The 54,164-nt window shown below is 63.9% G+C and carries 60 protein-coding genes, 1 tRNA gene and 1 pseudogene (1 of these 62 cut by a window edge); 33 read left to right on the plus strand and 29 right to left on the minus strand.

Annotated elements, in window-relative coordinates:
• Window positions 1-307 carry the final stretch of a class I SAM-dependent methyltransferase gene (locus NATTI_RS0102270; RefSeq protein ID WP_006091898.1) on the plus strand. The gene continues 308 nt to the left of window position 1, outside the view, so 307 of the gene's 615 nt are visible here — the last part of the coding sequence; its start codon lies off the left edge, out of view; it ends in the stop codon at window positions 305-307.
• Here the strand turns inward: NATTI_RS0102270 and NATTI_RS0102275 are convergent.
• Window positions 304-987 carry a TlpA family protein disulfide reductase gene (locus NATTI_RS0102275; RefSeq protein WP_241434386.1) on the minus strand — a complete coding sequence of 228 codons (684 nt, stop codon included), beginning with the start codon at window positions 985-987 and terminating at the stop codon, window positions 304-306. The genes NATTI_RS0102270 and NATTI_RS0102275 overlap by 4 nt on opposite strands.
• Before the next feature lie 293 nt (window positions 988-1,280).
• On the opposite strand from NATTI_RS0102275, the gene NATTI_RS0102280 reads away from it, so the two are divergent.
• The gene (locus NATTI_RS0102280; RefSeq protein WP_027119034.1) at window positions 1,281-1,496 is read left to right on the plus strand and encodes a DeoR family transcriptional regulator; all 216 of its coding nucleotides are present in this window, start codon (window positions 1,281-1,283) and stop codon (window positions 1,494-1,496) included.
• Between the two features lie 20 nt (window positions 1,497-1,516).
• Here the strand turns inward: NATTI_RS0102280 and NATTI_RS0102285 are convergent, their stop codons facing one another.
• Window positions 1,517-2,422, minus strand: coding sequence for a DMT family transporter (locus NATTI_RS0102285; RefSeq protein WP_006091901.1), 906 nt, complete (start codon window positions 2,420-2,422; stop codon window positions 1,517-1,519).
• A gap of 180 nt (window positions 2,423-2,602) precedes the next feature.
• Between NATTI_RS0102285 and NATTI_RS0102290 the strand changes: the two genes are divergently transcribed.
• A complete protein-coding gene (locus NATTI_RS0102290; protein WP_006091902.1) occupies window positions 2,603-3,472 on the plus strand; it encodes a DMT family transporter in 870 nt (289 codons plus the stop codon).
• Between the two features lie 44 nt (window positions 3,473-3,516).
• Here NATTI_RS0102290 and NATTI_RS0102295 read toward each other — a convergent pair whose 3' ends face one another.
• The 3 genes from NATTI_RS0102295 to lrpA1 form a co-directional block, all read right to left on the minus strand.
• A complete protein-coding gene (locus tag NATTI_RS0102295) occupies window positions 3,517-4,113 on the minus strand; it encodes a nitrous oxide reductase accessory protein NosL (RefSeq protein ID WP_006091903.1) in 597 nt (198 codons plus the stop codon).
• 85 nt (window positions 4,114-4,198) lie between these two features.
• On the minus strand, window positions 4,199-4,696 hold the full coding sequence (locus tag NATTI_RS0102300) for an SRPBCC family protein (protein WP_006091904.1): 498 nt from the start codon (window positions 4,694-4,696) through the stop codon (window positions 4,199-4,201).
• Window positions 4,697-4,761: 65 nt separating this feature from the next.
• Complete coding sequence (lrpA1, locus tag NATTI_RS0102305) at window positions 4,762-5,190, minus strand: HTH-type transcriptional regulator LrpA1 (RefSeq protein ID WP_006091905.1); 429 nt, start codon at window positions 5,188-5,190, stop codon at window positions 4,762-4,764.
• 205 nt (window positions 5,191-5,395) lie between these two features.
• Between lrpA1 and NATTI_RS0102310 the strand changes: the two genes are divergently transcribed.
• Together NATTI_RS0102310 and NATTI_RS0102315 are read left to right on the plus strand one after the other, a co-directional pair.
• Complete coding sequence (locus tag NATTI_RS0102310; RefSeq protein WP_027119035.1) at window positions 5,396-5,710, plus strand: hypothetical protein; 315 nt, start codon at window positions 5,396-5,398, stop codon at window positions 5,708-5,710.
• 74 nt (window positions 5,711-5,784) lie between these two features.
• The gene (locus NATTI_RS0102315; protein WP_006091907.1) at window positions 5,785-6,945 is read left to right on the plus strand and encodes a LolA family protein; all 1,161 of its coding nucleotides are present in this window, start codon (window positions 5,785-5,787) and stop codon (window positions 6,943-6,945) included.
• Window positions 6,946-7,129: 184 nt separating this feature from the next.
• Here the strand turns inward: NATTI_RS0102315 and NATTI_RS0102320 are convergent, their stop codons facing one another.
• The 3 genes from NATTI_RS0102320 to aroC all read right to left on the minus strand — a co-directional run bounded on the left by NATTI_RS0102320 (window position 7,130) and on the right by aroC (window position 11,554).
• Entirely contained in the window at window positions 7,130-8,065 is a 936-nt protein-coding gene (locus NATTI_RS0102320) for a thiamine pyrophosphate-dependent enzyme (protein WP_006091908.1), read from the minus strand.
• A gap of 2 nt (window positions 8,066-8,067) precedes the next feature.
• Window positions 8,068-9,972 (minus strand): 2-oxoacid:acceptor oxidoreductase subunit alpha, encoded by a 1,905-nt coding sequence (locus NATTI_RS0102325; RefSeq protein ID WP_006091909.1) that lies wholly within the window; start codon window positions 9,970-9,972, stop codon window positions 8,068-8,070.
• A 430-nt stretch (window positions 9,973-10,402) separates the two neighbouring features.
• The gene (gene aroC / locus NATTI_RS0102335) at window positions 10,403-11,554 is read right to left on the minus strand and encodes a chorismate synthase (RefSeq protein WP_006091910.1); all 1,152 of its coding nucleotides are present in this window, start codon (window positions 11,552-11,554) and stop codon (window positions 10,403-10,405) included.
• A 150-nt stretch (window positions 11,555-11,704) separates the two neighbouring features.
• On the opposite strand from aroC, the gene NATTI_RS0102340 reads away from it, so the two are divergent.
• The 3 genes from NATTI_RS0102340 (at window position 11,705) to NATTI_RS0102350 (ending at window position 12,963) form a co-directional block, all read left to right on the plus strand.
• On the plus strand, window positions 11,705-12,181 hold the full coding sequence (locus NATTI_RS0102340; RefSeq protein ID WP_006091911.1) for a hypothetical protein: 477 nt from the start codon (window positions 11,705-11,707) through the stop codon (window positions 12,179-12,181).
• Between the two features lie 137 nt (window positions 12,182-12,318).
• Window positions 12,319-12,546 (plus strand): hypothetical protein, encoded by a 228-nt coding sequence (locus tag NATTI_RS0102345; RefSeq protein WP_006091912.1) that lies wholly within the window; start codon window positions 12,319-12,321, stop codon window positions 12,544-12,546.
• A gap of 3 nt (window positions 12,547-12,549) precedes the next feature.
• Window positions 12,550-12,963, plus strand: coding sequence for a type II toxin-antitoxin system VapC family toxin (locus NATTI_RS0102350; RefSeq protein WP_049806258.1), 414 nt, complete (start codon window positions 12,550-12,552; stop codon window positions 12,961-12,963).
• A 177-nt stretch (window positions 12,964-13,140) separates the two neighbouring features.
• On the opposite strand, the gene NATTI_RS0102355 is transcribed toward NATTI_RS0102350, so the two are convergent.
• From NATTI_RS0102355 to NATTI_RS0102370, 4 genes and pseudogenes are all read right to left on the minus strand, one after another.
• Window positions 13,141-14,283 (minus strand): thiolase family protein, encoded by a 1,143-nt coding sequence (locus NATTI_RS0102355; protein WP_006091914.1) that lies wholly within the window; start codon window positions 14,281-14,283, stop codon window positions 13,141-13,143.
• 104 nt (window positions 14,284-14,387) lie between these two features.
• The gene (aroA, locus tag NATTI_RS0102360) at window positions 14,388-15,686 is read right to left on the minus strand and encodes a 3-phosphoshikimate 1-carboxyvinyltransferase (protein WP_006091915.1); all 1,299 of its coding nucleotides are present in this window, start codon (window positions 15,684-15,686) and stop codon (window positions 14,388-14,390) included.
• A 116-nt stretch (window positions 15,687-15,802) separates the two neighbouring features.
• Window positions 15,803-16,204, minus strand: coding sequence for a hypothetical protein (locus tag NATTI_RS0102365; RefSeq protein ID WP_006091916.1), 402 nt, complete (start codon window positions 16,202-16,204; stop codon window positions 15,803-15,805).
• A gap of 131 nt (window positions 16,205-16,335) precedes the next feature.
• Window positions 16,336-17,490, minus strand: a pseudogene (locus NATTI_RS0102370) (LolA family protein).
• A gap of 116 nt (window positions 17,491-17,606) precedes the next feature.
• Between NATTI_RS0102370 and NATTI_RS0102375 the strand changes: the two are divergent.
• Window positions 17,607-18,797: a M24 family metallopeptidase gene (locus NATTI_RS0102375; RefSeq protein ID WP_006091917.1), complete on the plus strand. Its 1,191-nt coding sequence runs from the start codon at window positions 17,607-17,609 to the stop codon at window positions 18,795-18,797.
• Between the two features lie 51 nt (window positions 18,798-18,848).
• Here the strand turns inward: NATTI_RS0102375 and gvpA are convergent, their stop codons facing one another.
• Window positions 18,849-19,127 carry a gas vesicle protein GvpA gene (gvpA, locus tag NATTI_RS0102380; RefSeq protein ID WP_019991572.1) on the minus strand — a complete coding sequence of 93 codons (279 nt, stop codon included), beginning with the start codon at window positions 19,125-19,127 and terminating at the stop codon, window positions 18,849-18,851.
• 384 nt (window positions 19,128-19,511) lie between these two features.
• Here gvpA and NATTI_RS0102385 point away from each other — a divergent pair, with 384 nt between their 5' ends.
• A complete protein-coding gene (locus NATTI_RS0102385; protein WP_006091919.1) occupies window positions 19,512-20,057 on the plus strand; it encodes a hypothetical protein in 546 nt (181 codons plus the stop codon).
• A 26-nt stretch (window positions 20,058-20,083) separates the two neighbouring features.
• Here the strand turns inward: NATTI_RS0102385 and NATTI_RS0102390 are convergent, their stop codons facing one another.
• Both NATTI_RS0102390 and NATTI_RS0102395 read right to left on the minus strand, forming a co-directional pair.
• Window positions 20,084-21,133: an NAD(P)/FAD-dependent oxidoreductase gene (locus NATTI_RS0102390; RefSeq protein WP_006091920.1), complete on the minus strand. Its 1,050-nt coding sequence runs from the start codon at window positions 21,131-21,133 to the stop codon at window positions 20,084-20,086.
• 81 nt (window positions 21,134-21,214) lie between these two features.
• Complete coding sequence (locus NATTI_RS0102395; RefSeq protein WP_006091921.1) at window positions 21,215-21,946, minus strand: GNAT family N-acetyltransferase; 732 nt, start codon at window positions 21,944-21,946, stop codon at window positions 21,215-21,217.
• A gap of 285 nt (window positions 21,947-22,231) precedes the next feature.
• Here NATTI_RS0102395 and NATTI_RS0102400 point away from each other — a divergent pair, with 285 nt between their 5' ends.
• The 6 genes from NATTI_RS0102400 (at window position 22,232) to NATTI_RS25175 (ending at window position 26,984) form a co-directional block, all read left to right on the plus strand.
• Complete coding sequence (locus NATTI_RS0102400) at window positions 22,232-23,074, plus strand: prephenate dehydrogenase/arogenate dehydrogenase family protein (protein WP_006091922.1); 843 nt, start codon at window positions 22,232-22,234, stop codon at window positions 23,072-23,074.
• On the plus strand, window positions 23,071-24,702 hold the full coding sequence (locus tag NATTI_RS0102405; protein ID WP_006091923.1) for a small ribosomal subunit Rsm22 family protein: 1,632 nt from the start codon (window positions 23,071-23,073) through the stop codon (window positions 24,700-24,702). Before NATTI_RS0102400 ends, NATTI_RS0102405 begins: the two co-directional genes overlap by 4 nt.
• 103 nt (window positions 24,703-24,805) lie before the next feature.
• On the plus strand, window positions 24,806-25,627 hold the full coding sequence (gene surE, locus NATTI_RS0102410; RefSeq protein ID WP_006091924.1) for a 5'/3'-nucleotidase SurE: 822 nt from the start codon (window positions 24,806-24,808) through the stop codon (window positions 25,625-25,627).
• Between the two features lie 81 nt (window positions 25,628-25,708).
• Window positions 25,709-25,939 carry a SelT/SelW/SelH family protein gene (locus NATTI_RS0102415; RefSeq protein ID WP_006091925.1) on the plus strand — a complete coding sequence of 77 codons (231 nt, stop codon included), beginning with the start codon at window positions 25,709-25,711 and terminating at the stop codon, window positions 25,937-25,939.
• 202 nt (window positions 25,940-26,141) lie between these two features.
• The gene (locus tag NATTI_RS0102420) at window positions 26,142-26,528 is read left to right on the plus strand and encodes a helix-turn-helix transcriptional regulator (RefSeq protein ID WP_006091926.1); all 387 of its coding nucleotides are present in this window, start codon (window positions 26,142-26,144) and stop codon (window positions 26,526-26,528) included.
• 309 nt (window positions 26,529-26,837) lie between these two features.
• Window positions 26,838-26,984 (plus strand): DUF1328 family protein, encoded by a 147-nt coding sequence (locus NATTI_RS25175; RefSeq protein WP_006091927.1) that lies wholly within the window; start codon window positions 26,838-26,840, stop codon window positions 26,982-26,984.
• A 177-nt stretch (window positions 26,985-27,161) separates the two neighbouring features.
• On the opposite strand, the gene NATTI_RS26875 is transcribed toward NATTI_RS25175, so the two are convergent.
• Entirely contained in the window at window positions 27,162-27,440 is a 279-nt protein-coding gene (locus NATTI_RS26875; RefSeq protein WP_241434387.1) for a HalOD1 output domain-containing protein, read from the minus strand.
• Window positions 27,441-28,113: 673 nt separating this feature from the next.
• Between NATTI_RS26875 and NATTI_RS0102435 the strand changes: the two genes are divergently transcribed.
• On the plus strand, window positions 28,114-28,518 hold the full coding sequence (locus NATTI_RS0102435) for a hypothetical protein (RefSeq protein WP_006091929.1): 405 nt from the start codon (window positions 28,114-28,116) through the stop codon (window positions 28,516-28,518).
• Between the two features lie 6 nt (window positions 28,519-28,524).
• Here NATTI_RS0102435 and NATTI_RS24890 read toward each other — a convergent pair whose 3' ends face one another.
• Window positions 28,525-28,800, minus strand: coding sequence for a hypothetical protein (locus NATTI_RS24890; RefSeq protein WP_241434388.1), 276 nt, complete (start codon window positions 28,798-28,800; stop codon window positions 28,525-28,527).
• Between the two features lie 149 nt (window positions 28,801-28,949).
• Window positions 28,950-29,021 (minus strand) — tRNA-Ala (locus tag NATTI_RS0102445).
• A 331-nt stretch (window positions 29,022-29,352) separates the two neighbouring features.
• On the opposite strand from NATTI_RS0102445, the gene NATTI_RS25965 reads away from it, so the two are divergent.
• The 5 genes from NATTI_RS25965 to NATTI_RS0102465 all read left to right on the plus strand — a co-directional run bounded on the left by NATTI_RS25965 (window position 29,353) and on the right by NATTI_RS0102465 (window position 32,350).
• Window positions 29,353-29,502 (plus strand): hypothetical protein, encoded by a 150-nt coding sequence (locus NATTI_RS25965; RefSeq protein ID WP_154658235.1) that lies wholly within the window; start codon window positions 29,353-29,355, stop codon window positions 29,500-29,502.
• A gap of 242 nt (window positions 29,503-29,744) precedes the next feature.
• Window positions 29,745-30,212 (plus strand): 30S ribosomal protein S15, encoded by a 468-nt coding sequence (locus tag NATTI_RS0102450; RefSeq protein WP_006091930.1) that lies wholly within the window; start codon window positions 29,745-29,747, stop codon window positions 30,210-30,212.
• A 13-nt stretch (window positions 30,213-30,225) separates the two neighbouring features.
• A complete protein-coding gene (locus tag NATTI_RS0102455) occupies window positions 30,226-31,419 on the plus strand; it encodes a hypothetical protein (protein WP_019991576.1) in 1,194 nt (397 codons plus the stop codon).
• Window positions 31,416-31,715 (plus strand): KEOPS complex subunit Pcc1, encoded by a 300-nt coding sequence (locus NATTI_RS0102460; protein WP_006091931.1) that lies wholly within the window; start codon window positions 31,416-31,418, stop codon window positions 31,713-31,715. The genes NATTI_RS0102455 and NATTI_RS0102460 overlap by 4 nt, the downstream gene beginning before the upstream one ends.
• Window positions 31,712-32,350, plus strand: coding sequence for a 30S ribosomal protein S3ae (locus tag NATTI_RS0102465; protein WP_006091932.1), 639 nt, complete (start codon window positions 31,712-31,714; stop codon window positions 32,348-32,350). The genes NATTI_RS0102460 and NATTI_RS0102465 overlap by 4 nt, the downstream gene beginning before the upstream one ends.
• Window positions 32,351-32,438: 88 nt before the next feature.
• Here NATTI_RS0102465 and NATTI_RS0102470 read toward each other — a convergent pair whose 3' ends face one another.
• A complete protein-coding gene (locus tag NATTI_RS0102470; RefSeq protein ID WP_006091933.1) occupies window positions 32,439-33,149 on the minus strand; it encodes a hypothetical protein in 711 nt (236 codons plus the stop codon).
• 160 nt (window positions 33,150-33,309) lie between these two features.
• Between NATTI_RS0102470 and NATTI_RS0102475 the strand changes: the two genes are divergently transcribed.
• Complete coding sequence (locus NATTI_RS0102475; RefSeq protein ID WP_006091934.1) at window positions 33,310-34,542, plus strand: iron-containing alcohol dehydrogenase family protein; 1,233 nt, start codon at window positions 33,310-33,312, stop codon at window positions 34,540-34,542.
• 53 nt (window positions 34,543-34,595) lie between these two features.
• Here NATTI_RS0102475 and NATTI_RS0102480 read toward each other — a convergent pair whose 3' ends face one another.
• From NATTI_RS0102480 to NATTI_RS0102500, 5 genes are all read right to left on the minus strand, one after another.
• Window positions 34,596-35,063, minus strand: a complete 468-nt coding sequence (locus NATTI_RS0102480) for a hypothetical protein (RefSeq protein ID WP_006091935.1) — start codon at window positions 35,061-35,063, stop codon at window positions 34,596-34,598.
• 75 nt (window positions 35,064-35,138) lie between these two features.
• Window positions 35,139-35,885, minus strand: coding sequence for a 7-cyano-7-deazaguanine synthase QueC (queC, locus tag NATTI_RS0102485; RefSeq protein WP_006091936.1), 747 nt, complete (start codon window positions 35,883-35,885; stop codon window positions 35,139-35,141).
• Window positions 35,886-35,891: 6 nt separating this feature from the next.
• Entirely contained in the window at window positions 35,892-36,737 is an 846-nt protein-coding gene (locus NATTI_RS0102490) for a 7-carboxy-7-deazaguanine synthase QueE (RefSeq protein ID WP_006091937.1), read from the minus strand.
• Between the two features lies 1 nt (window position 36,738).
• Window positions 36,739-37,227 carry a 6-pyruvoyl trahydropterin synthase family protein gene (locus tag NATTI_RS0102495; protein ID WP_006091938.1) on the minus strand — a complete coding sequence of 163 codons (489 nt, stop codon included), beginning with the start codon at window positions 37,225-37,227 and terminating at the stop codon, window positions 36,739-36,741.
• Between the two features lie 254 nt (window positions 37,228-37,481).
• Window positions 37,482-37,838 (minus strand): winged helix-turn-helix domain-containing protein, encoded by a 357-nt coding sequence (locus NATTI_RS0102500; RefSeq protein WP_006091939.1) that lies wholly within the window; start codon window positions 37,836-37,838, stop codon window positions 37,482-37,484.
• Between the two features lie 189 nt (window positions 37,839-38,027).
• Between NATTI_RS0102500 and NATTI_RS0102505 the strand changes: the two genes are divergently transcribed.
• Window positions 38,028-38,714, plus strand: a complete 687-nt coding sequence (locus NATTI_RS0102505; RefSeq protein WP_006091940.1) for a competence/damage-inducible protein A — start codon at window positions 38,028-38,030, stop codon at window positions 38,712-38,714.
• Between the two features lie 37 nt (window positions 38,715-38,751).
• Here the strand turns inward: NATTI_RS0102505 and NATTI_RS27280 are convergent, their stop codons facing one another.
• Complete coding sequence (locus NATTI_RS27280; protein ID WP_006091941.1) at window positions 38,752-38,877, minus strand: hypothetical protein; 126 nt, start codon at window positions 38,875-38,877, stop codon at window positions 38,752-38,754.
• A gap of 156 nt (window positions 38,878-39,033) precedes the next feature.
• Between NATTI_RS27280 and NATTI_RS0102515 the strand changes: the two genes are divergently transcribed.
• The 6 genes from NATTI_RS0102515 (at window position 39,034) to NATTI_RS0102540 (ending at window position 46,270) form a co-directional block, all read left to right on the plus strand.
• Window positions 39,034-40,203 (plus strand): ATP-NAD kinase family protein, encoded by a 1,170-nt coding sequence (locus NATTI_RS0102515; RefSeq protein WP_006091942.1) that lies wholly within the window; start codon window positions 39,034-39,036, stop codon window positions 40,201-40,203.
• Between the two features lie 104 nt (window positions 40,204-40,307).
• On the plus strand, window positions 40,308-41,339 hold the full coding sequence (locus NATTI_RS0102520; protein ID WP_006091943.1) for a phosphate signaling complex PhoU family protein: 1,032 nt from the start codon (window positions 40,308-40,310) through the stop codon (window positions 41,337-41,339).
• Window positions 41,340-41,500: 161 nt separating this feature from the next.
• Complete coding sequence (locus tag NATTI_RS0102525) at window positions 41,501-42,790, plus strand: MFS transporter (RefSeq protein ID WP_006091944.1); 1,290 nt, start codon at window positions 41,501-41,503, stop codon at window positions 42,788-42,790.
• 231 nt (window positions 42,791-43,021) lie between these two features.
• Window positions 43,022-44,179 carry an epoxide hydrolase family protein gene (locus NATTI_RS0102530; protein ID WP_019991578.1) on the plus strand — a complete coding sequence of 386 codons (1,158 nt, stop codon included), beginning with the start codon at window positions 43,022-43,024 and terminating at the stop codon, window positions 44,177-44,179.
• Window positions 44,180-44,295: 116 nt separating this feature from the next.
• Window positions 44,296-44,799 carry a DUF5797 family protein gene (locus NATTI_RS0102535; protein ID WP_019991579.1) on the plus strand — a complete coding sequence of 168 codons (504 nt, stop codon included), beginning with the start codon at window positions 44,296-44,298 and terminating at the stop codon, window positions 44,797-44,799.
• Between the two features lie 205 nt (window positions 44,800-45,004).
• Window positions 45,005-46,270 carry an aminoacyl--tRNA ligase-related protein gene (locus NATTI_RS0102540; RefSeq protein ID WP_019991580.1) on the plus strand — a complete coding sequence of 422 codons (1,266 nt, stop codon included), beginning with the start codon at window positions 45,005-45,007 and terminating at the stop codon, window positions 46,268-46,270.
• Window positions 46,271-46,316: 46 nt separating this feature from the next.
• Here the strand turns inward: NATTI_RS0102540 and NATTI_RS0102545 are convergent, their stop codons facing one another.
• Both NATTI_RS0102545 and NATTI_RS0102550 read right to left on the minus strand, forming a co-directional pair.
• A complete protein-coding gene (locus NATTI_RS0102545; protein WP_019991581.1) occupies window positions 46,317-47,375 on the minus strand; it encodes a DUF5787 family protein in 1,059 nt (352 codons plus the stop codon).
• A 220-nt stretch (window positions 47,376-47,595) separates the two neighbouring features.
• Window positions 47,596-48,033, minus strand: a complete 438-nt coding sequence (locus NATTI_RS0102550; protein WP_006092140.1) for a bis(5'-nucleosyl)-tetraphosphatase — start codon at window positions 48,031-48,033, stop codon at window positions 47,596-47,598.
• Window positions 48,034-48,144: 111 nt separating this feature from the next.
• Between NATTI_RS0102550 and NATTI_RS0102555 the strand changes: the two genes are divergently transcribed.
• The 3 genes from NATTI_RS0102555 to NATTI_RS24895 all read left to right on the plus strand — a co-directional run bounded on the left by NATTI_RS0102555 (window position 48,145) and on the right by NATTI_RS24895 (window position 51,324).
• A complete protein-coding gene (locus NATTI_RS0102555; protein ID WP_006092141.1) occupies window positions 48,145-48,480 on the plus strand; it encodes an uS10/mL48 family ribosomal protein in 336 nt (111 codons plus the stop codon).
• Window positions 48,481-48,620: 140 nt separating this feature from the next.
• Window positions 48,621-49,889, plus strand: coding sequence for an amidohydrolase (locus tag NATTI_RS0102560; protein ID WP_006092142.1), 1,269 nt, complete (start codon window positions 48,621-48,623; stop codon window positions 49,887-49,889).
• A gap of 172 nt (window positions 49,890-50,061) precedes the next feature.
• Window positions 50,062-51,324 (plus strand): M48 family metallopeptidase, encoded by a 1,263-nt coding sequence (locus tag NATTI_RS24895; protein WP_019991582.1) that lies wholly within the window; start codon window positions 50,062-50,064, stop codon window positions 51,322-51,324.
• On the opposite strand, the gene NATTI_RS0102575 is transcribed toward NATTI_RS24895, so the two are convergent.
• Window positions 51,318-52,187, minus strand: coding sequence for a DUF4397 domain-containing protein (locus NATTI_RS0102575; protein ID WP_006092143.1), 870 nt, complete (start codon window positions 52,185-52,187; stop codon window positions 51,318-51,320). The two genes, NATTI_RS24895 and NATTI_RS0102575, sit on opposite strands and share 7 nt — an antisense overlap.
• Before the next feature lie 508 nt (window positions 52,188-52,695).
• Window positions 52,696-54,102 (minus strand): geranylgeranyl reductase family protein, encoded by a 1,407-nt coding sequence (locus NATTI_RS0102580; protein ID WP_006092144.1) that lies wholly within the window; start codon window positions 54,100-54,102, stop codon window positions 52,696-52,698.
• Window positions 54,103-54,164: the final 62 nt, after the last annotated feature.

Genomic DNA, 54,164 nt, shown 5'->3' on the forward strand with positions numbered 1-54,164 from the left:
GATCACGGTGAGTTTCTTCGCGGCGCTCGAGCACCTGCCCGCGCTCAAGGAGGCGTTGGCACCCGGCGGCGTGCTCGTCTACGAACACCACCTGCGCTCGAGCGACGCGGTCGAGGTGGGTCCCTCGAGCGAGCGGTTTCAGTACCGGTCGAACGACCTCCTCCGGGCGTGTCTCGACCTGACGATCCTCTCCTACGAGGAACGACGGCGACCGGTTTCCGGCGGTATCGCCGCGGTCGCGACGCTCGTGGCTCGGAACTCGAGCGGTGGTACCCAGTCGTACCCGAAGCATCCGGCGCGCGACTAGTCCTGAGAATCGTCTGCCGTTTCGTCGCCGTCATCCATGGATCCCTCGTCGCCGTCTTCCTCTCCTTCGTCGTCCGTCGGTTCCTCGCCGTCGCCGTCCGTCTCTCCGTCGTCAGCCGACGCCTGCGCCTCGAGTGCGTTCTCGACGCCGGAGACGATGTTCCCCGCTGTCGTGCCGCCTTCGTTGCGCCAGTGGACCTCGCCATCGCCGTCGATGGCGATCAACGTCGGGAGGACCCGAACGTTGTAGTAGTCGTTGAGCACGCCGCGTTCGTCGATACCGACCGTCCAGTTGCCGTCGTGTTCGTCCCACCAGTCGGCCAGTTCCGCCGGCGAGTTCATCGGGCCGGCCGAGTCGTCGAAGAGGGATATAACGTCGACGTCGGCCTCGGCGGCCTCGAGTTCGGCTCTCGCCTCGTTGATCGCGGGCAGCAACCCCAGACTGGTCGGGCAATCCGTCCGGGTGAAGTTGATGAGTATTACCTGCCCCTCTCGCGGAATCGTGACGGTTCCCGCTTCGCTACCGGGTGCGTCGAGAGTTTGGAGTTCGAACGGCGGCGAGTCGTCGATCGTTTCGCTTTCGCTTTCGTCGGCGGAATCGTCGTCTCCGCTGTCGAGGCAGCCGGCACAAGCGATCGAAACGGTCCCCGCGCCGGCGATCACGAACTCCCGTCGTCTCATCGCGACCACCGTCCGTCATTCGGATCCGATTTCGACACGCGCTCGAAACGGCCGGCGCTCTCGAGTCCGATCCGGCGCCCTCGGTGTCTCACAATAGTTCACTCTTGGACGCTGGTACCAAAGAATCAACGGTCTCGACCAGCTCACTGAGCGGCTACCGGAACCCACGTAGCAGTGTTCGGGTGATCGTTCGCTTCGATCCCACATTCTCACACGAAACTCTGAGTTTCTCTCAGGCCGATACGGCACCGAAACAATTATGCATATTTTCGCCTAGTAGGTGGTTATACAGCATGACCAACTGCTCGAGTCGAGTGCTCCTCCGGGTCCTCGACGAGCGCGGGGCGGTCGAAACGACGTCGCTTGCGGACGCACTCGGCGTCCATCCGGTGACGGTGAGCAAGGAGTGTCACGAACTGCAGTCCGACGGCCACATTCGGCAGATTTCGGGCGGCGTGTACGCGATTACGGACACCGGCGAGCGACACCTCGAGACGCTTTCTGAGTAGCGATAGCTCGGTCCCAACGATCAGGATTCCGGCCGCTGTCGCCGTTCTCGTTCGATCGTCGTCACGTAGATCCCCGCGAGGACGACCAGTCCGCCGACCACGGTCACTGCGTCGGGAACCTCCGCGAGCAACACCAACGCGAGCAGCGTCGCCCCGACGGGTTCGCCGAGCCAGGCGACGCTGACCACAACCGACTCGAGGTGTTTCAACACCCAGTTGATGACGGTGTGTCCGAAGACGCCGGGACCGACGGCCATGCCGAGAAAGAGCAGCCACTCCCGCGGCGGATACGCCAGGAAGTCGTGGCCCTGCGCGCCGACGAGCAGACACAGCGTGAGCGCACAGGCCGTGTAGACGACGGTGACGTAGGGAAACAGCGAGACGCGCTGGCGGATCGACCGGCCGGCGAGCACGTAGCCCGCGACGGTGACCGCTCCGAGCAGCGCGAGGGAGTTTCCGTACAGTGTCGAATCGGAGATCGGCGCCTGACCGGCGTCGCCGAACGACATGACGGCAGCGCCGACGATGGCGACGGTGATCCCCAGGACGGTCTCGCGGTTGATCCGCTCGCCGAGGACGAGCGCCGCCCCCAGCGCCACGAAGATGGGCTGGCTCTGGACGATGGTCACGCTCGCGGCGACGCTCGTGTGATTTAGGCTCTCGAACCACGCCGCGAAGTGGATCGCGAGGGCGACCCCCGCGAGGATCGCAAAGCCGAGGTCCCGACTCGAGAGTCGACCGAACTCCTCGCGGTAGCGGAGCAAGGCGACCGGGGCGATCAGCGCCGTCGTGAACAGCACCCGGTAGAAGGCCGCGACCGAACTCGGGGCCGCACTCCAGCGCACCAGGATGGCGCTGGTGCTCGCCGCGAACACGGCAAATGCTAGCGCGACGACGGGCGTTACCTCGAGATCGGAACTGCGCACGGTTCGTGACACTCAGCGGAATCTCAAACCCCTTCCGAAACGGGGTGCTTCGAGGATCTTCCGACCGACCTCGAGTCATCCCCGGTTCGAGCGTGAAATCGGCGGGTCCGGATCGCTGTTGTTAAAAGATCGGCGGGTCCGGATCGCTGCTGCTAAAGGGCCGAGTGCGGGAGTGCTCGTATGGACGAGCGGACGGTCGGCACCGTGTGCGTACTCGCATCTGCCGTCGGGTTCGGAGCCACCGGGATCTTCGGCACGCTCGCGAGCGATATCGGTCTCTCGATCCCGACCGTCCTCGTGTTCCGGTTCGTCATTGCGGCCGCAGTCCTCTGGCTGTTGCTTGCGCTCCGCGGCCGAGCGCGACTGCTCACCGGCGCCACGCTCGGCCAGGCGACCGTCCTGGGCGTCGCCGGATTCGGTGCGATGAGCGGCTTCTACTTCTGGGGGCTGGAGTATCTGACCGCGGGGCTGGTTGCCATCGTCCTCTACACGTATCCGGCGATCATCGTCGTCGTAACGATCGTTATGAACCCGAACCGCGTCAGTCGAACGCTCGTCGCCGCGCTCTGTCTCTCGCTCGGCGGCGTCGGTCTCATCGTCGGCGCGGATCCGGCCGGCGCCGATCCGCGAGGCGTGCTCATCGTCTTCTGCGGCGCCGTGAGCTACGCCGGCTACGTGATCGGCAGCGAGCGCGTCCTCGAGTCCGTCGACCCGGAGCTCCTGACGGCACACGTCCTGCCGGCGGCCGGTGTCGCCTTCCTCACCATCGGCGTCGCGATGGACGCGTTTGCAGTGCCGTCGGCGAGCGAGACGACAGCCTGGGGCGTACTGACCGCGCTGTCGATACTCTCGACCGCGGTGCCGATCCTCCTGCTGTACGCCGGACTGCCGCGGCTCGGGGCGAGCAGGGCCGGCATCGTCAGCACCGCCGAACCGGCCGTCGCCGTCGTCCTCGGCGCGGCGATACTCAGCGAGTCGGTGACGGCCACGACGGTGCTCGGCGGCGGACTCGTCGTCGTCGGCGTCCTCCTGATTCACCGTCGAACGTGAGTGCAAAATCGTTCTTCGTCGGTCGTCAAACGGGCGGGTCGACCCTATATTCGGCTCGCCCGGTAGATCATCGCGACGTCGCGATCGACATCCTCGAGACCGATGATGTCGTCCTCCGTTAGCTCCTCTGCGTCCCAGTCCTCGACGAACTCGAGGGCGTCGTCCTCGTCGCCGAAGGCCCGCGGATTGATCGTCATCGGATCGTCGACTGCGGTCTCGTCGGTGATGAGGACGTAGTGCGCCTCGGTCGCGTCGACGAGGTCTCGCGTCTCGTAGTCCATCGTCCAGGCGTTTTCGATCGGCGAGTCGGACGCCATCGCGGCGACGTACGCGAACAGGCAGCCGGTCGTGTCGAAGATGGCTCCCGTCCCGTCCTCGTGGGCCAGTTGTGCGTTCCACCGGGAGTAGTTCGTCGGGGGCATCCCGCAGACCGGACAGTCCTGATCGCCGGTGAAATCGACCGGATCGTCGCCCGGATGCTCCATGTTCGGCTCGATCAGCCGTTCGTCGGTACCGTCCTCGTCCTCGTCGTCGGCCTCGTCGTCATCGCCACTACAGCCCGCGAGCCCCGCAATCGCACCCGCCCCGAGGAGCCCGAGCAGTCGCCGCCGCTCGAGCGGAAGCCGATCACGTTCAGTCATACGTGTGGCTATCGGTCGGATCACCAAAACGCACGTGGTTCGACCGTCGAATCGACTGTCGCTCGGTGGGAGACGGCGTGATCGCTCACTCGAGTCGCGCCTTCGTCAGCCGATGGCGCGTTCGGAACATGCCCTCGAAACCGACCTTCGAGAACGGGCCGACCGCATCGACGACTTGGCCGATACCCGGAACGCCGCTACAGGGCAGTTCGTACTCAACGCGGTCCCGCAGAATCGTCTTCTCGCCGTCGGCGAAGAACGTGTGGGTGTGGAGCCAGTGGTCGAACGGGCCGTCGACCATCTCGTCGCGGAAGTACGCGACGCCGTCGTCCCGCTCGCGCTCCGTGATCAGCGAGGTCCAGTACTGGCGCGGACCGACGCCGAACGGCCGCGTCGACAGCGAGATTTCGGTGCCGGCCTCGAGTATCTCGGGCTCTTGCTCGCCGTTCGGGCCGATCATCGACTCGACGCGTAGCCCCATCCAGTCGGGCGTGAGGGCCTCGAGTCCCTCGATTCGGGAGTGAAACTGCCAGACATCCTCGAGCGGGGCATCGATCGTACTCTGGCGGTTGTAGGTCGGCATAGCTGTACCCACGGCGGCCGGCGTGAAAACGAAACTGCCGAACAGTGTCTCGGCCGAACTCCCGACTACTTCAGTCGCTCCTGTAGGAACGACGGATGGGCCGCGGTGACGCCGTCGATCTCGAGGATATCCTCGGAGATGATCTCGCCCAGCGCGTCGCCGTCTGCGGCGCGAACCTCGGCCATCAGCATGTGGTCGCCGCTGGAACTGTAGAGAGCTTCGATCTGGTCGAGGTCCTTGAGGGCCTTCGTCGCCTCGACGTAGCGTTCACTCGCGACGTCGATCCCAACCATGGCGATGGTCTTGCTCGAGAGCTTCTTCGGGTCGATGTCGGCCGAGTAGCCGACGATCACGCCCTCGTCCTCGAGTTTGTTGATGTACTTTCGAACGGTCGGCTTCGAGACGTCCGCGCGGTCGGCGATCTCGGCGTAGGACGCCTGGGCATCCTCTTCGAGAACGTCGAGGATGCGATCCTCCGTCGCCTGTGTGCTCATGTGATACTGTTTTGCTCCGACGGAAAAATATCTTTTGTATACGAAAACGGCCGACATTCCGGGGATGACGCCGCCATTGGGCCGGTCAGCCGCCGGTATTCGGATGTGGAGCGAACCGACGATCTCGCTGGCAGTTCGTCGCGTCGTCCACCGGGACGGGACCGAGGGACTTATTCGCGTACTGACCCGAGTTTCGGAGAAGCACATGGTCGACCCGAGCCTCATCAGCGGGACCGTCTGGCTGCTTTGTGGGATCGCGATCCTGTTTCTCGGCTACCTCATCGCGATCCGCGGACGGGCCGACCTGCACGCGAACTACGACGAGTCGGTCGATCCGGCGTACGTCTCGCGGTGGGCCGGCGGCACCGCCCTGCTCATGGGCGCGCTCGTCGTCGCCTACGGGATCCGCGAGATGCTCTACGGCTTCCAGCCCGTTGCACTCGGCGGGCTCCTCGTGGCGTTGCTCGTCCTGAGCTACCTCACGAAACTGTTCGCACGCGGGTTCGGTTACCGCGGGTGAAAGCGTTCGTCGCACGTCGGCCCACCCGGTGATGACCGGTGGTGTAATATGCCACGAGTGTCAATAAACCAAACATGTCTCCCGGCGACGGCACTCATCGATCCGCCCTCCTCCTGGCAGTCGTCGCGCTCGCCTGTCTGAGCGCCGGCTGCGTCGCTCTTCCCGACGAGGGTGTCTCGCAAGACCACCTCGAGGACCGATTCGCGGAGACGGAGCCGCCCGAGGCGGTCGCCGCGACGGTCGAAGTCACCGAGACGGTCGACGGTGAAGTGACCACGCACACCGAAACCGTCTGGCTGCGCGCCGACGGCACGAGCCGGATCGAGACGGCCGAAGACGGCGCTGAGATGGTTATCATCAACGACGGCAGTGAGCGCTACTTCCACGACCGCGAGGCGAACTCCGTGTGGAGTTACGAGCTCGATTCGACCGCGACATCCTCCCTCGAGGGACTCTACGAACAGCCCGAGCGGTACGTCGAGAGCTACGACGTGACCGACATCGAGGAGACGACGGTCGACGGCCGCGACGCCTACCGCGTCGTGTTCGATCCGCCGGCGAACGAGACGATCGACCGCTCGATCAGCGTCCGGCTCGGTCCCGACGAGTACGTATTACCGCTCGAGACGAGCGAGGTGGATACTGCCGAGCGAAGCGCCGACCGGGTCGAACTCTGGCTCGATCAGGAGACCATGTTCCCGGTCAAACACGCCATCGCCGGCGACGGGATCGAACTGGAGACGGCCTATCGATCCCTCTCGCTCGACGAGGCGCTCGAGGAGGGGCTGTTCGACCCGCCCGAGACCGACGACGGAGCCGACTCCGAGGAGTTCGTGCTGCCGACGATTACTCACCACGAATCCGTCGCCGAGGCCGACGCGGCGGCACCGTTCTCGGTCGCCGAACCCGAGGCCGACGTGCTTTCCGACGGCGTCGAACTCGAGGAGATCAGTCAGTACGAGTTCCACGACGAGGACCGAACCCAGGTGACGCTGAGTTATCGGAACGGGGACGGCGATTCGATCGCGGTCACCACGAGCGACGGCCAGCGGCAGTTCGCGACCGGGGGCGATCCGGTCGCCGTCGGGAACGCGACGGGAACGATCGCCCACACCGACGAGGGAACCGAACTCCAGTGGTCGTGTGACAACCTGTACTACTCCGTGTTCGCCGGCGACGGGTACGAAAGCGAGACAGCCATCTCGATCGGAGAGTCAGTCTCGTCTGCGTGTTAACGACCGGAGCCGACGCGCGAACTCGTCACGGCCGAGCCGCCGGCCGAAGTCACGGCGACCCTCGAGGTGACGATCAAGCGCGACGGCGAACGGGAGACAATTACCGGACGCGGTAGCTCATCGGGACTATTACGGGTAAAAATCGAATCTCGTCTCGAGCGGCGTCGAAACACTTCCTCGAGGGTTATTTGTGGCGGTCGAGCAGGTCGTAGCTGCGCTCCCACTCACTGTCCTCGTCGAAGTAGCGCTCGGCGAGGGGCTGATCGGGCATCTCGCCGACTGCGGCCTTCTCCTCCTGGTAGGACGGTCGGTCCTCCTCGACGAAGTACCGACCCGTCAGGACGGTCCCCTCGTTGAGGACGTCCTCGGTCTCGCGCATCATCTCGGCGGCCTCCACCCGGTCGTGGACGTCGAACTCGTAGTCCTCGGACTCCTGGACGTCGATATAGGGGACGTACTGCCGGGCGTCCTTGTTCCAGGTCGGACACTGCGTCAGGAAGTCGACGTGGGCGAAGCCGTCGTGTTCGATGGCCTCCGCGATGATCTCCTTGGCCTGGTTCGGGTTGACCGCGGCCGTGCGAGCGACGTAGCTCGCGCCGGCGTTCAGCGACATCGACAGCGGACGCAGCGGCATCTTCGCGCTGCCCGAGGGCTGAGTCTTGGACTTGTGGCCCTTCGGACTCGTCGGCGAGGTCTGGCCCTTCGTCAGGCCGAAGATCTCGTTGTTGAAGACGATGTAGGTGATGTCGTGGTTCTCCCGGGCCGTGTGGATCCAGTGGTTGCCGCCGATCCCGTAGCCGTCACCGTCGCCGCCGGCGGCGATGACCTCGAGTTCGGGGTTGGCGAGCTTTGCAGCCCGAGCGACGGGCAGCGAGCGGCCGTGGATCGTGTGGAACCCGTACGTGTCGAGATAGCTGTTCAGCTTGCCGGAACAGCCGATTCCGGTGACCGTCAGCACCTCTTCGGGCGTCTTGCCAACTTCCGGTAGGGCCTGCTTGAGCGACTTCAGCACGCCGAAGTCGCCACAGCCAGGACACCAGGTCGGCTGCGGTTCGACACCGGGCGTGAACTCGTCCCGGTCGATCTCTCGCTCCTCTCCGATGGCGTTGAATGCACTCATGATTAGTCACCTGCAGCGGGTTCGATTCGTACCTGTGCGGTCGGCTCGCGGTCCTCCTCGGCGAGGTTGACCTCGTAGCCTTCGACGACTTCCGCCGGTTCGAACGGGTTCCCGTTGTACTTGAGGAGACTGGTCATCTTCTCGCCGAAGAGACCCAGTTCCTTCTGGATGAGACCGCGGAACTGTGCGGTGGCGTTCATCTCGACGACCATCGCCTCGTCGACGCTCTCTAAGAACTCGGTCATCTCTGCCTCGGGGAACGGCATCATATCCGAGACGGTAACTCCCTTGACGGAGTGGCCGTCCTCGTTGAGGCGTTCGACGGCTTCGGCGACTGCGCCGTGACTCGAGCCCCACGTGATGATGCCGTACTCGGCGTCGTCGTCGCCGTAGTAGGTCTGGTTCGAGGGGTGTTCCTCGTCGAGTTCGTCGCGAATGGTGTCGAGTTTCTCGATCCGGCGAGTCATCTGCGCGACTCGGTTGTCCGGGTCTTCCTCGATGTGTCCGACGGGACTGTGTTCGTTCCCGGTCGCGAGGTAGCGGCCGCCCTTCTGGCCGGGCAGCGACCGCGGGGCGACGTTGTTTTCGGCGTCCTCGTGGTTGAAGCGCTTGAACTTGCCGCTCGCGTCGTGAGCGGCATCTTTGAGCTCCTCCTCGGTGAGCGTCGATCCCAGATCTGGCGCGGGCTCTCGGTCGAAGAACTCGACGTCGACGTTCTTGTTCTCGCCGGAGAGCTTCTGATCGTAGATGACGATCACCGGAAGCTGGTAGTCCCAGGCGATCTCGAAGGCGAGTCTGGTCTGTTCGTAGGCTTCCTCGATGGTCCCCGGCGCGAAGACGACCCGCGAGGAGTCGCCCTGGCTCGTATAGAGGACGAACTCGAGGTCACCCTGCTCGGGCTTCGTCGGCAGGCCGGTCGACGGACCGGCGCGCATCGATTCGACGAGGACGAGCGGCGTTTCGGTCATCTCGGCGAGTCCGAGCGGTTCGCTCATCAACGCGAAGCCACCGCCGGAGGAACCGGACATGGCCTTCGCGCCGGCGTGGCTCGCACCGAGGGCGAGCGCCGCGGCGGCGATCTCGTCTTCGACTTGCTCGGAGATCCCGCCCATGTCGGGGAAGTTCTGGCTGAGGATGGTGAACACGTCCGTCCACGGCGTCATCGGGTAGCCGGCGATGAACCGACAGCCGGCGTCGATCGCGCCGTAGGCGATCGCGTTCGATCCCGACAGCAGCGCCTGCTCGGTGTCGTGTGAGCCCGTCGGCGCTCGAAGGTCGTGTTCGAACTCGTACTCCTCGTTGGTCATCTCGTAAGCCTCGTGGAGAATCTCGAGGTTCGCCTCGAGGATGTCCCCGCCCATGGCGTCGGACATCAGATTCTCGATGTGCTCGAGATCCATGTCGAGCAGGGCCGCGGTGACACCGACACCGGCGGTGTTGCGCATGACTTCGCGCCCGTGCTCTTTGGCGAGGCCGCGGAGATCCATCGGGAAGACGTGCCAGTTGTTCTCTTCGGCACGCTCCTCGAGGTTGATCTCCTCGACGTCCTCTTCGTTGACCAGCCCCTCGTCGTAGACGATGATGCCGCCATCCCGTAGCTCGTCTAAGTTCTCGGAGAGGGGTTTGATCTCCTCGTTGCCGTAGTAGGCCTCTTCCTGTGGGTTGCGAGCGAAGGAGTCGCCCAGCGAGAGCAGGAAGTTGTAGCCGTCCCCTCGTGACTGTACCTCGTGGGCTGCGGCTCGAATCTCGACGTAGGTGTGGCCGCCGCGAATACGCGACGGATAGTGCCGATGGGTGAATACGTCGAGCCCCGAGCGCATCAGCGCTTTCGCGAAGTTCTGACTCGTCGAGTCGATCCCGTCTCCGGAACCGCCTGCAACTCGCCAGATAAGTTCGTCGTCGCTCATAGTAGATCAGTGGCCGATATGGCCAACCGTGCCCTGATTTTGATCTACGTGACCTAAAGCCTTTGCTATAGATTATCATGCATCTATCGTGAAGAATGAACAACCACACAATATACGCAATTATTGACCGTGAACGTTCGGTGTACTAGTGGTTTTATCTATTGTTTGTGAACGATCGAACGACCGATAGCAGCGTCCGTGGCGCCATACTTGCGCGAGCAGAAATAATTATATACGATCTCATGACGGCGCTCTCGAGTACTCTCAGTGGTGTCTCCGATGTTGAACGACCTGACACCGTCCGAAACGTCGGTGCGCGATTCGTGACTCACTCGAGCGAAGAATGGGGCGATTGTCGGCTCGAGGGCGACACTCGAGCCCATCGAGTGTCGAGTACGGCAACGAAAACCCGGAATCGCGAAAACGGTCGTTACTGGTTGTTCGGATTACTCGGGTGATACTCCGTGTCGTACTCGCCGGGCTGGCCGTCGACGCGGTCGGGGTTGAGTCGACCGGACAGCAGCATGAAGTCGACGAGCGTCAGGGCGAGCATCGCTTCGACGACGGGAACGCCACGCGGCGGGAGAACAGGATCGTGGCGGCCGATGACCTGCTCCTCCGTGAGTTCGCCCGTCTCCCAGTCGGCCGTCTGTTGGGTTTTCGGGATCGATGTCGGCGCGTGGAGGGTGACCTCACCGTAGATCGGCTCGCCGCTCGAGATGCCGCCCTGAATGCCACCGTGGTCGTTCTCGACGGGCACAGGGTCGCCCTCCTCGTCGAACTCCCAGTCGTCGTTTCGATCCTTCCCGGTCCACTCTGCGGCCTCGGTCCCGAGCCCGAACTCGAAGGCCGTCGTCGCCGGGACCGCCATCATCGCCTGCCCAAGACGCGCGGAGAGCGAGTCGAACCGCGGCGCCCCGAGGCCGACGGGAACGCCCTGTGCCTCAAAGTAGATGCTCCCACCGATGGAGTCGCCTTCCTCCTGGTACTCGGCGATTCTGTCTTGCATTTCCTCCGCGGTTTCGGGGTGGGCACAGCGAACGTCGTTTTCCTCGCTGTGCTCGAGCATCTCCTCGAAACTGACCGCCGGCGCTTCGACGTCGCCGATCTGGTTTACGTGGGCCTTGAGTTCGATGCCCTCTCGTGCGAGCAGCTTCTTCGCGATGGCGCCGGCGGCGACCCAGTTGACCGTCTCTCGCGCGGACGAGCGGCCGCCGCCGCCCCAGTTTCGCGTGCCGAACTTCGCCGAGTAGGTAAAGTCGCCGTGGCTGGGTCGCGGCGCGGTGATGAAAGGTTCGTACTTGCCCGAGCGGGCGTCTTTGTTCTGGATGACCATCCCGATCGGCGTTCCGGTGGTGTAGCCGTCCTGAATCCCCGACTTGATCGAGACCGCGTCGGGTTCGCCGCGACTGGTCGTGATCATCGACTGGCCGGGTTTGCGTCGGTCGAGGTCGCCCTGGATGTCGTCTTCGGAAAGCTCGAGCCCCGCGGGACAGCCGGAGACGGTACAGCCCATGGCCTCCCCGTGGCTCTCGCCGAACGTGGTCACCTGAAAGAGGCGACCGAAGCGGTTGCCGTTCATTACGCCCCTCTCGGGGACGGGGACACTTAGCGGTACGTGATTCCGCAACGGTCCGAAATCGGGAAGAGGCCTCGGACGCTCCGATCGGAAATCCACGCTGCACATCCATCCCCAACGCTCTTTATTTGGAACGATGTGTCATGTCATAACATGAATCGCCGCTCGTTGCTCGCCGGCGTCGCCGCCTCGAGTGCCGCCCTCGCGGGTTGTCTCTCGCTCGCCGATCCGGCAGCCACCCAGGACGAAACGGATCCCGAACCACCCGCGGATCCGGACGATCCGATCGCCCGAGCGACGATCGGCTCCCAGAGCGAGGACGAGCCGCCCCATCGAGTCCGCCTCTGGAACCTCGACGACGATCGGCGCGCCGTCGCCCTCGAGATTGAGTCGGCCGACGGAACCACGTCGTTCGACGGGAGCTACGATCTCGACCCCGAGGCGCACGTCGCCGTTTTCCTCCACGAGCGGGACGAGTACGAGATCACCGTCGATGTAAACGGCGAGGAACAGAGCACGACCGATCTCGAGGAATCGTCGTTTGACGATCCCTGCCCCGGAACTGACCTGTTCGTCAGTGTCGGCGGGGGACTCGAGGTAACGAACGAGTCCGACGGCGACCACTGTTGATTCACCCGGCCATATAGACATCTCCGAACCGAGAATCTACGTTTTCATCCCACAGCGGCGACTACTGCCAGAGATAGAACGGATACCGTACGTTCTGGCAAACGCTTTTGTAATACTGAAGCGTAATACTACTCCGTATGACTGAGACAGTCTCCGCGAAGATTCCGGACGAGCTGAAACGGGATATCGATGACGCAGATATCAACGTGAGTGAAGTCATCCGAGACGCACTCGAGAACGAGGTAACGGAGCGTCGACGGGAAAAGCTTCGAAACGACGCCGCTTCCCTTCGGAATGACGTCGGTGACGGTGTGGAGACGGACGAGATCGTCTCTGCTATCCGAGAGACGCGCGAGGAGCGATAACGGATGTCTGCTTCGTATGTGTTCGATGCGAGCTCAGTAGTCGATGTGGTTCTCGGACGAGGCGGAGCAAGCGTCGGGATCGACCTCCTGTTCGACGAATACTGGCTCGATTTGACGCGATACGAGGCGGCGAACGCGGTCTGGAAAATCGGCGTCGCTCGAGACGAACTACGCGATTCAGAGATCGAGGAGGCGATCGACATCCTCGATCGGCTCGAGCGCGAGATGGGGTTCGCAGTAGCGACGGGGTCGGAGACGATTGATGTGGCTCAGGAGACCGGCCTGACATTTTATGATGCATCGTATCTCGCTGTCGCCCAGCGAGAAGAACTCACACTGGTTACCGAGGACGGTCCCCTCAGAGACGCAGCTGACGGTCAGGGTGTATCGACCGCCCAGGTCCGGACGCTCGAGTAGACTCGAATTCAGTGTCCCGTCGGTCCAGTCACCGATCGACGACCGCCATGGCGTGCTGGGAATCGGAGGAACGAGCTACCATGCGGCCACCAACTCGTCGAACTCGCAGCTGCCAGCGGCACCAGCATCTGGTCGTCGGGACGATTCGATCGGCGTCAGAGCGGTGTTCGGATCGTCTCAGGGCAGTTCGAACTCGATCGCCGCCCCCTGTCCAAAGCCGACGCACTCGGTCGCGATGCCGCGCTCGACGCCCTCGCGGTTCATCTCGTGGACGAGCGTGACCGGCAGGCGCGCGCCGGAGGCACCCAGCGGGTGGCCGATGGCGATGGCACCGCCGTTGACGTTCAGCTGGTCGTCCGGAATCCCCAGTTCCCGCTGGGAGTAGATCGTCTGGCTCGCGAAAGCCTCGTTGATCTCGACGAGCCCGTAGTCGTCGATCTCCCGGCCGGCGCGCTCGAGCAGCCCCTCGGTGGCCGGAACGGGTCCAACGCCCATCTCGGTCGGGTCGACGCCGGCGACGTAGCTGGTGCCGACTTCGGCGAGAACTTCGAGGTCGTTCTCGTCGGCAAACTCGCGGCTGGTGAGCAGGAGACCCGCTGCACCGTCGGCGATCTGGGAGGCGTTACCTGGTGTGACGGTGCCGTCCTCTTTGAAGACGGCCGGCAACTCGGCGAGTTTCTCGGGAGTTGTTCCGGGACGCAGGCCCTCGTCCTCGTCGTGGATTCCGTCCGCCGTCTCGAGGGGGACGATCTCGTCGTCGAACGTTCCTTCCTCGGTGGCTTCGACGGCGCGCTGCTGGCTGCGCGCGCCGTACTCGTCCTGTTCCTCACGGGAGACGCCGTACTTCTCGGCGACCTTTTCCGCGGTCATCCCCATCTGGAGGTTGCGCATGCCGTACTCCTCGTCGAGTTTCGGGTGCATGCTCCCGCTCTCGGCCGAGCCCATCTTCACGCGGCTCATGCTCTCGACGCCGCCCGCGAACACCGCCTGCTGTCGGCCCGCGGCGATCGAGTCCGCAGCGCTGATGATCGCCTGTGCTGAGGATGCACACTGTCGATCGATGGTGGTCGCGGGAACCCCCTCGCCGAGGTCGGAGAAGAGGGCGATCTGCCGGGCGATGTTCGCTCGCTGTTCGTCGCGCTGCTGGGCACAGCCCCACATCAGGTCGTCGATATCGTCCCCGGAGAGGCCGGTCTCCGCGAGCATCTCGTTGACCAGCGGGATGGACATGTCCTCGCTCCGGAATTCGGACAACGCGCCGTCTTCTCTTCCCTGTGCCGTTCGGACCGCACTAACGATTACCGGTGTGGTGTCTGCCATGGTTTATCACCATCTTTGTATGCACATATAGCTAGGTACATCGGTAACATCTCCGACTATATGCTATCCACCGTAAACGTCACGCGGTGGTTTGCTTAGCTTCGTTACTCGAGTTGCTCGAGCGCGACGCCGAGATCCTCGAGCAGTCCGAAGAAGCCGGGAAACGAGACGTCGACGTGGTCGGCCCCCTCGACGGTCGTCTCGCCGTCGGCGACCAGTCCGGCGAGCGCGAGCGACATGATGATCCGGTGGTCGCGACGGCCGGAGACCGTCGCCCCCACGAGATCGGAGTCGTCGCCGTGAATCGTCAGGGAGTCGCGCTCTTCGGTCGTCTCGACGCCCATCTTGCCCAACTCCTCGGCCATCGCGCTGACGCGGTCAGTCTCCTTGAATCGGACGTGCTCGGCGTTCGTAATGTGGGTGTCGCCGTCGGCGACGGCCCCGAGTGTGGCGATGGTCGGCAGCAGGTCGGGCGTGTCCTCGACGTCCACCTCGATACCCGAGAGCGGGGCGCTCGAGACGTCGATCGTTCCCGCCTCGCGGTCCCACTCGACGTCGGCTCCCATTCGGTCGACGATATCGACGATGGCCGTGTCGCCTTGCGCACTCGGGTTCGCGCCCTCGATTCGCACGCTTCCGCCGTCCGCGCCGGCGATAGCACCCGCCGCGAGCGGGTACGAGATCGACGAGAAATCGCCCGGAACGGCGTACTCGCCGCCGACCGGCTCGTAGGACTGCCCGCCGTCGACCGCAAAGCCGTCCTCGGTCTGGCGCGCGTCGACGCCGAAGTCGGCGAGCACCTCGAGCGTGATGTCGACGTACGGTGCGGACTTGAGGTCGGTCTCGAGGTCGATCTCGATCCCCTCGTCGGTGACCGCACCGGCCATCAGGAGCGCGGTGATGTACTGCGAGGAGACGTCGCCCGGAATGGAGACCGTACTGCCCGACAGCGGGCCGGTGACGACCAGCGGTGCCTGCCCGTTGCCCCGAGTGCTGAACGCCTCAGCGCCGAGGTCCGCAATCGCCTCGAGCAGCGGTCCCTGCGGGCGCGTGCGCAGCGATTCGTCTCCGGTGAGTACCGAGGAGCCGTCCGCGAGCGCTGCCGCGGCGGTCACGAGACGCATCGTCGTTCCGCTGTTGTCGCAGTCGATGACGTCCGCGGGCACGTCGGGCCGGCCGTCGAAGCCGTCGATCTCGAGGGTCCCGTCCTCGCGTCGCTGCACGTCGCCGCCGAACAGGTCGACGGCGCGAGCGGTCGCCTGCGTGTCCGCGCTCCAGAGGCCGTCTCGAACGGTCGCTTGCTCCGCGTAGCCCGCGGCGAGGATCGCCCGGTGCGTGTAGCTCTTCGACGGCGGTGCCCGCGCGACTCCCTCGACGCTCGAGGGCGTGATACTGACGTTCATGCTCGGTCTGTGGGGTGGCCTCCCTATACCGATACCGATCCCAGAAGTCGAGCATCGGGTTTCGCGCGTCGAACTCCGGCCCCGACCGCGAACGCAACAGGAGAGCAACGGGAGTGTTAGTCTCCGGACTGGAGCTCGCGTTCCCGCTTGAGTCGTTGACAGCCGAAGACTAGCGAATCGGGAATGTCGGTCGCCTCCGCTTGTAAGACGTCGAAAACGACGGCGACCTCGTCGAATCGGGGGCCGCGGGAGGCGACGAACGGCTCGGAGTGCCACTCGACGAACTCCATGTCCGCCAACAGCGGGAGATGGCAGTGGAACAGTTCCCGTCGAAGGTCGTCCGGATCAGGGGGTACGTTTGGGTTCACCGCGCTCTCCGGCAGCGGAACGGATTCGTCGGCTGGACTGTCGAGCAAGGAGACGACGAGTTGCCGACGTGGCTCGGCAGAGAGGGCCTTGAAAACGGCGTTCCAGCCGCGAATGACCCGCTTTCCGTTCTCGAAACGTACTCCGGTCATACTCGCTCATTCGTGCGGTAGAACATAAATAATTGTGATGGTTAGCGAGCGGTTACGCTTTGACTCTCGAGCCCTGCCCAGCCAATCCGGAAACCGGGTACCGGCAACGCGTCCTGAAGGTGGAACACGCATCACGGACAGCCGATAGAAGACGCGATGTCCCGTATCGGTTCGTCGACCGTCAGGCTCGAGACCTCGTAGTTCAGGTCGTCACACTCCCAGAAGACGCTCTGGATCCGGCCATCCCGGTAGTAGGCCGTCAGGCCGTCGACCTCGATTTCCTCGAGGACGTTCGAGCTGAACCGTCTGACCTCCCGAACGACCACGAACAGTTCCCGAGCGACCGCGTTCGGATCATTGTACCACAGCGTCGTCGTCGTTCCGAACCGTTCGGCCTTCTCGACGACGGTCACCCGGTCCAGTCTGTACGCATTCGGAACGTCGGGATCCGGCAGCTCGTACGGGACGGCGTCCGCCGCTTCCGTTCGCGACTCGAAGATGCCGTCCGGCTCGGGACCGTCGGTGACGACCCGTGCCTCCCTCGGCGGCTGGTACGTGAATGTCTCCGCATCCGTTCCGTCGTCAATCGAGAGGTTTTCGTACGCGACCGAGACGCTGTATTTCGTTTCGCCGTCGTCCTCAACCGCGCTCCGCTCCCCGACCGGATACCGGTACTCGTCGTCGATCCAGATCGTCCGAGCGACGTCGAGCCCCTCGAGATCGGCGGCCGACAGCGGAACGACGTACGTCGTATCCCCGACAACGAGGTCGAGCGAGCGACCGATGTCGTCGACCGGCGGACGGGTTTCGGCGATATGTGCCTCGCGTCCGTCGACGGTCGTCGTCCCGTCCTACCCCAGCCGATCCGTTTCGAGAAGGGCCTCGAGGACGAGCCGCGTTCCGTCGGTGTCGACCTTGTACGGATGATGCTGCAGATCGACGATCCCCGTCTCCGGATTGTACTCCCACGTCCGTTCGCGGTTCGTCACCGTGACGGAGCCGACAGGAGCGTTCGGATCGGTCGACTCGACCACCTCGATCCGCTGTTTGGCAGGTGGCGCTCGCACGACGTCTTCGGTACGTTCGACGGTCCCGTCGGGCGTTTCGACCGACATCGTTCGACGAGCCGCGAGATCGGTCATTCCTCGACGCGTCGCGATCGCATCCTCGACGAGTTCCGCGGCGAACTCCTCGTCGGCGGGTTCGTCCGCATCGCTACCGGGGTAGCTGAGACAGCCAGCCAGCGTGAGTGTGGCTCCCGCTGCCAGAACCCGTCGACGGTTCATATACGGGTGGATGACTGTCGTCAAATCATAAGTCTGTGGGTCCGAATCCAGTCTGCGATCGCTCGGCATCGACCGCGATCCGCGATATTATGTACACCCCGGCCACACTCCGACGTATGGATATCGACGTCGACCTCTCCTCGCTGCGAGAGTCGCTCGAGGCGAACGGAGCGGACGGCTACCTGATCGACGACGACGCGTCGGACTCCGACCAGCGGTACGTCTCCGGCTTCACCGCACCGGACCCCTACCAGACGCTCGTCACGTCCGAGGGCGTACACCTGCTCGTCTCGGGGCTCGAGTACGGCCGCGCGAGCAAGGAGTCGAGCGCCGATTCGGTGACGCGTCGAGCCGACTACGACTACCAGCAACTCGTCGCCGAACACGGCCCCTACGAAGCCAAGAGCCGACTGCTCGAGGCGTTTCTGGACGATCACGACATCGACTCGCTGGCCGTGCCCCGAAACTTCCCGACCGGAACCGCGGACGGGTTGCGAGCGCGCGGACTCGAGGTCACCGTCGAACCCGAGGGGATCGTCGAGGAGATTCGGGCGACAAAAAACGAGTGGGAACTCGCACAGATCGACGCGACCCAGGACGCCAACGAGGCGGCGATGGCGACTGCCGAGGAGTTGATCGCGACGGCCGATATCGCCGACGACGGCACGCTCGTCCACGACGGCGAGGCGCTTACGAGCGAACGGGTCAAAGAGGAGATCGAGATTACCCTGCTTCGCCACGGCTGCGGGCTCGACGATACCATCGTCGCCTGCGGTGCCGACGGCGCGGACCCGCACAATCGGGGCAGCGGCCCGCTCGAGGCGGACGAACTGATCGTGGTCGACATTTTCCCGCGGGACAAGGAGACGGGCTACTTCGCAGACATGACCCGTACCTTCGCTCGCGGCGACCCAGGCGAGGAGGCCCGGCGGCGGTACGAGGTCACCGAAGAGGCTTACGAGGCCGCCCTCGAGGCCGTCGAGGCCGGCGTTACGGGAGCCGAGGTCCACGACATCGCCTGCGACGTCATCGAGGACGCCGGCTACGAGACGCTCCGGAGCGATCCGAGCACCGAGACCGGCTTCATTCACAGCACGGGCCACGGCGTCGGACTGGACATCCACGAACAGCCGAGCGTCTCGCCGTCCGGCGGCGAACTCGAGGCCGGCCACGTAATTTCGATCGAACCCGGCATCTACGATCCCGAGGTGGGTGGAGTACGAATCGAGGACCTGGTGGTCGTTACCGAGGACGGCTACGAGAACCTGACCGACTATCGCGTGGGATTCGAGCCAAAAAACGAGTGACGGCTCGGCGAGTCGAGCCAAAGCGCGAGTGACGATTCGGCGGGTCGAGCGTCACTCGGCCGCCGACTTGGGCGACGATTCCGCCCGCTGTTCGACCTCCAGTTCTTCGAGGTCGCCCTCCGCCGTCGCCTGTTCGATCTTCGCGATCTCCTCCGCGTAGTGGAGGAAGGTGTCGACCGAAGCGACGACGACGCGGGCTTCGATCGTCAGTAACTCGATCCCGACAACGGAGACGCGCGCCCAGATGTCGATGACGACGCCCTTGTCGAGAATGCGGTCGAGCACTTCGGCGAGACTCGAGGAGTCCGGTCGTCGTTGTGGTGATGCCATTAGTGACCTCCGTCTGAGCGTCCAGCGCGAGTTCGTTTCATCACACGGGTTGCACCAGCAAGCAAATATCCGGACCGAATGCTACAAAAGGAACGCGAGGATTCGGAACGACTACCTACTGATCAATGACGCTCCTCGTGCTACCGGCCTCGACGAGGAGGCAGTTCCGATCGATGATCCGCCGTCGCATACACGCTCGGGTTTTGGCACGACTCGACCGATTCGGACGCGTGCTCCGACCTCGAGTCCATCGCGGGCAACGATGCGATACAGCACCGTACAACTGATTGTCGACGTGGCGTTCGCGACGCCCGATTTGAGCCGTTCGTATCGAACGGCTATTTTTTACATACTAACAGAATAAACGACAATCAGACCGAGACGATGATCGACCTCGCAGCGACGATCGCGATCAACGCCCTCGCGATCGGCGTCCTGTTTACCGTCCACGAGAGCGGACACTACCTCGCTGGACTGTCGATCGGGATTCCGCGCGACCGACTGCGACTCCGCTTGCTGTCGATCCCGCCACACGTTGCACTCGTCGACGGCGATGGAACACCCGTGAGTCCGTCGGCGTTCGACCGGTATCTCGACCTCCTCACGACTCACACGACCAACGTACACCAGCAGTATCGGTTCGTCGCTGGCGGACACGTCCTCGAGTGGCTGATCGTCGTCTCGAGTACGACCGTTGCACTCGGAAGCGGTACTGACCCCCTTATAACGGCTGCGTCGCTACTCGTCTACTGGTCGCTCGTGATAACCGGACTCTACCTCATCGTCGACGCCGCCGGAACGATCGTCCGCGGCTACCCACACGGTGACGCATCCGGACAGTGGTCCCTGGCTCCACGTTCGACGCTCGCGTTCTATCTCGTTTATTTCGGGACGTACCTCTGGCTCGCACGCGGTCTCGGACTGTTTTAGGCGGGCTGTCGACTCGAATCGAGATCTTATTCGTCGACCGGGACCCGCTCGCCGACCTCGAGTCCACTCCGTAACGCGGCGTGTAACCGTCCCTCGCCGGCGACCCAGTCGCCGAGACAGTACAGGCCCGCGTCCTCAGCGCGCCGAAGAGGGTCCCGGTCGACGCCATTCTCCGGCAGCGCGTACCGCCAGCCCTGGTGATCCGTCCAATCGGGCTCGAGCAGGCGCTCGTCGTCGACTATCGCCGCAGTCAACTCGGCGAGTGCCTCGAGATTCGCCGCCGGCTCTTCGTCGTACCGATCGGCGGACCACCCGGGACTTGCCTGTACGATCAGCAGCGACTCGCCGTCGGGGACGCGGCCGGCTTTGCACTCTTCCCGTGAGATCCACCCGACATCGTGGGCCTTGTCGGTGTTAACCAGCGCGTAGTAGGGTCGCTCGAGTTCGAACGGGTAGTGGAAGACCCCCGTCCAGATCGTTCGATACGAAACGTCGTCGATGACATCGACGAGTTCCTCGCGGATGTCGGCGTCCCACGCCGCCGTCCGCAGCAACTCGGCCGTCTGCGGCGCGGGAGGACTCAGGAAAATCGCGTCGAACGGCCCCCAAGAGTTCCCGTCCGCATCCTCGAGTCGCCAAATCCCACTTCCATCGTCGTCGTCCCGCCGCAGTGTCTCAACGCGCGTCTCGCGGTGGATCGTCGCCTCAGTACGGGCGAAGAGCCGCTTTGCGATCTGAGTCAGCCCCGTCTCGTAGGTCCACTTGTGCTCGTCCGCGTCCCGACCCGCCGACACCTCACCCGCGCTGTCGAAGGTCCAAACGGGATCAGTAATGTCGACCAGCCCCTCGGTGTCGAGCGTCTCCGTGAGCAATTCGACGACGCGCTCGTCGTCCGATTTGACGTAGTTCGCGCCGTAGTCGTAGATCACGTCGTCCCGGCGGCGGGTCGCCGCGCGCCCGCAGAGGCCGCGGGACTTCTCGAGCACCGTGATCTCGGGCGCGTCGAGTTCCTTCTCGAGCGTGTACGCCGCGGCTGCGGCCGCCGCACCGGCACCGACGATTCCGATCGTGGTCATACCGGTACTCCGGCCCCCTCGGGTATGTATTGCAGGCCTACAGGAACCGAACTCGGGGCCACTCACCGGACGAGCCGTCGGCTACAATTTGTAGGCCATCATCACCTCGTCGACGCACTCCCCGTCGATTTCGTAATGATCCCGCCGAATTGCCTCGGTGTCCCAGCCGTGAACGGTGAGGAATTCGAGGGCGCGCTCGTTGGTGATCGGCACGCTGTTGTACACCTTCCGGAAGCCGTTGGCTTCGGCCCACTCGACCCCGCGGGCGAGCAGTTTGGTGCCGATGCCGTTCCCCCGGTAGGCCTCGCGGACCCCGATCGTCTGCTGGGCGGTTCCCTGTGCGTGCTCGATCTGGGGCAGATCGAGGTGGGTCCAGCCGACGACGTCGCCGTCGACCGTCGCGACGAAGAACATCCGAGACTTGACGCTGTTGTGTCTGGTCACGGCGTCCTCGTAGAGCAGTTCCTCCGCGATGGTCTCCGCGACGACGTACGTCTCCGCCGCCGTCACGTCCCGAATCGTGTCGATGAGTCCGTCAAAATCAGCCTGTCTGCCGGGACGGACGAGAAACGTGCAGTCGTCGGTCTCGTACTCCGTGACCGCGCCGAACTCGAGGGCGATCTCGAGCGTTCCGTCCTCCTCTTGCAGATAGCCGTCCGACTTCAGTCCCTCGAGGTGTTCCCGAAACTCCTCGGAGGGGAGCGACACGACGTCCAGTAACTTGTGTCGCTTAACGGTCCCGTTCCGTTCGACGTATTCGTAAAGCCGTTTGCGTGCGTCCGAGGAAAACGCCGGTCGCTCCATCGCTCCCATAGGGTCGGTACGACGACCTCGGGTTTAGAGCTTGGGTAGTGTTGGCACACTGTCGACGAATTACTGACCGGACGGAACGGGCCGATCCCACGTCGGCACCGAACAGACGCTCGAGCCGACCCTCTGTCGATACCGACTCGACGACCGAGCCGATTGCTCGCCAGTCCCGAATCGAGGTCGGGCTGGCTGCTGCGTCACCGAACCGACGACCGACCCGCTTCGCGGACAGTCACTCGAGCAAATCGATCGAACGGCTTTTGCGATGCCGGGCGGTAGGAGCGAGCGATGGACGTACTGATCGTCGGCGCGGGCGCGATGGGGACGTGGTTCGGCCGCGCCACGGACGCCACCGTGACGTTCGCCGACGTGGACGCCGACGCCGCGGCCGCGGCAGCCGAACGAGTGGGGAGCGGCGCCGAGACGACGGCACTCGAGGGAACGGACAGCTACGACGTCGTCTGCATCGCGGTGCCGATGACCCACGTCGTCGACGCGGTCGCCGACCACGCCGAGCGGGCCGAACGGGCGATCGTCGACATCTCGGGCGTGATGGGACCGTCGCTCGAGGCGATGGCCGAACACGCACCGGGGCTCGAGCGAGCGAGCCTCCACCCGCTGTTTGCGCCCGAACGGGCGCCCGGGTCGATCGCGGTCGTTCGCGAGGAGGCCGGACCGACGGTCGAGACGCTGCTCGAGACCTTCGACGCGGGCGGCAACGATCTCATCGAGACGACGGCGACCGAACACGACGACGCGATGGAGACGGTCCAGGCGACGACCCACGCCGCCGTCCTCTCCTTCGCCCTCGCCGCGGAATCGGTTCCTGACGGGTTCGAGACGCCGATCTACGAGGGGCTGGGAACCCTGGTCGAGCAGTTCACCGAGGGGACCCCTCGCGTCTACGCGGATATCCAACAGACGTTCGACGGTGCCGACGCCGTCGCCGACGCGGCCGCGGCCGTCGCCGACGCCGACGCCGAAGAACTCGAGTCGCTGTACCGCGAAGCCGCCAGCCAGTGGCAGCCCGAAAGCGACGCTGACAATGCAGGGGGTCGGACCGAGACGGCCGACCACGGCGGAGCGCACGACCGCACCCAGACGACCGACGATACGACCACCACCAAATGACCGACCAACGTGAGGCCGTCCGTTCGAACGCAAAGTATCTTCGTAACGTCAGACCGATCGATCCCGACGAAATCTGTGACTACATCGACGGGAGCCCCCACCCGGCAGTCGTCCGCCAACTCCTCCGAGAAGAGGCCCCTGACCTCGGACTGCTCGAGGGCGACGACGGCACCTTCGTTCCCGTCGACGACGAGCCGGTTCGACCGAACCGGGGTCCAGTCGAGCGGTTTCCCGCCGCCTACGAACGCCGACTCGAGGACTTCCTGGTCGATCGCTACGGCGTCGACTGGCACGAGGACGCCACCGGCGAACTCCTGCGATCGACGGTTCGACGGTTCAAAGCACGATACCTCGAGCGCCAGCACGTCGAGTACGACGACGACGTCGCGGCGGGCTACGCAATCTACCACCTGCCGGGCTACTACGCCGCGGTGCAGTACGCGCTCGACGACCTCGCTGAAAGCGGCCTACTAGGTCGCAATCTCCGCGTACTCGACATCGGCGCGGGCGTCGGCGGTCCCGCGCTGGGGCTCTGTGACTATCTGCCCGACGACGCCTTAGTTGACTATCACGCGATCGAACCCAGCGCAGCCGCAGACGTCCTCGAGGAACTGCTCGAGGAGACCGGGCGGAACGTCCACCCGACGATTCACCGAACGACGGTCGAGGCGTTCGATCCGAGCGTCATCGCGAACGGGACCGACGGCGAAACCGGCGGTGGCGACGACGGCGGCGCCACCGGCTTCGATCCGACGGCGCCCGACGACGGCTTCGACCTCGTGATCGCCGCGAACGTGCTGAGCGAACTCGAGGATCCGGTCGCCGTGACGCGCTCCGCACTCGAGTTGCTCGCTCCCGACGGAACGCTGCTCGCAACATCCCCAGCGGACAAGAACACGAGCATCCAGTTACGCGAGGTCGAGCGGGAACTCGAGGACGAGCGCATCTGGACGCCCGAGCAGATGGGGGTCGGCGAGAGCGAATCCGACGGGAATGTCGACGGCGGCGACGATGACGGCGAGAGCATCGACGACGCCGGCCGACACGGACGGGTCACCGTCTACGGACCCACCGTTCGGCTCTGGTCCGGCGCACGACCGACGGATCGCGGCTGGTCGTTCGACGCCAGACCCGATCTCGAGGTCCCATCTTTTCAGCGAAAGTTCGACGAGGCGACGCCCGAACACGACGAGGAACACGCACCGGGCGAGTTCGTCAACGTCGACGTCCAGTTCTCTTACTCGCAATTGCGCCTCGACGGGCAACGGCGGATGAACGTCTCGCTCGAGGCAAGCGACTGGGCGCGCATGACCGACATGGACCAACACGTGACGAACCGGATCGATCTCGTCGCGGCGAAACTCAGTCGATCGCTGAGCGGCGACGATGACGACGACTACAGGGACGGCTCAGGCCGCTCGAATCCGCTGTTTAAGATCAGCGACGGGAGCGAGTCTATCGACCACTATGCCGTCCTCACGGGTGAAACGTCGCTCAATCAACCATTACTCGAGGCCGACTACGGCGAGATCTGCTCGTTCGAACAGATCCTCGCGCTCTGGAACGACGACGAAGGCGCGTACAACCTGGTCGTCGACGAGGAGACGATCGTGGACCGTATCGGCTGACTCACCGCTTTTTCGGCTCCGAACCACGTCGACTCGCCGGAGCAGTGCGCTCCCGATCCGTCGAAGCGGTGGGCTTTTCGCGCCGGCCTCCCACCCGACAGCTATGAGCGACCCTCTCGAGATCCTGTTGACGAACGACGACGGGATCCACAGTACAGGTATCAGGGCACTACACGACGCCCTCGCCGAGCACGCCAACGTGACCGTCGTCGCTCCGGCGACCGACCAGAGCGCCTGCGGCCGCTCGATGTCACACGAAGTCGATGTCGAAGAGCGCGAGTTGGGATACGCCGTCTACGGCACCCCCGCCGATTGCGTCGTCGCCGGGCTGGCCGAACTCGGCCCCGACCCCGACATCGTCGTCGCGGGCTGTAACAAGGGTGCGAACTTAGGCGAGTACGTCCTCGGCCGCTCGGGGACGATCAGCGCCGCGGTCGAGGCCGCCTTCTTCGACGTCCCCGCCATCGCGACGTCGATGTACGTCCCGGTCTCGGACACGCCGCTGTCCGAAATCGACCTCAGTCACGAGGAGTACGCCGAAGCGACCCGCGTGACGTCGTATCTGGTCGACAACGCGCTCGAAGCCGGCGTCTTCGACCACGCCGGGTATCTCAATATCAACGTTCCGGTGGCCGACGGCGATCCCGCACCGATCGAAATCACCAGGCCCTCGAAACGCTACGAGATGGACGCCGAGCGCAACGGCACGCGCATCCACATGCGAGACCGCATCTGGGAGCAAATGGACCCCGAAACGCTTCCCGATGCCGACGGAACGGACCGACGAGCCGTCGTCGAGGGACGAATCAGTGTCTCGCCGCTCACCGCGCCGCACTCGACGAACCATCACGACGCGCTCAGCGCGCTCGCGGAGGCGTATCTCGAGACTGGAAACGTAACGGATCGACAATCTGTCGATATATAGCCATAACCGAGACTGAGATTCCGACGGCGAGAATGCACTGGCTACCGAACTGATTTGTAGCGGGATGATGAATCCTCACTTATGACGAGCGTCGAGATCAAGTACTGCGTCCCCTGTGGTTTCCTCGAGCGGGCCGAGGACCTCCAGCACGCGCTTCTGTCGACGTTCGGCGAGCAACTCGAGGCGGTGACGCTTGTGACGGGCGCGAACGGGGTCTTCGCAGTCCGTGTCGACGACGAACCGGTTTTCGAAAAGCACGAGGAGACGTACGACGTCGACGAAATCGTTCGTCGGGTGCGTGATCGACTATGAGTACTGTGCACACACACCATGTGTGTCGGGTCGTTGAAGTGATAACCGACTTGCGGGTCGCAAGGCCGTCGCTATTCGACGGTGGTGACATTACGATAGTCATACCGTAACGAGCAGCGACAGGGATAGGTAACAAATGAAACAACAATACACGGACAGTACGCGTTGGAACGGCGTTCGGTTCCGAAGCGGGTGATCGACAATGGTATTCAATACACTCTGGACTCGCCTCTCGTCGCTCTGGTCGACCGATTCGACCGGCGAGACGGCGGACGGTGACGCTGCGGCAGACGAATCGGCTGAGACGGAGGACGAAACACTGAGTTACGCCGAAGAGATCGAGTACGGTGTCGACGAACGTGATCTTCCCGACGAGGATAAGATTCTCAGACTGCTCGTCAAACGCGGCGGTCGCGTCGATCGGTCGACGGTCCGCAACGAGACCGGCTGGACTGACGACCACCTCGAGGACGTAATCAACAGCATGGAAGACGACGGCCAGGTCAGCGCGATTACCGTCGGCCGCAAGCGAGTTATCTGTCGGCGAGGATTCGAACCGAAAGGCTATCGCTCGCATCTCAACGAGTAGCGGCTACCGGCGGCGGACTTCCGAGCGGACTCTCGACGGCATCGGCGACGACCGTCCCTCGGTCGTACCCTGATACTGAACGATTCGCTTCGCGATATTTCTCTCGTTCCGACCCACGGGTTCTGCTGGACGAGCCAGTGTTGACTGTCGGGAAATAATTGCTCGAGCGCGAGCGAGACGGAACAGGTCCGAAAACCGAAACACGGACCGGCTCGATGTCGACTGACGCGACGATATCACCGATACGGAAGCGCGTCTGTGGCGTATTCAGGCCGAATTCATTTCCATCGAACTGACCTACGTTGAGGTATGTTAGAACTCGCACTGTTGTTCTTCGTAATCGCGATCATCGCCGGTGCGCTCGGCGCGGGCGGCGTCGCAGGCATGTCCATGTCCATCGCAAAGTGGCTCGTGTTGATTTTCCTCGTGCTCGCGATCGTCTCGCTATTGCTGTGAGCGAGACGCGGGGAGCAATCGGACGTCCACCGCGGGCGTCTTCCCAGCGGACCTCCTCGAGAGGAATCGTTTCGCAACGGACAGCAGTCGCTCCGAAGCGATAGCGTCACGTCGAATAACAGTCGTCCACAACAGCGTTGGATCGGACCGATGACTCGCCGACGTCCGAGTCGAACCTTACCTGTGGGTACAGGTCGACGACCGATCCACCAGCAGGTCGTCGCGACAGAGGACACCGTCGACGAACAACCGACCGTCGCTCGTTACCGTCACCTCGTGGTCGGCGATGTCGAACCGGAACGTCCACGTGCCCGTATCGTGAGTGGCTAACTCCGTCAGGACCATCGGATTGATGTACTCGTAGAGGGTGTACTCGACCTCCTCTAACTCGAGTCGGTCGGCTTCAGCCAACGCCTCGACGACGTCGACGATAATCGCATCCCGTTGTGAGTCCATCGGTCTCTCTCGCTTCGAATCGTAGTTGGTCATCGGTTGGTTTGGATCTGCGTTCGTATCGCGTTCGTCGGTCCGGCCACGCCCCGCCCTCCCCTGCACGATTCCGTGCTCGTGTCGGTCGCGTCCGGGATCGTGCCTCGAGCACACCCCTCTGAGTCCGAGCGAATCGGCGGCGGCCTCGGTCCGCGGTTCGTGCCACCGTCGTGTACCGGAGTGATACGTCGCACTTGCCGAACCCCGGTTCGCTGCCCGCACACGACCAACAAACTGGTCGGTCATCGCCACGGATGGGGCGTCGAGGTGACCGTTATTAAATAGGATGTCACTAAATCTAATAGAAACGGATCGTTCGCTCGAGTACGGCAATATTGACCGATCCAGTGGCTCGAAACATTATATCGGGGCGCGTATCGTGACACCGCTGACGAACGTCGTAGACTGCGGTAGGTGTTCGAACGACTACTGAGACGGCCGACTGGTTTTCGACGAAAACGAGTATTCACCCAATTGCTGACTGTAACTTGACGGTGATCGGCCTACTGTGATGGGAGACAGACGTACTATCGGGTTCGCGGTGTCCGAATAACCTGGGCCGACGAAGGACGGGAGACTTAGTGGTCCGGTCCCAACGTGCTCCCAACATGCGTCTCAATACCGACTCGAGGTGGTCCCGATGATCCTCGACGATTCCGAGCGTCCCGCCGCGGAGTACGAGGCCTTAGCCGACGCGCTCGAGGACCTGCGTGAGGAAGTGGCCGACGAGCCGATCAAGGAGTCACGACTCGAAGGGCTGTTCGACGAGACGACGACGACGAATCCCAACATCTGGAACACCGTCACGGCGTTCATCGACGTCGAAAACGGCGAGGCCGTCGTCACCGAAACCTCGAAACTCGCCCAGGGAAGCTGGGCACCCGAGATCGTCGACGACTGCGACGCGATGGTGACCATGGATATCAGCTACGGGCAGATGCCCGACGAGTTCAAATACACCGTTCTGAAAAAACTGGAAGAGAAGATCGAGGAGGCTCGAGAACGGGCGATCGTCGCTCGGGACGCGGATACAAGCGACGAGTAGGGCTCGTCAGTTATCCAGCTCGGTCTCGAGCGGGAGCCACCAGAGATGCCACCGATCCTCGACGCGGTGGTGTTTCAGTGTCCCGACTTCGACCATTGCGGAGAGCTGTTCGAACATTTTGTCGACCGAAACGTCGTGCTCGTCGGCCAGATACTGCGTGTTCACGACGGGTACCGGCGCGGTGCGGATCGAATCGACGATCGCTGCGGGAGATATCCGACCGCCGTCGGTGGACTTCGGGTCGGGGCTCGTCTCCGAGTGAGGGTATCTATCGGATGGCACAACGTTCGTACTCGCCGCATCGTGTTGAATCCCACGTGGCGACGCTGACGTCGCTCGCGAGGAATCAGGCTCCGGTCTCGTTAGGCGTCGTCTTCCTTGAGGTCCGCACCTTGCGGTGTCGAACCCTGATTATAACGGAGAAATTGGAGTGGACTCGCCGGGATTTGAACCCGGGGCCTCTCCCATGCCAAGGGAGTGATCTACCTCTGATCTACGAGCCCTCGTTCGCATTCCTCCATTTTCCTCGGGAATAGATAAACCCCTCGAAATGCTCGAGCCACCCCTGACGCTAACACGCACAGTACCCGCGAACCCACATTCCAGTAGTTATAAGTTAATATCCAGACAAGACCCGTATGGAAGCTACGACTCCGATCCGCCGCAGGGGGCCTGCGCCGAAATGCCCCGGGTGTACCAGCACCCGAGACGTGGCTTCCAAACGAGCGGTTTGCAAGCCATGATTACGTTCCAACCACGTCGATATAAACGTCCCGCAAGCCAGTCGCATCGCACTCGAGACACACCCCTCCCACGCACCACTGGGAGGCCAGCATGAGTGAGGAAGAGCCCAACCCGCTGTTGGGTCGCTGTCCCAGCTGCGACGGGCAACTCGCGTGGGTTACCACAATGGGCCCGCACACCCACAACGCACAACCCTGTGGCTGTCGGCTCACTGCCAGCCAGATCAGGGCGTTGCTGTAGCCACACGCGAGACGGACCACCATTTCTTCGGACCAAACCCACCAGAGCCACGACTCCCGAGCCGGTTCCGGTCTAGAAACCCTTTAGTCCGTCCGAGCGAAAGCGCTGGTGGGAAGCGCACGGCCGCAAATCTGACTGCGCCGTCCACTCTTTCGGATGGCTTGGGATTGCGGAAGTGCAACGGTAGTCGGATGACCGACTATCGCACAATCGAGCGGTCAGTGCGGTTCCTATCCTCACCAATGGCACGAATGCATACCCGCCGCCGAGGCTCGTCCGGGTCGGACAAGCCAGCGGCAGACGAACCGCCGGAGTGGAGCGACGTCGACGCGGACAAGATCGAAGACCGCGTCGTCGAACTGGCAGAGCAGGGCTACGATCCCAGCCAGATCGGGATGAAGCTGCGTGACGAGGGTGTCACGGGCACGCCCATCCCGGACGTCAAGCTGGCGACCGGGAAGAAGCTCACCGCGATTCTCGAGGAGAACGACGCCAAGTCTGACCTCCCCGAGGACCTCGAGAACCTGATGGAACGCGCGATTCGACTGCGCGAGCACATCCAGGAGAACCAGCAGGACTACCAGAACAAGCGCGCGCTGCAGAACACGGAATCGAAGGTCCGTCGACTCGTCTCCTACTACCGAGGGAACGAGCTCGAGCCGGACTTCACGTACTCCTACGAGGTCGCGAAGGACCTCCTCGACGAGTAACCCAACCTCACTAATGTCCACAGAGGGTCGTTCCGCCGAGCCGTCGTCCGCCTCCACCGCGAGCGTCCTCGAGCGTGCGGGCTTCGTCCACATCGTGGCACGAGCCGACGGCGACGCGCTCGCGGCGAGCGGCCTCCTCGCGAGGGCGCTCCGCGAACGAGAGACGCCGTATCAGGTCAGCGTCGGACGGACTGTCGCGGACCGAACGGCACGCGTTCGCGACCGAGAGCCGGCGGCCGACGACGCCACAATCGGTGTCGGAGCCGTCGACGCGGATATCACGAGCCTCGAGGCGGCCGATCGACCGGCCACGCTCGCGGCGCTCGATCTCGTCCGCGACCTCGATGCGACGCCGGATCCCGTACTCGCACTCGCCGGCCTCGTCGCCGCCGACGTAGAGCCGGGTGCCGGCGAGAGCGAGTGGCTCCTCGAGACCGCCAGCGAACGCGGGCTCGTCGACCGTCGCCCCGGAGTCGCGGTTCCGACCGCGGATCCGGTGGACGGGCTCGCCCATTCGACGCGGCTACACGCGCCGTGGTCGGGCAACACCGACGCGACGCGCGACGCACTTGCGGGACTCGATATCGACCTCGAGGCCCCCGAGACGTTCGACGGCGACGACCACCGGGCGATCGGCTCGGCCGTCGCACTCGACGTGATCGGCGACGACGACGCGGCCCCGGTCGCCGCCGAGACGATCCAGCGCGCGCTCCGGCCGTACGCGACGCCCGACCACGGGTTTGCGACGGTCGGCGGCTACGCGGATGTCCTCGAGGCGACGGCGCGAACGGAGCCGGGAACGGGCGCGGCGCTCGCGATGGGTCACGACGCCCACGAGCCTGCGCTCGCGGCCTGGCGGGCCTACGGCCGAAACGCCCACGCGGCGCTCGGGGGCGCGTCGACCGGCCGTTACGACGGCCTGTTCGTCGTCGGTATCGACGACGGCCCGGTCGACGCGGTCGCTCGCATGGCCGTCGCGTTCCGATCGCCGGAGCCGTCGGTTCTCGCCGTCGCAGACGGTGAGGCCGCGGTCGCGACCCGGGGCGACGAGTCCCTCGGCGCGACCGTCGAGGCCGTCGCCCGCGAGTTCGAAGATGTTGGGATCCCCGACGTCGCCTACGACGGTGGCCGACGGCGCGGCTATCTCAGATACGACGCCGACGTGGACGAGTCGACGATCATCGCGACAGTGAGGGAGATACTGTGAGCCGACGCGCGACTATTCGAACGACCCACGACGATCCGGAACTCGTCGCCCGGGCGCTACGTCCGGACAACACCGACGAGATGGAGACCGAAGTCGAAGACGGTACCGTCGTCACGCGAATCGAACGCGAGACGACCGGCGGACTCCACTCGAACGTCGACGACTACGTGGTCAACCTCGAGGTCGTAATCGATATCGCTCGGACGGGACAGTACGGAGCCGAACAGCGCGACCGACCAGAGGACACGGGGACCGTGTCCGACGCAGACAGCAACACCACACACGATACATCATGAGTGAACGATCAGTTTCACGAGCGAAACAGGAAAAGCGGTGGTACACCATCCTGGCACCGGAGCAGTTCGACCGCCAGGAACTCGGCGAGACCCCCGCTGACGAACCGGAGAAAGTATACGACCGAACAATCGTCACGACGCTCGGCGAGTTGACGAACAACGCCAGCGAGAACAACACGAAGCTGACCTTCAAGGTCACCGACGTCGGCAGCGACTCGGCGTACACGGAGTTCGTCGAGCACTCGCTGACGCGAGACTACCTGCGATCGCTGGTTCGCCGCGGCGCCTCGAAGGTCGAGGCCTACGTCACCGTCCTCACGACGGACGACTACCGCGTCCAGATCCAGCCCGTCGCCTTCACGACCAAGAAGGCCGACGCGAGCCAGGAGAAGGCCATCCGCGAACAGATGGTCGCGATGATCGAGGAGGCTGCCGCCGAGCGCGACTTCGAGGAACTCGTCGACAGCGTCGTCGAGGGTCGACTCTCCTCGGCGATCTACGGTGAAGCCAAGACGATCTACCCGCTGCGCCGCGTCGAGATCCAGAAGACGACCCTCGAGGCCCGTCCCGAGGAAGTCGCCGAAGAGGAAGCGACCGCGGTCGACGTCGACGAAGAAGACGTCGCGGCCGAGTAATCGCGACTCGGCGATCGCAGCCGATCGAGATTCAACAACACACGTTTTTTGCGGACGGAAACAGACCCAGTCTCGAGTCCGTTCACCCTTAGGTTACCAGCACCATCTCGGTGACCTTGTGCGCGCCCGTATTGACCCGGACGGGGAACGACTCGCCGTCGCCTGCGGGGTGTCCCGCCCGGAACTCGAGCGTGATCGTTTCCTGATCGCCCGCGCCGAGCGTCAGCAGTTGCGAGTCTTCGATCACCGGATCGTAGCCGACGACGAGGTCGATATTCGTCCGCCCGGTCTCGCCACCGACGTTCTCGATGATGGCGTTCACCTCGAGCAGTTCGCCGCCACCGACGGGCGAGTTCGTCCGGACGGTCGACACCTCGAACAGCGCCGGATCCACCGTCTCGTGTCCGTTTTCCGTGACGGTGACTATTTCGGTGACCATGTGCGCGCCGGTGTCGAGCCGAACCGGGAACACCTCGTGACCGCCCGAGGGCTGTCCGGCCTGAAACTCGAAGACGACCGGCTGTCGAACGTGAGGTGGGAGCGTCAGCGTCTGGCTCCCTTCGACCACCGGATCGTAGCCGACGATGAAGTCGACGTCGGTCGTGCCGGTTTCACCACCGACGTTCTGGATGGTCCCGTCTACCCAGAGCAGTTCGCCGCCGCCGATGGGCGAATTCGTCCCGAGAAACACCACCTCGAACAGCGCCGGATCGTCCGCCTGTGCACCTACCGCCGTGCCCCCGTAGCCAGCGGTCCCGACGCCCGCTCCCACGAGGGTGATGAACTGTCGACGGTCCATAACTGAACCTTGGTAGTCAATGACTATCAAACTACACGGAACGTATCGCCGTCGTCCATTGTCAGCCGCCCTGTCTTCTTCTTGCGCTGCCCCCTCGAGGAGTGTTCCGTCGATCGCCGCAGTTCTCGCTTTTAACACCGCTCCGCTCGTACCGTCGCCTATGACACCGACTCACTCGAGCGACGATCGGCGGGACTCGACCGTCCGATTCGAGTACGATCCGGCGACGATCCGGTTCGGCACCGGTTGTGCCGCGGAACTCGAGAGCGAACTCGAGACGCAGGGACTCGAGCGCGCGCTGCTCGTCTGTGGCTCAACCGTCGGGAGCACGCCCAACGTCATCGATCCCGTTACGGAGGGCCTCGGCGGCCGACTCGCCGGTGTGTTCGACGAGACGACGCCGAAGAAGCGCCTGCAGACAGCCCTCGAGGGCCGGGACCGACTCGAGGACGCGGACGCCGACGTCCTCGTGAGTCTCGGTGGTGGCAGCAGTCTCGACGTCGCGAAGGCAATTAGCGTCCTCGCGGCGACCGACTTCGGTCCGGCGGCCGCCGGCCGGAAGTTCGCCGAAACCGGCACGCTTCCGGTCCCGGACGACGGACTGGTTCCGATCGTCGCGATTCCGACGACTCTCGCCGGGGCCGACCTCTCGATGTCCGCGGGGCTCACCGCCGGGCCCGACTCCGGACTGGTCGACGAAGAGATCAGCGGCGGACTCTCGGCGACGGGGTTGATGCCCACCGCGGCGGTCTACGATCCGGAACTGGTCGCGACGACTCCCGACTCGATCCTTGCAGGTTCCGCGATGAACGGGTTCGACAAGGGGATCGAGGCTATCTATGCGGCCGACGCGACGCCGGTGACCGACGCGACGGCCAGACACGGCCTCGAGCAACTCGAGGACGGCCTCCGGGGGTTCGGCGACGGCGACCGCGATATCGACACGTTCGAGACGATCCTCGAGGGCATCGTGCTCGTCCAGTACGGCATCTCGCGACCCAGCGGGTCGATACTCTCGATCGTTCACGCCTTCGGTCACGGCCTGACCCACACCTACGACGTCCAGCAGGGGGCTGCCCACGCCGTCGTCGTCTCGTACGTCCTCGACTATCTCTTCGAGCAGGAGGGAGTCGACGCGCGGGAGGAAATGCTTGCGAACGCGCTTGGCGTCGACAACGCCGCGGATCACGGCGCTGCGATCGTCGAGGCGGTCACCGAGATCCGAGACGGACTCGACCTTCCCTCGCGGCTTCGTGACGTCGACGGTCCCGAGCCCGACGAGTTCACCGCGGTCGCCGAGTACGTGCTGTCCGACTGGCTCATGGAGAACGTGCCGCCGGGGTTGGATCCGTCGGTCGAGGATATCGAGGAGATACTCGAACAAGCGTGGTAGGCGCTTGGCGGCGCGTGGAGGCGCGTGGCGGGAGTTTACCGACGTTTCGCCGGTCAGCGATTCGACGGCGTCGATTCCACAGACTGCGGCGGACTGACGCCGCGGCGTGGTGGCTGGAGTCCGTCCTGCATCGGGGAGAGCAGCCACGCGAGGTAAATCGCGAGAACCGTACCGATCGCCGCCAGAACGAACAACACCGTCGGAACGGCGAGGTCGACGATCTCGAGAAGCGAGAGTCCGAGGCCACCGCTGAGAAGCGATCCCAGCACGAAGTTCCGCAGCCCATCGGGGATGAGTGCACAGAGCCGCTGGCGCCAGTACACCGCATAGCAGAATCCACAGACGGTTCCGAGGAGCACGGCGCCGGGGCTCTCGAAGGCGTTCGGGAGCCCCGTTTGACGCGTGACAGCGAAGCAAAATATCGGCAGGCCGAGCACGAGAGCGACGAGTTCGCCGCGGCGACCGTTCGGGGTCGTCCACCCACCGTCATCGCGGAACCACTCGAGGAGGAAGACGGCCATTGCTATCGGGTTGGACGTGTTGATCAATAATTATGTCGGTAGGATCGACTGCGACCCGCTGTTCACCGATGCGACTTATTGCTTGCCGACCTCGTCGACGTACGAGGGACGTTCGGCGTACGCGATCGGATCCCGAACGCCGATGGTCTGGAACGCCTGCAGCCGGAACGCACACGAGTCACAGGTTCCGCAGGCGGGTTCGTTCTCGCGATAACAACTCCAGGTGTGTTCGTAGGGGACCTCGAGAGCGACCCCTCGCTCGGCGATATCCGTCTTCGAGTCCTCGACGAACGGGGCCTCGATCAAGATTTCGGTCTCGGGTTTCGTTCCGATGTCGACGACCCGCTCGAAGGCCTCGAAGAACTCGGGCCGACAGTCCGGATATCCGGCGAAATCCTCGCTGTGGGCGCCGATGAAGACGGCTCCGCAATCGTTAGCTTCGGCGTAGGAGACCGCCATCGAGAGCAGGTTTGCGTTCCGGAAAGGGACGTACGACGAAGGGATCTCGTCGCTATCCATATCCGCGTCCGTGACGGCCATTTCGTCGTCTGTGAGACTCGAGGCCCCGATCTCGGCGAGGTGGCCCGTCTCGATCCGCAGAAAATCCTCCGCGTCGAGTTCGTCGGCGAGTCGGCGGGCACACTCGAGTTCGCGATCCTCCGTCCGCTGGCCGTAGGAGGTGTGCAGGGCGTAGATTTCGTACCCCCGGTTGCGGGCCTCGTAGGCCGCGGTGGCGCTGTCCATCCCGCCGGAGAGGAGGACGACGGCGCGTTTCGAAGTCGATTCGTCGGTCACAGTGTCGGTGTCAGTGATATCAGTCATTGCGAATCACGTCTCGGGGGCGTCGTTCCAGAGGTCGACGTGGAGTCGTGGCGTGTACCGGAAGCCGTAGTCCATCGCCAGCTGGGCGACTTCAGCGCGGGTCTCCTCGAGTCGCTCTCGCGTCGCGCCCTCGGGCATCAGGAGGACGTCGTCGCCCCGGATCGGAACGGCCGCCGCGTCTCGGAGGTCGGCGAGCAACTCGAGGATCTCGGGCATATCCTCCTCATCGGTGACGACGAATTTCAGCTGGAAGTCGTAGCTCTCGATGAGGTCGGTGAGCGCCTCGAGATCGATCCGATCGTTCTCGTGGCGTTCCGCCCACTCTCCTCCACCCTGATTCGCGGCTCCCGTCGGTCGCCGCTCATCGCTCCGAGATTCCTCCGGAATCTCGCTCCTTGGATCGCGTTCGGGCGTCGGCGTGCTGCTCTCGAGTTTCGGACTGATCGAGGCGAGATCGATCGGCGCGTCGCGGAAGATCGTCCCGTTGGTCTCGACGGTAGTGTGATAGCCACGTTCCTCGAGCGCCTCGAGCAGGTCGACACAGGTCTCGTGGATCATCGGCTCGCCCCCCGTGAGGACGACGTGCTCCGCTCGGTCGTAGGACTCGATCTCCGCTACGATCGCCTCGAGATCCAGCCAGGCGTGGGTCGGCTCCCAGGAGGTATGATAGGAGTCACAGAACCAACAGCGGAGGTTACAGCCGCTCGTACGGACGAACACCGACGGAACGCCGGCGAGCGTCCCCTCCCCTTGCAGAGAGTAGAACAGTTCGTTGATCGGGAGCCCGTCAGTCACGTCCTCGCCGTCGGCCGTAGTACCGACCTCCCGATCGACCGAGTCTGAGACCGGCATCTCAGAACCGACTCCCACCGCAGAGCTCGCTCGTTTCGTTGACCTGCACGGCGATTTCGGTGACGTTCTCGGGCAGCGCCGCCTCGAGCTTTCGCTCCAGGATGACGCTCATCACCTCCGCCGTCGGCGGGTGCTCGAGGACGATCATCCCGTCGTCGTCACCGGCTGCTTCGAAGGCCTCGACGAGGGGATCGCCCCTCTCGAGGAGGAACATGTGATCCCACTCGTCGATCACGTCGGTAATATCGCCTTTGTCGGCGACCCAGCCTTCCTCGGTCAGTTCGCCGGCGACGGTGACGGCGACCTCGTAGTTGTGGCCGTGGGGGCGTGAACACTTGCCGTCGTGATGAAGAATCCGGTGCCCGGCGCTGATTCTGATCGGTCGGTCCCGTCCGACGTGGAGGACGCGCTCGGTCCCGGTAATCGCGTCCTCATCGCTTTCGGCACCGATTTCGTCCCGTCGATCGGGAGTCGTTGCTCTTCCAATCATATCTGGGTATTCTCATAGGAGTACTTAACTATGATCCACTCGACGCGCTATCACACGAACTGGCACGGGCGGGGCTCGAGCGACGTGACGCGATCGCTAGCGAGAAGACTCGAAACGGCTCAAAAATGTCGATATACCTGCGAAACCGCGGTCAGAAACGGCGAGCGCGGCGCAGCCGACCGCTTTCGACTCTGCCCGCCCTCACCACCACCTTCCACCGTGTAATGTGCCGACTGCGATCGTTTGCGAGGGGTTCAGTCCTTGAGCTGGTCCTGAAGCCTGTTTTTGGCTTCGGTTCGGCGTTTCCGAGAGAACTGCGGGCGCTCGTCGGAAAAGTCGACCTCGATTTCGTCGAGCGTCCGCCGATAGATGTTCGTCCGCCGACCCTCTTCGGAAAGCTGTCGGCCTTCGCAGGTCAACAGTCCGGCGTCGACGAGTTCTTCGATCCGACGGTAACACGTCGCGATCGGAATCTCGATATCGTTACTCAGTGCCTGTGCCGATTTCGGTGTGCCTGCAGCACAGAGGATCTCTGCGCTGTATTTGTTCCCGAGTGCTGAAAGGACCGCAGTCGAGTCCGCTTCGGGTCGTTCCCTCCGACTATGAGACATCGTTCACTGTGTACTGAATTATCAAGATTTAATCTTGTGGTTGTTCCGGGACCGGCTTTATAAGCTCGAGCGACAACCACCGAAAAGTGTCTCCTTCTGACATGAAGATAGTGCTCGCCAGCGAAACGACGATCACGGGAGAACCGTCGCCTCGATACTCGTTTTAACCCACGGCCCGAACGAGGAGTCATGAACGTCGCGGTCGTCACCGTTGGAGACGAACTACTCGCCGGGCGGACGATGAACACCAACGCCACCTGGCTCTGTGACCGACTTAGCGACAGTGGCGTCTCAGTCGAACGCGTCACCACCATCCCCGACCGAATCAGCGACATCGCTCGCGTCGTCAACGAATACCGGGCCGAGTACGACGCCGTGATCGTCACCGGCGGCCTCGGACCGACGCACGACGACGTCACCATGGCGGGCGTCGCCGCCGCCGTTGGCCGTTCGCTCGAGGAACACGAGGGCGCACTCGCCTGGCTCGAAGACGACGGCTACTCGCGTGCGGACCTGACCGAAGGGACCGCCGACCTGCCGAAGGGGGCACGCGCGCTGCACAACGAGACCGGGGTCGCACCCGGAGCCGTCCTCGAGGGTATCTACGTGCTCCCGGGCGTCCCCTCGGAGATGAAAGCGATGTTCGAGTCGATCGAAGCCGAGTTTTCAGGGACCGCGACGTACCGCAAGGAGGTCGTCGCCGACGAACCGGAGAGCGCCCTACTCGACCGAATCGCGGAAGTCCGAGAACGGTTCGACGTCACGGTCGGCAGCTACCCGGGTGAATCGGTTCGACTCTCGCTCACGGGGACTGACGAAGCGACCGTCGCGACGGCCGCGGCGTGGCTGCGCGAGCGCGTCGAAAGTCCGAACTAAGGGTGAAAGCGTCGGACGACGCTCTCGGCTGTATCGATTATCGGTACAGGTAGGCGAGCCAGCCGATCGTCACGAGCAGACTCAGCGCCAGGACCCCCCAGCCGGCGATCTCCATCGGCAGTTCCGTCTCCGCCTCGAGCACGGCGAACGCGAGTTGGTTCATGTTCGGCGGTGTGTTCCCATCCCTCTTAATCTTTCAGAATCCAGACCAGGCCGCTTCTTCATATCGTTTTTATGATGGTTGGGACCCGCCGATTTCTTCGAGTCCGTGCGCCAAAAATACCACACGGCTTTTAGATCGGCTCCCCCTAGGTTCGATATGGAGTCTCTCGGTGTCGTTGTCAACCCGATCGCGGGGATGGGCGGTCGGGTCGGATTGAAGGGAACCGACGGCAAACTCGAGGAGGCGCGACGCCGCGGGGCCGAGCCGCGTGCACCCGATCGGGCGCGAGAAGCTCTCGAAGCGCTTCACCGGCGCACACCCGAGCTAACCGTCTACACGGCCGCGAACGTGATGGGCGAGCGTGCAGTGCAGGACGCTGGTTACGAACCCGTAGTGGTCTACGATCTGGCAACCCCGGCGGAGTCGAAGACGGCAGCGGAGCCGGCGACTGCAGAAGAGTCGAAGACGAATCCGGCGACTGCAAAAGAGTCGAGGACGACTCCGGAAACTGCCGAGACGACCGCGGCGGACACGCGAGCAGCGGTCGAGGCCTTCCTCGAGCACGACGTCGACCTCGTCCTCTTCGTCGGCGGCGACGGGACGGCCGTCGACGTCGCCCAGGTACTCGAAAAAGCGAGCGACGACGCGACCCCGATGCTCGGCGTCCCGGCCGGCGTCAAGATCTACTCCTCGGTGTTTGCGGTGACGCCCGCCGACGCGGGCCGGATCGTTGCGGAGTTCGACCGCGTCGCCGACCGCGAGGTCAACGATATCGACGAGGAGGCCTACCGCGAGGGAGAGGTCCGGACGGAACTCAGAGCCGTCGTCCCGGTTCCCGTCGCGTCCGACGTCCAGTCGAGCAAGCAGGTCTCGAGCGGGAACGTCGACTCGCTGGCTGCCGGGTTCGCCCGCGAAATCGACGCGAACCGGACGTACGTTTTCGGTCCTGGCGGCACCGTCGGTGCCATCGAACGCGAGCTTGGAATCGACACCTCGCCGCTCGGCGTCGACGTCTGGCGCGACGGCGAGTTGCTCGCCCGCGACGCGTCCGAAAGCGAGATCCTCGAGGTGCTCGAGGAACCGGTGACGATCGTCGTCTCACCGATTGGGGGACAGGGGTTTCTCTTCGGCCGCGGCAATCACCAACTCTCGCCGGCGGTCATCCGGCGCGCCGACGAGATCGAGGTCGTCGCCTCGGGAACGAAACTGGATGGAATCGACGCACTGCGCGTCGATACCGACGACCGCGACCTCGACGATGAGCTTCGAGGGTGGATTCAGGTCCGAACGGGCCGGTTTACGACTCGTCTCGTCAAAGTTGTTTAAGGTATGGGCGAGAATCGGCCTCGTAATCAACCATATAATTATCCGACCCGGACATAATGTCCATATAGTCAAGATTAAGGTCCGGTCCTTCCTATGGAACACATATGGAAACGCGGAAAGTGCAACGACTGGGTCCGTCGACGCTTGCCATGACCCTCCCCGCAGAATGGGCCTCCGAACACGATGTCGAGAAAGGCGACGAAGTCTCCCTGCGAACCAGCGGAAAAGGGACGCTCACCGTCATGCCCGAATCGGCCAGCTCCGAGGAAACGGAGGCGATCATCCACGCCGACGACTTAGACGCCAACGCCGTCGAACGTGCGATCGTCGCACAGTACGTACTCGGCCGGCGCGTCATTCGGATCGACACCGAGGATGGCGCCCTCGAGTCCGATCACATCAACGCCGTCTACCAGGCAGAAACCCAGCTGATGGGGCTCGGCGTCATCGAGGAGACCCCCGAGAGCATCTCGATCCGATGTTCGGTCGACCCCGAGGACTTCACGCTCGACAACCTCTTGGAGCGCCTCGAGCGAACCGGACAGACGATGCGCGGCGAAGGTATCAAGGCCTTAGCCCACGGCAACCCCGATCTGGCCCAGCGCGCGCTCAACCGGGAGCGACAGGCGAACAAGATCTTCGTGCTCCTGCTTCGATTGATCTTTACGGCCTACCAGAACCCGAACCTCGCGCGCGCGGTCGGTCTCAACACCGGGTTCCCGCTGATCGGCTACCGGTCGATCGCAAAGAACCTCGAACTGACAGCCGACAACGGCGAGGACATCGCCGATATCGTCATCGAGACCGAGGGCCACAGCCTCAACGTCGATAGCTCGATCATGCGCGACATCCGCGAGCTTAACGAGTCGGTCGACGAGATCACATCGCTCGCCGTCGAGGCGGCCGTCGAGCGCGACTACGACAAGTCCAATCAGGTTCGCACGCTGTTCCACGAGATCTCCGACCAGGAAAAAGAGATCCTCGCGGAACTGCCCGAGATGGACAACGAGGATCTGCTTCGCATCCGAGAGGTGCTCGTCAGCCTCCAGCAGACCGCCCAGTATGCGATGCGAAACGCCGAGATTGCGGCGAACCTCGCGCTGAACGAGGAGTCCGAACACACGACGATCAACTGACGAAGTCCCGTTCGGGACGACCCGTCGGATCGGCCGTGTCCTCCGGTTTTTCGTTCCGTTGCTCGAGGCGACGAGACGCATCGCCAACGAGTGACGACGAACTGGGACGCAGATATTTCGATTCGAAAGGATAATCGGCCCGGCTATCGCAGATACGGCCGATGCGGGACCTCCCTCGTCGGATCGTCGCGCAGTTTGCCGTCGACCGACGAGTCCTCGCGCTGGCGTTCGCCCGGATGGCGGACGGCGTCGGTAACTCGTTTCTGATCATCGTCATTCCGCTGTACGTGGCGAGTGACATCGTCGGCGGAGCCACGTTCGGCCTCGAGGAGGCCATGATCATCGGAATTATCCTCTCTCTGTTCGGCTTCTTGAACAGTAGCTTCCAGCCGTTTACCGGTCGCCTCTCCGACCGGGTGGGCCGTCGAAAGCCGTTCATTTTGATCGGACTCGGCGGACTCGCCGTGACGAATCTCTCGTACATCTTCGCGGAGTCGTATCTCTCACTGCTAGTGATTCGGGGCCTGCAGGGCGTCAGCGTCTCCTTTATCGTCCCCGCATCGATCGCGCTCGTCAACGAACTCGCGACGACACAGGACCGGGGTGGCAACATGGGCGTCTACAATACGTTCCGACTGATCGGGTTCGGTGCCGGTCCCATCGCCGCCGGGGCGGTCGTCAACCTCGGCCCGTACACGATACCGACGGGCCTGGAGGTCACCGGCTTCGACGCGGTCTTTTACATCGCGACGGTGACGGCGCTGATCAGCTACCTGCTCGTCACCGTCCTCATTTCCGACCCCGACGCGACGAAGGCGAACGCGGGCGCGGACCTCTCGATCGCGATCCGCGACCCGACCGGTAAACGGCTGCTCGATCCGATCTTTACCCTCGGCGTCGCCTCGCTGTTCTTGGCCGCCGCCATCGCCCTGTTCGCGACGATCCAGCCGCAGGTCAACGCTCGCCTCGAGCAGGGATCGACCTGGTTCGGACTCCAGTTTGCGGCCTTCATCCTCGCACAGGTCCTGTTGCAGACGCCGATCGGGCGGGCCAGCGACTACTACGGACGGCGGCCGTTCATCGTCGGCGGGATGATCCTGTTGATCCCGACGACGCTCGTCCAGGGGTTCATCTTCACGTCCGAACTCATGTTTGTCGCCCGCCTCGCACAGGGTATCGCGGGCGCGATGGTGTTCGCACCGTCGCTCGCGCTGGCGGGCGACCTCGCTGGCGAAGGGGAATCCGGCTCGAAGCTCTCGATTCTGACGATGGCCTTTGGCTACGGGATCGCCATCGGCCCGCTCTCCTCGGGCGCGCTGGTCGGCTACGGCTTCTACGTGCCGTTCGTCTTCGGCACCGTCCTCGCCGTCTTCGGTACGATTCTCGTCTACACCCAGATCGAGGAGACCCTCGAGACCACGCGGCCGGTCCCGGTCGTCGGGAACGATTGATACTGTCGGACAGAAGTCAACACGAAGTCGATCGCGAATTCGCGGCCGTTGAGCAACCCCGTGGGTTGCGATGCCCAGCAGAACGCATCCGTTCTGCGGACGTCGCCGTCGGAGACGGCCGCAGTAGAGCGACCGATCTTCACGTAGTTCTGTCCGACAGTATGACCGACCGAAACGCGAGCGCCAACCGGAGCCCGTACCCCTTTGGCATACGATACCGTACCGACTCGTATGACGACAGCCGACGAGTCGATCGAGCCCTTCGAACTGACGGTCGATCGGGACGCGATCGACGACCTTCGGACGCGTCTCGAGCGGGCGCGCTGGCCCGACCAACTGCCGGACGCAGGCTGGGCGTACGGAACCGAACGGGAGACGCTGCGGTCGCTCTGTGCGTACTGGCGCGAGGAGTACGACTGGTCCGCCTTCGAAGAGCGCTGCAACGAGTTCGACCAGTACACGACCGTGATCGACGGCCAGCGGATCCACTGCTATCACGTTCGGTCGCCCGAACCGTCGGCGACTCCGCTCCTGTTGAGCCACGGCTGGCCCGGCTCAGTCGCGGAGTTCTTCGACGTTCTCGGCCCGCTAACCGATCCGGCCGCTCACGGCGGCGACCCCGACGACGCGTTTCACGTCGTCGCGCCCTCGCTGCCGGGCTTTGGCTTCTCCGGACCGACCACCGAACAGGGTTGGGACGTTCCGCGGATGGCCGACGCCTTTGCGACGCTGATGGACCGCCTCGGCTACGATCGGTTCGTCGCGCAGGGCGGCGACTGGGGCGCACTGATCACGGCGCTGCTGGGTGCGAACTACCCCGACCGCGTCGACGCGATCCACACGAACATGCTCTTTCTGACGCCGTCGACGCTCGACGAGCCGATGGAACTGCTGGACGAGCGGGGACGGGCCGACTACGAGGCGACGAAGGCGTTTCGAGAGACCGGGACCGGCTACCACGAGATTCAGGCGACGAAACCCCAGACGGTCGCCTACGGACTCACCGACTCGCCGGTCGGACTCGCGGGCTGGCTCACGGAGAAGTTTCGCGCCTGGAGCGACTGCGACGGCGACCTCGAGTCCTCGTTCGACCGCGATCGGCTGCTCGACAACCTGAGCATCTACTGGCTGACGGGGACGATCGGCTCCTCGATGCGCGTCTACTACGAGACCGACATCGCGTCGGCGACGCCCGAGTCGGTCGACGTGCCGACGGGTCACGCGCGGTACCCTGCGGAGATCTACAAGACGCCGCGCGTCTGGGCCGAAGCGGTCTACGACGTCGTCCACTGGTCCGAGCTGCCCGCGGGCGGACACTTCGCGGCGATGGAAGTTCCCGATCTGTTCGTCGAAGACGTGCGGACGTTCGTCCGCGAGGTCGGTCCGTAGCTCCCATACCGACGTGTGAGCGTCGTATAGCGGCGGTTCGAGCCACCGAGCGCTCCGTCGGTGCGGGTCGCGCCGGGACGCAACGCAAAAGTAGCGGATGCGCATACGATTCGACGATGACGCTCTCGGAGGAGGCCACAGAACGACTGGCGGACGTGGTGGAGCTACAGCCGACGAAGAACTCGGAGCTACAGGAGCGATGGGACATGGAGGGCGGCAGCGAGGTCCACCAGTACCTCGAGAACGAACTGGGCGACTACTACTTTCGGGACGACAACAGCCTCATCCGCGCGACAGCGGAGGCAAATGACCTCGTCGACGTCGAACCAGGTATCGAGAGCGATCCGGACGCCGAGGGCGTCCCTTCGAAGATCCGGGTTCCGGAACTCCAGCGCCAGATCGTCGCGGTGCTGGCCGGTCCAGACGACGAGTCCGAGAGCGTGGTCTCGGTCCTGCACAGCCTCCGGGACGAGTTCGACGTCGATCCCGACTCCGAGGACGTCCGTTCGGGGCTACAGAGCCTCCGTCGCAAGGGCGTCGTCGAGGTCGAGTACCGCACCGTCCCCACGTTCCGACTGGCCGTCGAGCGCGATGAACTCGAGGTTTCGGTCGCTGACTGATTGGGCCTGTTCTTCCCAATCTTTTTATGTTCGCCGTTCAACACTCCGGTTGCATGCATCGAAATGCACGACTCAGCAACCGTGGGTCCGGTGTGGCCCACGGCTGGGTTCCGCGAAGATCGTAACGGCAGTACTGGTTCTATCCGAGTAGTCGATCGACTGATTGCAACACTTCACAGCGGCGAGTACGTCGCTCACAACGAAGGTGATCGCGGTGCGACGTAGCGAGGCGCTCCTGTTTACGAGCCGCGAGGCTGACGGACACGAAAACGAGACCGTCGCGAGGACGTTACGGGCCGGACTCGTCCGGCAGTTCGGCAGCGGCCTCTACGGCTTTACGCCCACCGGTCAGCGCGTCCGCGAGAACGTCGTCTCGCTCGTCCAGCGTGAGATGGACGCCATCGGCGGCCAGCAGATCGGGCTCCCTTCGCTGAACGACAGCGGCATCTGGCGACGGAGCGGCCGCTGGGAAAGCTTCGAGGGTGAGATGTTTACTTTCGAGAACCGCGATGGAAAGCGGCTGTGCCTGGCTCCCTCCCACGAGGAGGGCGTCGCACACCTCGTCAAGTCTGGCGTCCGCTCCTACGACGACCTGCCCCTCTTACTGTACCAGGTGGGATCAAAGTACCGCGACGACCACGCGCGAAACGGCCTCGTCCGGACGAAGGAGTTCACGATGAAAGACGCCTACAGCCTCCACACGAGCCACGACTCGCTGGCGGAGTATTACGAGCGTGTTCGGCGGGCTTACGTCCGGATCTTCGACGCGCTCGACCTCGAGTTTGCTATCACCTCCGCTGACAATAGCGTCATGGGTGGCTCGAGCTCCGAGGAATTCGTCGCGCTCGCCGACGAGGGAACGCTAGCGCTTCGCCTGTGTTCCGCGACCGACTGCCGGTTCGGCGTTACCGACGAGTCGCCCCACAGCGGGCTGTCGGCCGGCGACGCCTGTCCTGACTGTGGGAGTCGCCTCGAGGCCGGCGAGGGTATCGAGATCGCACACGTCTTCGAACTCGGGACGCGCTACTCCGAGCCCATGGGCTTGACCGTTGACACGGCCGGAGGCGGCGAACGCAACGTGGTGATGGGGAGCTACGGAATCGGCATCGAACGGCTCCTCCACGTCCTCGTCGAACAGCACGGCGACGCAGCGGGCTGTAACTGGCCCAACGCTGGCGCTGACATCGGAACCGTCGCTCCTTTCGACGTCTCGATTGTCCCCCTCGAGTACGACGGCGACCTTCGAGAGGTAGCCGATCAGTTGTACGAGACCCTCGGGGGCGACGTACTCCTGTTCGACGATCGGGATCAGACGATCGGCGAACGGTTCGCCGAGAGCGATCTCCTCGGCGTCCCCTGGAAGGTGATCCTCGGGAATCGGTTCCGGGAAACCGGCGACGTCGAACTCGAGTCGCGCGACGGCGACACACGGGACGTCAACCTCGAGGAGGTATCCGTCATCGTCGGATAGCTGGCAGACCGTTTGGATTACTGGCGGGAAACTCCCGTTCTGGCCATCATCGACTCGAGTCCTGTCCTGGCCGCCGGCGTCGTCGCCGATCCGCGAGCAGTTGCTGACACCGTTTTCCAGGGCCGCCTTCGATCGGCCACCCCCGGGTTCGCCAGACGGGCGGCTCCGGTTCGAACGCGGGACAGTTCCCGGAACACTCGGCGGCCGTCTGGCAGCGGCGCTTATCGGCACAGTGGGGTTGCAGTTGGACGCCGTCCTGTGCGCGCAACTGGAAGTGCCGGCAGTCTGGCCGCATGGTGTCGACGAACGAGCGCCAGCCGCGCTCGTAAGCTCGTTCGGCGATCGCAAGGCGTTTGTCGGCCTTTACCGCGGGATCGACGTACTCGAATCTCGCCGCCGAGCCGTCCCGCTGCCCGCCGTCGGGGCGCTCGAGGATTCGCGTCCCCGGTTCGTCGGCGCTGAGCGTCCGGGGGTACCACTCGACCTCTGCCGTGAGCGTCTCTGGCTCGAGCGTCAGAATGCCCGCTTCAACCGGGAGTCCCTCGAACAGCGCGGGTTCGACGGCGTCGCCGGTCTCGCGCGTGGCGACCCAGACCTCGTCGGCCAGTCCTATCGCGACGTCGTACTCGAGTTGTGAACTCAGTGCACGCGCGGCGCTGGCGTCGAGATCCGGTTTGTTTTCGATGGCGACGATTCGGTCGAGCCAGTCGGGATACGGCCACTTCCGGCGGATCTCGATGCGGTTCCCACTCTTTCGGGTCTCGAGAATATCGCGGCTGTCGGCCTCGTGAATCGCCTCGCGGACGTATCGCCACGGGTAGCCGGGATGGGGCAGACAGTCGCGGTAGTAGGTCCACTCCGCGGGGGCGTTGCTGACGACGTGGAGGAGGTTGCTGTCGAGTCGGTCCGAACCGAACCTCGCGCGCTCGCGGAGGCCTACGGGATCGCACTCGAGGACGATCGTATCCCAACGCCGGCGTTTCGTCCCGAGTTGGCGGGCGACGACGATTGCACGGTCGTCGCTCGCGGACTCGAGCGGCCAGGCGCGCTCGGCCCACCGGCAGGTCCGCAACTCGAAGCCGAACTCGGCAGTGTGACGAGCCACACCTGCCGTTCGGAGCGGAGAACGAAAAACGCTACTCGATCCGTTCGTGGTGTCGATCCCGACCGCGTCAATACTGCTCACCGACGACGAGGCTCGCGCTGCTGGACGACGGTCGCATCCGCGACCGCGTCTCCGGCGCGCTGATCGTCATCGCGCACGGAGCGCCAAAAGCGTCGCTGCGGGCCGGCGGCGGACGAGTCGAGCGACGAATCGGTACGGCCTACTCTTCGTCTTCCTCCTCCCACTCGTCGAGGAACTCGTGTGCGTCCTCTAAAATCTCCCGCGGGCCATCCTGGGTGACGGTGTTTACTGCCTGCTCGTAGTCGCGCCACTGGAGGTCGCGGTGTTCGTTCGAAAGTTCCGCGCTCGCCTCGAAGGACTTCGCGATAAAGAGGTGAACGGTCTTGTGGATCGTCGTGCCGTTCGCCTCGAAGACGTAGTTGTAGTCCTTCCGGAAGCCGTCGAGTAGCCGGAACTGGTCGATACCTGCCTCTTCCTTTATTTCGCGGATCGCCGTCTGTTGTAGCTCTTCATCTCCTTCGACACCGCCCTTGGGGAACTCCCAATCGCCTGGGCGGCTCTTGAGTAGAAGATACTCGCGCCGGCCCCGCGTATCGCGGAAGAGGATCGCGCCTGCGCTCGTAGCTTCGACTGCCATTAACTGGGCTAACAGGTGCGACGTTAAGAGAATATCGGACTGTTCGTCCGCGATAAAGGAATCTCAGCAGGTTTTTACGCGCCGACCGTCCACGTTTGGACGACTCCCCACATGACCTTCGTCACCCGTCTCACGCTCCAGAGCGGCGATCGAGCCGCGCTCGACGGCATCGTCGACGACATCAAAACCTCCGCCGAACGCAAGGGGGCCGCACTGAAAGGGCCACACTCCCACCCGCCGGAGAAACTGTCGGTCCCCCAGCGGTGTCGACTCCACGGCGACGACCACCGACGATTCGACTCGTGGGACTACACCGTCTTCACCCGCGAACTCGAGATCCACGGCCACGACAGCCTCGCGCGCAACATCGCCTCGCAGAACTTCCCAGATTCGGTCCACATCGAAGCCGAAGTCGAGCAGATCCACGGCGCGGGCCGCGGAAACTGATACGGTTTGCTGTACCGGTGGGACCGCAAGACGCTCGCGATCCCAGCTGAACTGACTTACAGCAGACAGTATGAGCCGTTCCCCTCGCAGTCGCCGCCGGTGGTCGGTAGCATTTTCAGCGCTCACGACGATGAGCGGGTATGAGCACGGACGATCTCGTTTCCCTTCGCCGAGACCTGCACCGCAAGCCCGAACCGGCCTGGTGTGAATTCTATACGACCGCACGAATCGTTACGGAACTCGAGAAGCGCGTCGACCTCGACGAACTCCACGTCGGTCCGGACGCCATCGCGGGCGACCATCGAATGGCCGTCCCGGACGATTCGGAACTGGCCGTCTGGCTCGAGCGCGCCCGCGAAGCGGGTGCCGACGAGGCCGTCCTCGAGCGACTCGAGGGCGGGCACACCGGGGCCGTCGCCGTCCTCGAGCGCGGCGAGGGGCCCACCGTCGGCCTCCGCGTCGACATCGACGCCCTCCCCCGGAGGGAGAGCGACGATCCGGACCACGCACCCGCCGCGGGAGGCTTCCGCTCCGAACACGAGGGCGCGATGCACGCCTGCGGCCACGACGCCCACGCGACGATCGGTATCGGTGTCCTCGAGCGAATCGCCGAAAGCAACTTTCAGGGCACGTTGAAGGTATTCTTCCAGCCCGCCGAGGAGGTCGTCGGCGGCGGGAAGTCGATGGCTGAGAGCGAGCACATCACGGACGTCGACTCGCTGCTCGCGATCCACATCGGCCTCGACCACCCGACCGGCGAAATCGTCGCCGGAATCGACGGCTTTCTCGCGGTCAAACACCTCGAGATCGAGTTTTCGGGCGAGTCGGCCCACGCGGGCGGCCACCCTGAACAGGGTCGCAACGCGGTGCAGGCGATGGCGACGGCCGTCCAGAACCTCTACGGCATCCCACGGCACAACGACGGCAAGACCCGAATCAATGCGGGCGTCGTCGAAGGCGGCAGCGCCGCCAACATCATTCCGGACGAGGCGCGCATCCTCGCCGAGGTCCGAGGCGAGACGACCGAACTCATGAACTACATGGACCGGAAGGCCCGCCACATCGTCCGGAACGCCGCGAACATGCACGGCTGCGACGTCGAGTTTTCGACGGGTGCCGAAGCACCGAGCGCGACGAGCGACCAGGAACTCGTCGATATCGTCGCCGACGTCGCGGGCCGGACCGAGGGAGTTTCGAGCGTCCTCGAGCGCGACGAACTCGGCGGCAGCGAGGACGCGACGTTCCTGATGCAGGCCGTCCAGGACAACGGCGGCAACGCCTGCTACGTCGGCATCGGCACGGACCACCCCGGCGGCCACCACAGCGCGACGTTCGACGTGGACGAAGAGAGCCTCCAGCACGGCGTCGACGTGCTTACCGGCGCAGTTGAGCAGATCAGCCGCGACTGATAGCCGTAGGCTGGACTACCCTGCTACCCAGGCTGGTCTCATACCGCCGGCATCGAGACATGCAAACGCTTTTCTATACCACATATAAGTGTTGAAACAACTGGCAGGAACAGCCCTGTGCGGTTTGTCAATGACGAGGACAAGCGAGACACTCCAGCGGACTCGAGTACGAGTGGGTCTCTGGCTACGGATAGTAGCCGCCGGTTCGATCGCCACACTCGGGTTCGTCTGCTTGTTTCTCATCGAGGTCGCAGCCATCACGCTGATGTCGATGTTCATGCTTGTGCTGGCCCCGTTTGCAGTTGCCATGTTGCTGCTTTTCATCGGGCTCTGGGTGTTCACTGCGGGACTCTACCGCCGGCTGATGCCGACCTCGCTGGTCGTTGGTCGAATTTCGAACAAGTGGTTGGGCGAGCTCGAGCAGGTCGCACACCAGGTCACAAACCCCAGGGACGGCCTCGAGAGGCGGCCGATCGCACTCATGCTGTCCGCGCTCGTCGTCTGGATCGTCGGAGTCGCAATCGTCGAATCCATCACGCTGATCTCGAGGTTTGACGCACTCCTCGTGGTCAGCACGGTCATCGGTGTCGGCAGCGCGACATACTACACGGGCAAAACGATCACCGAAGAACGTGGCCGCGGGGGAGTCGTCGAAGCGCAACTCGTAGACGATATCGACGTCCTCGAGACTACTGCGGCTGCTACCGAGAAACTAGCCGGTGGGGCCGAATACAGTCTCGAGGAGCTTCAGGCGCGCGTCGATCGCCTCGCGGCGCAGGCGGGTGCCCCCGCACCGACCGTTCGGCTCGGCCGCGAACGAGTGCCGTTCGCGGCGACGGTCGGCTTCCGACCGGGCACCTCGACCATCATCGTCTCGGTCGGCCTCTGTACCGCGCTCTCGACCCGCGAACTCGAGGCCGTGCTCGCACACGAACTCGCCCACGCTGTCAATCGGGATGCGGCGGTTCTGACCGCGCTGGCCCTGCCCAACGCGAAGTTCGAGACGATGCTCGAGACGGCACTCGCGGACCCACACGACGACTCAGCAACCCCGATACAGGCCCATCCGATGCTCTTGCTGGTTGCGCTTCCGATCGTCGCGTTCACGCGAGCGTCGGTGATTCTTGTCACCAGATACCGCGAGTACGTCGCCGACCGTGGTGCTGTCGCACTCACGGGCGACCCGGCGGCGCTCGCGAGCGCCCTCGAGACATTGGACCAGGAATTCACTCGTCGTCCCTCACGTGACCTCCGTACTCATCACTCGACAGCGGCCTTTTCTATCGTCCCGCCGCCGTGGGAGGAACACCGGTTTTTCGACCGCTCGAGGCGGTTCGTGGCTCGGCGGCTGCTCGGAACGCATCCACCCACAAAAAAGCGGATCGAACGGCTGCGATTCGAGACGCCGGATTCGGCGGCGACCGGCGATCAGTAGCCGTCGTCTTCGTCGCCGTCGTAGTCGTCGTCTTCGTCGCCGTCGTAGTCGTCGTCCATGTCGTCGTGCTCGTAATCGACGACGACCTCGAGGTCGAAGGGTTCGTCAGCGGGGGCCGCGTCGGGCTCGAGGTAGCCGACCGCGAACGCGGAGTAGACGGTTCCGGCTTCGGGTTCGACATCGAACGTCGCGACGACGTCGCCGTCGTTGTCCTCGGTCGCGGGGCGGACCTCGAGTGTGTACGCGTCGGGGGCGACCTCGACGGCCGCAGCGTCGCCGAAGGCGGCGTCCTCGACCAGCACCGTCTCGCCGTCACCCACCGTTACGTCGACGGCCGGAGCGTCGGGCGAGGCATGGACGAGTCGGACCCGTGCGTCCTCGCCGGGATCGCTCAGGTCGTCCTCGAGGACGACCGGCTCGAAGGGCTGGTTCTCCTCGGCCAGTTCGCCGAGGGCGGCGATCGTGTAGTCGCCGTCGCCGACCTCGACTTCGTCGTCGAAGACGACGGTGTCGGCGTCGCCCGCGGCCGTGATCATCACGTCGTACGTCTCGGGCGGGAGCTCGAGATAGTCGCTAACCGCGCGGTAGGGCACGTCCTCGAGGGTGGGTTCGCCGTCGACCCAGACGTCGACGTTCGGCGCGTCGGGCGAGAGGTGGGCGACGCGGACGCCGGCGTCGTGGTCGTCCATCTCGTCGTCGTGTTCGTCGTCGCTGTGCTCGTCATCGTCGTGTCCGTCGTCGGCGTGATCGTCCGCGTCGTCGTTCGCTGCGTCGTCGTCGCCACCTAAGCAACCCGCAACTGCGATGACCCCGGTTGTGCCGATCAGTGACAGTGCACGTCGGCGCGTGTGGTTTTCTACCATCACCACTACATAACCTGTCGACACGAATAGCCAAGACTCCTAACTAAGTAGGTTTTTGGCCAAATCATATTTAAGTCATTAGATGGTTAAGATCGGCAAAAGTTAACTACGTCAACCAGGGAGATGCACAGTTGTTCGAGTTTTGCTGGCCGGGAGCGGGCTCCGAGCACCGCGAGGAGTCCGCGACCCTACGGAAGAGCGTGCTCTTCGGAGCGGCGAGGGACCAGAGGTCCCTCGAGCAGTCGGCGCTTCGCGCCGACTGCAAGCGATTCCGTCGGGATCGCCCAGTCCAAAAGAGCGCGAGGCGCTCTTTTGAAGATCTCACCGAGGGACATCGCGCTGTGGGGCAGCTATGCTGCCGTCAGCGCGACAGACCGTGGTTCGAAAGACGCCTCCGGCGTCTTTCGTCATCAAGCGAGATCTTCGGTCTCGCGGACCTCGCAAATCTTCGATTCGCTCAGTCACGAGAGGCCGAAGCTCTCTCGAACGACAGAGTAAAATTTCGGTGTTAGTACTTCGGCTCCGCCCCGGTCGTCTCGTAGACGTTTTCCATCAACTCGTCGCGTCGGTCCTGCCACCCCGCGAGTCCCTCCGGACTGGTCGGGTACTGCTCGTAGTGGGCCAGCAGGTCGTCGGCACAGCGCTTGGTCTGGTAGAGATTCCAGATAGTCCCCCAGTGACCGCGGCTCTTGATCAGGGACTCGAGTTTGAGCTTCAGGCCGATATCCGTACTCCCCGAGTAGAGCGCCTCGGCGAGTTTGTCGCCGGGCATCGCTGCGAGCAGCCCCATCAGGTCGTCGACGTCGATAGCCGTCGAGAGGATATTGTAGACATCTAAGGCGGCGTAGCGCGCCCCGAAATGCTCCATGACGCGCTCGTTGTACTCCCAGAAGGTCGCCTCGCTGAAGTCGCCGGTCTCGAGTGCTTCGATCGCCTGATCGGCGGCGTACTTGCCGCCGTAGGCTGCGCCGGCGATGCCGCCGCCGGTGGTGGGGTTGACGTGACCCGCGGCGTCGCCGACGGCCATGTAGCCGGGGTGGACGGCCGAGTCGTAGGGCCGGCGGGTGGGGAGGGCGGCACCGAGTTTGTCCTCGACTTCTGCGCCCTCGAACTCCGCGCGGTTCTCGAGGTCCTTCTTGAGGTCCGCGACGAGCTTCATGGGTTCCTCGGTCATCTGGAAGCCCAGCCCGGCATTGATCTCGGTGTCGGTGCGCGGGAAGTACCAGAGGTAGCCCGCGGCGCGCTCGGTCGGTTTGAACACGAGGGCGTCGTCCCACTCGACGGGCTCTTCCACGTGGACGATCTCGCGGTAGGCCGAGCAAAAGTGCGAGTAGTTGACGTTGGTATCGAAGGTCGAATCCGAGAAGTCGACGTTGTCCTGCAACACCGACAGCGACCCGGCCGCGTCGATGACGATGTCGGCTTCGTACGTCATCGGGTCGCCCTTGCGGATCGTGTCGACGCCCGTCACGCGGCCGTCGTCGGCCTGTCTAACGTTCGTAACCACGGTGTCGTACTGGAACTCGACCCCGGTGTCCTCGGCACCCTCGATGATGCGTCGGCCGTACTCCCAGCGGTCGATGACCGCCAGTTCGCCGGGGACGGGAATCTCGAGGACGGTGTCCTCCTGGGGAATCTCGAAGCGTCCGTGGTCGACGCCCGTATTGGTGAAGGCCGGCTCGAGTTTCGACTTCGGGATCGCCTCGGGGAACGCGTCCGCACCCTTCAGTGCGTCCCCGCAGGCGATGTGGCCCGCCTCTGTCTCCGTCTTGCGCTCGAGAACGACGGCGTCGTAGCCTTCGCGTGCGACGGTCGCTGCGGCGTAACATCCTGCAGTCCCGGCACCGACGACGACCACGTCCGGGCTGCGAGTTTCGGACGTGGCGGTGGTGGCGGACTGCTCCTGCGTGCTCATACCCACACTGTCCGACCACGGGAAGAAAACGTTTTATGTGTGATTTGTCGCTCTCGGAGAGC

This window comes from Natronorubrum tibetense GA33, assembly GCF_000383975.1.
Taxonomy (GTDB): Archaea; Halobacteriota; Halobacteria; order Halobacteriales; family Natrialbaceae; genus Natronorubrum; species Natronorubrum tibetense.

Excerpts from the sequence above, each read along its gene's own strand:
- NATTI_RS0102325 (WP_006091909.1), bottom strand. The coding sequence starts at position 9,972 with ATGAGCGACGACGAACTTATCTGGCGAGTTGCAGGCGGTTCCGGAGAC.
- NATTI_RS0102575 (WP_006092143.1), bottom strand. The coding sequence starts at position 52,187 with ATGGTAGAAAACCACACGCGCCGACGTGCACTGTCACTGATCGGCACA.
- NATTI_RS26875 (WP_241434387.1), bottom strand. The coding sequence starts at position 27,440 with ATGGACTCACAACGGGATGCGATTATCGTCGACGTCGTCGAGGCGTTG.
- NATTI_RS25965 (WP_154658235.1), top strand. The coding sequence starts at position 29,353 with ATGAGTGAGGAAGAGCCCAACCCGCTGTTGGGTCGCTGTCCCAGCTGC.
- NATTI_RS0102350 (WP_049806258.1), top strand. The coding sequence starts at position 12,550 with ATGTCTGCTTCGTATGTGTTCGATGCGAGCTCAGTAGTCGATGTGGTT.
- NATTI_RS0102395 (WP_006091921.1), bottom strand. The coding sequence starts at position 21,946 with ATGGGAGCGATGGAGCGACCGGCGTTTTCCTCGGACGCACGCAAACGG.
- NATTI_RS0102340 (WP_006091911.1), top strand. The coding sequence starts at position 11,705 with ATGAATCGCCGCTCGTTGCTCGCCGGCGTCGCCGCCTCGAGTGCCGCC.
- NATTI_RS0102550 (WP_006092140.1), bottom strand. The coding sequence starts at position 48,033 with ATGGCAGTCGAAGCTACGAGCGCAGGCGCGATCCTCTTCCGCGATACG.
- NATTI_RS0102530 (WP_019991578.1), top strand. The coding sequence starts at position 43,022 with ATGACGACAGCCGACGAGTCGATCGAGCCCTTCGAACTGACGGTCGAT.
- NATTI_RS0102480 (WP_006091935.1), bottom strand. The coding sequence starts at position 35,063 with ATGGCCGTCTTCCTCCTCGAGTGGTTCCGCGATGACGGTGGGTGGACG.
- NATTI_RS0102495 (WP_006091938.1), bottom strand. The coding sequence starts at position 37,227 with ATGATTGGAAGAGCAACGACTCCCGATCGACGGGACGAAATCGGTGCC.
- NATTI_RS0102500 (WP_006091939.1), bottom strand. The coding sequence starts at position 37,838 with ATGTCTCATAGTCGGAGGGAACGACCCGAAGCGGACTCGACTGCGGTC.
- NATTI_RS0102470 (WP_006091933.1), bottom strand. The coding sequence starts at position 33,149 with ATGGACCGTCGACAGTTCATCACCCTCGTGGGAGCGGGCGTCGGGACC.
- NATTI_RS0102280 (WP_027119034.1), top strand. The coding sequence starts at position 1,281 with ATGACCAACTGCTCGAGTCGAGTGCTCCTCCGGGTCCTCGACGAGCGC.
- NATTI_RS0102375 (WP_006091917.1), top strand. The coding sequence starts at position 17,607 with ATGGATATCGACGTCGACCTCTCCTCGCTGCGAGAGTCGCTCGAGGCG.
- NATTI_RS0102320 (WP_006091908.1), bottom strand. The coding sequence starts at position 8,065 with ATGAGTGCATTCAACGCCATCGGAGAGGAGCGAGAGATCGACCGGGAC.
- gvpA (WP_019991572.1), bottom strand. The coding sequence starts at position 19,127 with ATGGCATCACCACAACGACGACCGGACTCCTCGAGTCTCGCCGAAGTG.
- NATTI_RS0102400 (WP_006091922.1), top strand. The coding sequence starts at position 22,232 with ATGGACGTACTGATCGTCGGCGCGGGCGCGATGGGGACGTGGTTCGGC.
- NATTI_RS0102525 (WP_006091944.1), top strand. The coding sequence starts at position 41,501 with ATGCGGGACCTCCCTCGTCGGATCGTCGCGCAGTTTGCCGTCGACCGA.
- NATTI_RS0102560 (WP_006092142.1), top strand. The coding sequence starts at position 48,621 with ATGAGCACGGACGATCTCGTTTCCCTTCGCCGAGACCTGCACCGCAAG.
- NATTI_RS0102415 (WP_006091925.1), top strand. The coding sequence starts at position 25,709 with ATGACGAGCGTCGAGATCAAGTACTGCGTCCCCTGTGGTTTCCTCGAG.
- NATTI_RS0102555 (WP_006092141.1), top strand. The coding sequence starts at position 48,145 with ATGACCTTCGTCACCCGTCTCACGCTCCAGAGCGGCGATCGAGCCGCG.
- NATTI_RS0102420 (WP_006091926.1), top strand. The coding sequence starts at position 26,142 with ATGGTATTCAATACACTCTGGACTCGCCTCTCGTCGCTCTGGTCGACC.
- NATTI_RS0102290 (WP_006091902.1), top strand. The coding sequence starts at position 2,603 with ATGGACGAGCGGACGGTCGGCACCGTGTGCGTACTCGCATCTGCCGTC.
- NATTI_RS0102515 (WP_006091942.1), top strand. The coding sequence starts at position 39,034 with ATGGAGTCTCTCGGTGTCGTTGTCAACCCGATCGCGGGGATGGGCGGT.
- NATTI_RS25175 (WP_006091927.1), top strand. The coding sequence starts at position 26,838 with ATGTTAGAACTCGCACTGTTGTTCTTCGTAATCGCGATCATCGCCGGT.
- NATTI_RS27280 (WP_006091941.1), bottom strand. The coding sequence starts at position 38,877 with ATGAACCAACTCGCGTTCGCCGTGCTCGAGGCGGAGACGGAACTGCCG.
- NATTI_RS0102535 (WP_019991579.1), top strand. The coding sequence starts at position 44,296 with ATGACGCTCTCGGAGGAGGCCACAGAACGACTGGCGGACGTGGTGGAG.
- NATTI_RS0102490 (WP_006091937.1), bottom strand. The coding sequence starts at position 36,737 with ATGCCGGTCTCAGACTCGGTCGATCGGGAGGTCGGTACTACGGCCGAC.
- NATTI_RS0102275 (WP_241434386.1), bottom strand. The coding sequence starts at position 987 with ATGAGACGACGGGAGTTCGTGATCGCCGGCGCGGGGACCGTTTCGATC.
- NATTI_RS0102355 (WP_006091914.1), bottom strand. The coding sequence starts at position 14,283 with ATGGCAGACACCACACCGGTAATCGTTAGTGCGGTCCGAACGGCACAG.
- NATTI_RS0102300 (WP_006091904.1), bottom strand. The coding sequence starts at position 4,696 with ATGCCGACCTACAACCGCCAGAGTACGATCGATGCCCCGCTCGAGGAT.
- NATTI_RS0102310 (WP_027119035.1), top strand. The coding sequence starts at position 5,396 with ATGGTCGACCCGAGCCTCATCAGCGGGACCGTCTGGCTGCTTTGTGGG.
- NATTI_RS0102385 (WP_006091919.1), top strand. The coding sequence starts at position 19,512 with ATGATCGACCTCGCAGCGACGATCGCGATCAACGCCCTCGCGATCGGC.
- queC (WP_006091936.1), bottom strand. The coding sequence starts at position 35,885 with ATGACTGATATCACTGACACCGACACTGTGACCGACGAATCGACTTCG.
- NATTI_RS0102315 (WP_006091907.1), top strand. The coding sequence starts at position 5,785 with ATGTCTCCCGGCGACGGCACTCATCGATCCGCCCTCCTCCTGGCAGTC.
- NATTI_RS0102295 (WP_006091903.1), bottom strand. The coding sequence starts at position 4,113 with ATGACTGAACGTGATCGGCTTCCGCTCGAGCGGCGGCGACTGCTCGGG.
- NATTI_RS0102465 (WP_006091932.1), top strand. The coding sequence starts at position 31,712 with ATGAGTGAACGATCAGTTTCACGAGCGAAACAGGAAAAGCGGTGGTAC.
- NATTI_RS0102435 (WP_006091929.1), top strand. The coding sequence starts at position 28,114 with ATGATCCTCGACGATTCCGAGCGTCCCGCCGCGGAGTACGAGGCCTTA.
- NATTI_RS0102390 (WP_006091920.1), bottom strand. The coding sequence starts at position 21,133 with ATGACCACGATCGGAATCGTCGGTGCCGGTGCGGCGGCCGCAGCCGCG.
- NATTI_RS0102520 (WP_006091943.1), top strand. The coding sequence starts at position 40,308 with ATGGAAACGCGGAAAGTGCAACGACTGGGTCCGTCGACGCTTGCCATG.
- aroA (WP_006091915.1), bottom strand. The coding sequence starts at position 15,686 with ATGAACGTCAGTATCACGCCCTCGAGCGTCGAGGGAGTCGCGCGGGCA.
- NATTI_RS0102450 (WP_006091930.1), top strand. The coding sequence starts at position 29,745 with ATGGCACGAATGCATACCCGCCGCCGAGGCTCGTCCGGGTCGGACAAG.
- NATTI_RS0102365 (WP_006091916.1), bottom strand. The coding sequence starts at position 16,204 with ATGACCGGAGTACGTTTCGAGAACGGAAAGCGGGTCATTCGCGGCTGG.
- NATTI_RS0102505 (WP_006091940.1), top strand. The coding sequence starts at position 38,028 with ATGAACGTCGCGGTCGTCACCGTTGGAGACGAACTACTCGCCGGGCGG.
- NATTI_RS0102580 (WP_006092144.1), bottom strand. The coding sequence starts at position 54,102 with ATGAGCACGCAGGAGCAGTCCGCCACCACCGCCACGTCCGAAACTCGC.
- aroC (WP_006091910.1), bottom strand. The coding sequence starts at position 11,554 with ATGAACGGCAACCGCTTCGGTCGCCTCTTTCAGGTGACCACGTTCGGC.
- surE (WP_006091924.1), top strand. The coding sequence starts at position 24,806 with ATGAGCGACCCTCTCGAGATCCTGTTGACGAACGACGACGGGATCCAC.
- NATTI_RS0102405 (WP_006091923.1), top strand. The coding sequence starts at position 23,071 with ATGACCGACCAACGTGAGGCCGTCCGTTCGAACGCAAAGTATCTTCGT.
- NATTI_RS0102455 (WP_019991576.1), top strand. The coding sequence starts at position 30,226 with ATGTCCACAGAGGGTCGTTCCGCCGAGCCGTCGTCCGCCTCCACCGCG.
- NATTI_RS0102475 (WP_006091934.1), top strand. The coding sequence starts at position 33,310 with ATGACACCGACTCACTCGAGCGACGATCGGCGGGACTCGACCGTCCGA.
- lrpA1 (WP_006091905.1), bottom strand. The coding sequence starts at position 5,190 with ATGAGCACACAGGCGACGGAGGATCGCATCCTCGACGTTCTCGAAGAG.
- NATTI_RS0102345 (WP_006091912.1), top strand. The coding sequence starts at position 12,319 with ATGACTGAGACAGTCTCCGCGAAGATTCCGGACGAGCTGAAACGGGAT.